Annotated in this window: 50 protein-coding genes (1 of these 50 cut by a window edge); 19 read left to right on the top strand and 31 right to left on the bottom strand. The window is 62.8% G+C overall.

Translation table 11 applies throughout. From position 1 onward, the window contains the following. Positions 1–4: 4 nt before the first annotated feature. From ureC to urtA, 10 genes are all read right to left on the bottom strand, one after another. Positions 5–1,720 (bottom strand): urease subunit alpha, encoded by a 1,716-nt coding sequence (gene ureC, locus RX328_RS04515; RefSeq protein WP_213248501.1) that lies wholly within the window; start codon positions 1,718–1,720, stop codon positions 5–7. Between the two features lie 15 nt (positions 1,721–1,735). Beyond that, a complete protein-coding gene (locus tag RX328_RS04510; protein WP_249726156.1) occupies positions 1,736–2,299 on the bottom strand; it encodes an endonuclease domain-containing protein in 564 nt (187 codons plus the stop codon). 356 nt (positions 2,300–2,655) lie between these two features. Continuing rightward, positions 2,656–2,961, bottom strand: a complete 306-nt coding sequence (locus RX328_RS04505) for an urease subunit beta (RefSeq protein ID WP_213248505.1) — start codon at positions 2,959–2,961, stop codon at positions 2,656–2,658. Between the two features lie 136 nt (positions 2,962–3,097). Further along, positions 3,098–3,400: an urease subunit gamma gene (locus RX328_RS04500; RefSeq protein WP_028349318.1), complete on the bottom strand. Its 303-nt coding sequence runs from the start codon at positions 3,398–3,400 to the stop codon at positions 3,098–3,100. A gap of 42 nt (positions 3,401–3,442) precedes the next feature. Further along, on the bottom strand, positions 3,443–4,279 hold the full coding sequence (locus tag RX328_RS04495) for an urease accessory protein UreD (protein WP_213248507.1): 837 nt from the start codon (positions 4,277–4,279) through the stop codon (positions 3,443–3,445). Between the two features lie 36 nt (positions 4,280–4,315). Continuing rightward, positions 4,316–5,011: an urea ABC transporter ATP-binding subunit UrtE gene (gene urtE / locus RX328_RS04490; protein WP_213248509.1), complete on the bottom strand. Its 696-nt coding sequence runs from the start codon at positions 5,009–5,011 to the stop codon at positions 4,316–4,318. Positions 5,012–5,171: 160 nt separating this feature from the next. Beyond that, positions 5,172–5,933 (bottom strand): urea ABC transporter ATP-binding protein UrtD, encoded by a 762-nt coding sequence (gene urtD, locus RX328_RS04485; RefSeq protein WP_213248511.1) that lies wholly within the window; start codon positions 5,931–5,933, stop codon positions 5,172–5,174. 4 nt (positions 5,934–5,937) lie between these two features. Further along, positions 5,938–7,104 (bottom strand): urea ABC transporter permease subunit UrtC, encoded by a 1,167-nt coding sequence (gene urtC / locus RX328_RS04480; RefSeq protein ID WP_213248513.1) that lies wholly within the window; start codon positions 7,102–7,104, stop codon positions 5,938–5,940. Between the two features lie 193 nt (positions 7,105–7,297). Continuing rightward, a complete protein-coding gene (gene urtB, locus RX328_RS04475; RefSeq protein WP_213248838.1) occupies positions 7,298–8,866 on the bottom strand; it encodes an urea ABC transporter permease subunit UrtB in 1,569 nt (522 codons plus the stop codon). 177 nt (positions 8,867–9,043) lie between these two features. Beyond that, a complete protein-coding gene (gene urtA, locus RX328_RS04470; RefSeq protein ID WP_213248516.1) occupies positions 9,044–10,360 on the bottom strand; it encodes an urea ABC transporter substrate-binding protein in 1,317 nt (438 codons plus the stop codon). Between the two features lie 542 nt (positions 10,361–10,902). Here urtA and RX328_RS04465 point away from each other — a divergent pair. From RX328_RS04465 to RX328_RS04455, 3 genes are all read left to right on the top strand, one after another. Beyond that, the gene (locus RX328_RS04465; RefSeq protein WP_213248518.1) at positions 10,903–12,348 is read left to right on the top strand and encodes a DEAD/DEAH box helicase; all 1,446 of its coding nucleotides are present in this window, start codon (positions 10,903–10,905) and stop codon (positions 12,346–12,348) included. 23 nt (positions 12,349–12,371) lie between these two features. After that, a complete protein-coding gene (gene infA, locus RX328_RS04460; protein WP_025588295.1) occupies positions 12,372–12,656 on the top strand; it encodes a translation initiation factor IF-1 in 285 nt (94 codons plus the stop codon). A 268-nt stretch (positions 12,657–12,924) separates the two neighbouring features. Next, positions 12,925–13,137, top strand: a complete 213-nt coding sequence (locus RX328_RS04455; protein WP_002714433.1) for a cold-shock protein — start codon at positions 12,925–12,927, stop codon at positions 13,135–13,137. A 130-nt stretch (positions 13,138–13,267) separates the two neighbouring features. On the opposite strand, the gene RX328_RS04450 is transcribed toward RX328_RS04455, so the two are convergent. From RX328_RS04450 to RX328_RS04425, 6 genes are all read right to left on the bottom strand, one after another. Beyond that, a complete protein-coding gene (locus tag RX328_RS04450) occupies positions 13,268–13,852 on the bottom strand; it encodes a TadE/TadG family type IV pilus assembly protein (protein ID WP_213248840.1) in 585 nt (194 codons plus the stop codon). A 20-nt stretch (positions 13,853–13,872) separates the two neighbouring features. Further along, positions 13,873–14,433: a TadE/TadG family type IV pilus assembly protein gene (locus RX328_RS04445; RefSeq protein WP_213248521.1), complete on the bottom strand. Its 561-nt coding sequence runs from the start codon at positions 14,431–14,433 to the stop codon at positions 13,873–13,875. 182 nt (positions 14,434–14,615) lie between these two features. Beyond that, a complete protein-coding gene (locus RX328_RS04440; RefSeq protein ID WP_409410741.1) occupies positions 14,616–15,110 on the bottom strand; it encodes a pilus assembly protein N-terminal domain-containing protein in 495 nt (164 codons plus the stop codon). Between the two features lie 135 nt (positions 15,111–15,245). Then, positions 15,246–16,073, bottom strand: coding sequence for a sterol desaturase family protein (locus RX328_RS04435; protein WP_213248523.1), 828 nt, complete (start codon positions 16,071–16,073; stop codon positions 15,246–15,248). A 67-nt stretch (positions 16,074–16,140) separates the two neighbouring features. Then, positions 16,141–17,589, bottom strand: a complete 1,449-nt coding sequence (locus RX328_RS04430; protein WP_213248525.1) for a hypothetical protein — start codon at positions 17,587–17,589, stop codon at positions 16,141–16,143. Between the two features lie 18 nt (positions 17,590–17,607). Continuing rightward, positions 17,608–18,435 carry a sterol desaturase family protein gene (locus RX328_RS04425; protein ID WP_213248527.1) on the bottom strand — a complete coding sequence of 276 codons (828 nt, stop codon included), beginning with the start codon at positions 18,433–18,435 and terminating at the stop codon, positions 17,608–17,610. 306 nt (positions 18,436–18,741) lie between these two features. Between RX328_RS04425 and RX328_RS04420 the strand changes: the two genes are divergently transcribed. The 9 genes from RX328_RS04420 to RX328_RS04380 all read left to right on the top strand — a co-directional run bounded on the left by RX328_RS04420 (position 18,742) and on the right by RX328_RS04380 (position 27,520). After that, a complete protein-coding gene (locus tag RX328_RS04420) occupies positions 18,742–18,906 on the top strand; it encodes a Flp family type IVb pilin (RefSeq protein WP_213248529.1) in 165 nt (54 codons plus the stop codon). Positions 18,907–19,104: 198 nt separating this feature from the next. Further along, positions 19,105–19,629, top strand: a complete 525-nt coding sequence (locus RX328_RS04415) for a prepilin peptidase (protein ID WP_213248531.1) — start codon at positions 19,105–19,107, stop codon at positions 19,627–19,629. A 127-nt stretch (positions 19,630–19,756) separates the two neighbouring features. Beyond that, positions 19,757–20,548, top strand: coding sequence for a Flp pilus assembly protein CpaB (gene cpaB, locus RX328_RS04410; RefSeq protein WP_213248533.1), 792 nt, complete (start codon positions 19,757–19,759; stop codon positions 20,546–20,548). Between the two features lie 17 nt (positions 20,549–20,565). Beyond that, positions 20,566–22,029, top strand: coding sequence for a type II and III secretion system protein family protein (locus tag RX328_RS04405; protein WP_213248534.1), 1,464 nt, complete (start codon positions 20,566–20,568; stop codon positions 22,027–22,029). Between the two features lie 9 nt (positions 22,030–22,038). Continuing rightward, entirely contained in the window at positions 22,039–22,794 is a 756-nt protein-coding gene (locus RX328_RS04400) for a CpaD family pilus assembly protein (RefSeq protein ID WP_213248535.1), read from the top strand. Continuing rightward, the gene (locus tag RX328_RS04395; protein ID WP_213248536.1) at positions 22,791–24,062 is read left to right on the top strand and encodes a CpaE family protein; all 1,272 of its coding nucleotides are present in this window, start codon (positions 22,791–22,793) and stop codon (positions 24,060–24,062) included. The genes RX328_RS04400 and RX328_RS04395 overlap by 4 nt, the downstream gene beginning before the upstream one ends. Positions 24,063–24,084: 22 nt before the next feature. Then, positions 24,085–25,551, top strand: a complete 1,467-nt coding sequence (locus tag RX328_RS04390; RefSeq protein ID WP_213248537.1) for a CpaF family protein — start codon at positions 24,085–24,087, stop codon at positions 25,549–25,551. A 7-nt stretch (positions 25,552–25,558) separates the two neighbouring features. Then, on the top strand, positions 25,559–26,536 hold the full coding sequence (locus tag RX328_RS04385; RefSeq protein WP_213248538.1) for a type II secretion system F family protein: 978 nt from the start codon (positions 25,559–25,561) through the stop codon (positions 26,534–26,536). 9 nt (positions 26,537–26,545) lie between these two features. After that, positions 26,546–27,520, top strand: a complete 975-nt coding sequence (locus tag RX328_RS04380; RefSeq protein ID WP_213248540.1) for a type II secretion system F family protein — start codon at positions 26,546–26,548, stop codon at positions 27,518–27,520. A 197-nt stretch (positions 27,521–27,717) separates the two neighbouring features. Here the strand turns inward: RX328_RS04380 and RX328_RS04375 are convergent, their stop codons facing one another. Beyond that, positions 27,718–28,554, bottom strand: coding sequence for a tetratricopeptide repeat protein (locus RX328_RS04375; protein WP_213248542.1), 837 nt, complete (start codon positions 28,552–28,554; stop codon positions 27,718–27,720). A gap of 130 nt (positions 28,555–28,684) precedes the next feature. Here RX328_RS04375 and RX328_RS04370 point away from each other — a divergent pair, with 130 nt between their 5' ends. Together RX328_RS04370 and RX328_RS04365 are read left to right on the top strand one after the other, a co-directional pair. Next, on the top strand, positions 28,685–30,067 hold the full coding sequence (locus tag RX328_RS04370) for a leucyl aminopeptidase family protein (protein ID WP_213248544.1): 1,383 nt from the start codon (positions 28,685–28,687) through the stop codon (positions 30,065–30,067). Continuing rightward, positions 30,060–30,902: an NlpC/P60 family protein gene (locus tag RX328_RS04365; RefSeq protein ID WP_213248546.1), complete on the top strand. Its 843-nt coding sequence runs from the start codon at positions 30,060–30,062 to the stop codon at positions 30,900–30,902. Before RX328_RS04370 ends, RX328_RS04365 begins: the two co-directional genes overlap by 8 nt. A gap of 152 nt (positions 30,903–31,054) precedes the next feature. Here the strand turns inward: RX328_RS04365 and RX328_RS04360 are convergent, their stop codons facing one another. The 6 genes from RX328_RS04360 to RX328_RS04335 all read right to left on the bottom strand — a co-directional run bounded on the left by RX328_RS04360 (position 31,055) and on the right by RX328_RS04335 (position 39,608). Beyond that, on the bottom strand, positions 31,055–32,680 hold the full coding sequence (locus tag RX328_RS04360; RefSeq protein ID WP_213248548.1) for an ABC transporter ATP-binding protein: 1,626 nt from the start codon (positions 32,678–32,680) through the stop codon (positions 31,055–31,057). 6 nt (positions 32,681–32,686) lie between these two features. Then, positions 32,687–33,865: an ABC transporter permease gene (locus RX328_RS04355; protein ID WP_213248550.1), complete on the bottom strand. Its 1,179-nt coding sequence runs from the start codon at positions 33,863–33,865 to the stop codon at positions 32,687–32,689. Next, positions 33,865–34,977: a microcin C ABC transporter permease YejB gene (locus tag RX328_RS04350; RefSeq protein WP_213248552.1), complete on the bottom strand. Its 1,113-nt coding sequence runs from the start codon at positions 34,975–34,977 to the stop codon at positions 33,865–33,867. Before RX328_RS04350 ends, RX328_RS04355 begins: the two co-directional genes overlap by 1 nt. Continuing rightward, positions 34,977–36,860 (bottom strand): extracellular solute-binding protein, encoded by a 1,884-nt coding sequence (locus tag RX328_RS04345; protein WP_213248554.1) that lies wholly within the window; start codon positions 36,858–36,860, stop codon positions 34,977–34,979. Before RX328_RS04345 ends, RX328_RS04350 begins: the two co-directional genes overlap by 1 nt. Positions 36,861–36,874: 14 nt before the next feature. Beyond that, positions 36,875–38,770 (bottom strand): extracellular solute-binding protein, encoded by a 1,896-nt coding sequence (locus RX328_RS04340; protein WP_213248556.1) that lies wholly within the window; start codon positions 38,768–38,770, stop codon positions 36,875–36,877. Positions 38,771–39,056: 286 nt separating this feature from the next. Further along, positions 39,057–39,608, bottom strand: coding sequence for a c-type cytochrome (locus tag RX328_RS04335; protein ID WP_213248558.1), 552 nt, complete (start codon positions 39,606–39,608; stop codon positions 39,057–39,059). A 199-nt stretch (positions 39,609–39,807) separates the two neighbouring features. Between RX328_RS04335 and RX328_RS04330 the strand changes: the two genes are divergently transcribed. Both RX328_RS04330 and RX328_RS04325 read left to right on the top strand, forming a co-directional pair. Next, positions 39,808–40,548 carry a 3-deoxy-manno-octulosonate cytidylyltransferase gene (locus tag RX328_RS04330; RefSeq protein WP_213248560.1) on the top strand — a complete coding sequence of 247 codons (741 nt, stop codon included), beginning with the start codon at positions 39,808–39,810 and terminating at the stop codon, positions 40,546–40,548. A 35-nt stretch (positions 40,549–40,583) separates the two neighbouring features. Then, the gene (locus RX328_RS04325) at positions 40,584–41,444 is read left to right on the top strand and encodes a prephenate dehydratase (protein WP_213248562.1); all 861 of its coding nucleotides are present in this window, start codon (positions 40,584–40,586) and stop codon (positions 41,442–41,444) included. A gap of 765 nt (positions 41,445–42,209) precedes the next feature. On the opposite strand, the gene RX328_RS04320 is transcribed toward RX328_RS04325, so the two are convergent. Continuing rightward, on the bottom strand, positions 42,210–43,229 hold the full coding sequence (locus RX328_RS04320; RefSeq protein WP_213248564.1) for an LLM class flavin-dependent oxidoreductase: 1,020 nt from the start codon (positions 43,227–43,229) through the stop codon (positions 42,210–42,212). A 378-nt stretch (positions 43,230–43,607) separates the two neighbouring features. On the opposite strand from RX328_RS04320, the gene metF reads away from it, so the two are divergent. The 3 genes from metF to maiA all read left to right on the top strand — a co-directional run bounded on the left by metF (position 43,608) and on the right by maiA (position 49,215). Next, positions 43,608–44,522, top strand: coding sequence for a methylenetetrahydrofolate reductase [NAD(P)H] (gene metF / locus RX328_RS04315; RefSeq protein ID WP_213248566.1), 915 nt, complete (start codon positions 43,608–43,610; stop codon positions 44,520–44,522). A 4-nt stretch (positions 44,523–44,526) separates the two neighbouring features. After that, positions 44,527–48,393 (top strand): methionine synthase, encoded by a 3,867-nt coding sequence (metH, locus tag RX328_RS04310; RefSeq protein ID WP_213248844.1) that lies wholly within the window; start codon positions 44,527–44,529, stop codon positions 48,391–48,393. 162 nt (positions 48,394–48,555) lie between these two features. Further along, on the top strand, positions 48,556–49,215 hold the full coding sequence (gene maiA / locus RX328_RS04305; protein WP_213248568.1) for a maleylacetoacetate isomerase: 660 nt from the start codon (positions 48,556–48,558) through the stop codon (positions 49,213–49,215). A gap of 209 nt (positions 49,216–49,424) precedes the next feature. Here the strand turns inward: maiA and RX328_RS04300 are convergent, their stop codons facing one another. From RX328_RS04300 to pimA, 7 genes are all read right to left on the bottom strand, one after another. Beyond that, positions 49,425–50,051: a glutathione S-transferase family protein gene (locus RX328_RS04300; protein ID WP_213248846.1), complete on the bottom strand. Its 627-nt coding sequence runs from the start codon at positions 50,049–50,051 to the stop codon at positions 49,425–49,427. A 338-nt stretch (positions 50,052–50,389) separates the two neighbouring features. Beyond that, positions 50,390–50,983 carry a GNAT family N-acetyltransferase gene (locus tag RX328_RS04295; protein WP_213248570.1) on the bottom strand — a complete coding sequence of 198 codons (594 nt, stop codon included), beginning with the start codon at positions 50,981–50,983 and terminating at the stop codon, positions 50,390–50,392. Between the two features lie 6 nt (positions 50,984–50,989). After that, complete coding sequence (glpK, locus tag RX328_RS04290) at positions 50,990–52,492, bottom strand: glycerol kinase GlpK (protein ID WP_213248572.1); 1,503 nt, start codon at positions 52,490–52,492, stop codon at positions 50,990–50,992. Positions 52,493–52,707: 215 nt separating this feature from the next. Beyond that, positions 52,708–53,481, bottom strand: a complete 774-nt coding sequence (locus RX328_RS04285) for an SDR family NAD(P)-dependent oxidoreductase (RefSeq protein ID WP_213248574.1) — start codon at positions 53,479–53,481, stop codon at positions 52,708–52,710. Between the two features lie 148 nt (positions 53,482–53,629). Then, positions 53,630–54,769: a pimeloyl-CoA dehydrogenase small subunit gene (gene pimD, locus RX328_RS04280; RefSeq protein ID WP_213248576.1), complete on the bottom strand. Its 1,140-nt coding sequence runs from the start codon at positions 54,767–54,769 to the stop codon at positions 53,630–53,632. Between the two features lie 258 nt (positions 54,770–55,027). Next, positions 55,028–56,218, bottom strand: coding sequence for a pimeloyl-CoA dehydrogenase large subunit (gene pimC / locus RX328_RS04275; RefSeq protein ID WP_213248578.1), 1,191 nt, complete (start codon positions 56,216–56,218; stop codon positions 55,028–55,030). A 36-nt stretch (positions 56,219–56,254) separates the two neighbouring features. Continuing rightward, on the bottom strand, positions 56,255–57,671 hold the 3' portion of the coding sequence (gene pimA, locus RX328_RS04270; protein ID WP_213248580.1) for a dicarboxylate--CoA ligase PimA. Its footprint extends 257 nt past the window's final position; the window shows 1,417 of its 1,674 coding nt (coding positions 258–1,674); its start codon lies off the right edge, out of view — the gene reads right to left on this strand; its stop codon occupies positions 56,255–56,257.

Raw genomic sequence — 57,671 nt, 5'->3', positions numbered from 1 at the left:
GACCTTAGAACATGAAATACCGCTGCGCCATGGGCAGAACCTCGGCCGGGGCGCATGTCAAAAGCTCGCCGTCTGCGCGCACCTCATAGGTTTCGGCATCGACCTCAATCTTTGGGGTGGCGCTGTTGTGGATCATGCTCTTCTTGGAGATGCCGCCGCGGGTGTTTTTCACCGGATAGAGCGTCTTGCTGATGCCGAGCTTGCGCGCGAGGCCGCCAGTCGTCGCGGCCTTGGAGGTGAACACCACCGAGGACGCCGTCAGCGACTTGCCGTAGGCGGCGAACATCGGCTGGTAATGCACCGGCTGCGGCGTCGGGATCGAGGCGTTGGGATCGCCCATCGGTGCCGCCACGATCGAGCCGCCCTTGATGATGCAATCGGGTTTCACGCCGAAGAACGCCGGCGACCATAGCACGAGATCGGCGAGCTTGCCTTTCTCCACCGAGCCGATCAGTTTCGACACGCCATGCGCGATCGCGGGGTTGATGGTGTATTTGGCGATGTAGCGCTTGACGCGGAAATTGTCGTTGTCGTTGCCCTTGTCCTCGGGCAGCGCGCCGCGCTGCTTCTTCATCTTGTCGGCGGTCTGCCAGGTACGGATGATGACTTCGCCGAGCCGGCCCATCGCCTGCGAGTCCGATGACATCATCGAGAGCGCGCCGAGATCGTGCAGGATGTCTTCGGCCGCGATCGTCTCCTTGCGGATACGGCTTTCGGCGAAGGCGAGGTCTTCCGCAATCGAGGGATCGAGATGGTGGCACACCATCAGCATGTCCAGATGCTCGTCGATGGTGTTGCGGGTGAAGGGGCGCGTCGGATTGGTCGAGGACGGCAGCACGTTTTTCAACCCGGCTATCTTGATGATATCAGGCGCGTGCCCGCCGCCGGCGCCTTCGGTATGGAAAGCATGGATGGTGCGGCCCTTGAAGGCTTTTACCGTATCCTCGACGAAGCCGGATTCGTTCAGCGTGTCCGAATGCAGCATCACCTGGACGTCGTAATCGTCGGCGACCGCGAGACAGTTGTCGATCGCCGCGGGCGTGGTGCCCCAATCCTCATGCAGCTTCAGCGCACAGGCACCAGCTTTGATCATCTCGACCAGCGCGGCCGGTCGCGCCGCGTTGCCCTTGCCGGAAATGCCGAGATTGACCGGGAAGGCGTCGAACGACTGGATCATCCGGCCCATGTGCCACGGGCCGGGCGTGCAGGTGGTCGCAAACGTACCGTGCGACGGGCCGGTGCCGCCGCCCAGCATCGAGGTGACGCCACTCATCAGCGCGTGCTCGATCTGCTGCGGGCAGATGAAATGGATGTGGCTGTCGAAGCCGCCCGCGGTGACGATTTTTCCTTCGCCCGCGATGACGTCGGTGCCGGGACCAATTACGATGGTGACGCCGGGCTGGATGTCGGGATTGCCGGCCTTGCCGATCGCCGCGATCATACCCTCCTTGATCGCGACGTCGGCCTTCACGATGCCCCAGTGATCGACGATCAGCGCGTTGGTGATGACTGTATCGGCCGCACCCTGCCTGTTGGTCACCTGCGACTGCCCCATGCCGTCACGGATCACCTTGCCGCCGCCGAACTTCACCTCCTCGCCGTAGGTGGTGAAATCCTTTTCCACCTCGATGATGAGATCGGTATCGGCCAGCCGCACCTTGTCGCCGGTGGTCGGCCCGAACATGTCGGCATAGACGCTACGTTTGATTTTTACGGACATATCAGGCTCCAGCGTTCAGATCTGAATTTCGTGCCAATTGCCGGCAGGGCGACTCGCGGCCACCCCTCTCCCCAACCCTCCCCAGCAAGGGGGAGGGAGCCCGATCGGTGTGCTCACATCACTGGAGATCATGGCTTGTTCCCGCCAGTACCCGTTAGGGACGCACCGGCGGGACGGGTTCCCTCTCCCCTTGCGGGAGAGGGTTAGGGAGAGGGGTGCCGCTTGCTCCGCTGCTTCGAGAATGGAAAGAACGACACCTTCGAGATTCCTCATCACATAGTTATTGGTAAATCGGAGAACGCGATAACCACGAGACGCGAACCATTGATCGCGCCTGGCATCGTGGCGGATACGCTCTTCGAAATCGTGGCTCTCGCCATCGACTTCAACGATGAGCTTGCGGGAATGCGCGACGAAGTCCGCGATGTAATTTCCCATCGGGCTCTGCCGGCGAAAGCCAAGTCCAGCGAGACGATCAGCCTTCAGATGGCGCCAAAGCAACGTCTCCGCACGCGTCATCTCGCGCCTCAGGCGCTTGGCGCGATCTCGCTGAATCTTGCTGACCTCGTCGTGTGGCATACCCCTCTCTCCAACCCTCCCCCGCAAGGGGGGAGGGAGCCGCACCAGTGTGCTCACCTCACATTGCATCATGGCGACCGCTGATGTGATTGGCACGAGTCAGGGACGCATCGACGGCAGGGTTCCCTCTCCCCTTGCGGGAGAGGGTTAGGGAGAGGGGTGCCGCTTGCTCCGATGCTTGACGAATCGCGGCAGCGAGACTGTCGAGCGCATTTCGAGTTTGGTTCGCACCGCGACGACTCTCTCCGGACGGAGTCCGGGGCATACCCCTCTCCCCAACCCTCCCCCGCAAGGGGGGAGGGAGCCCAGCCAGTGTGCTCACCTCACTGCAACTCATCACAGCGCGTTCCCGCAAATCACAGCTTGCCCATCACGTCGCCTCGGAAGCCGTAGATGGTGCGCTTGCCGGCGAGCGCGACGAGTTGCACGTCGCGGGTCTGGCCCGGTTCGAAACGAACCGCGGTGCCGGCGGCGATGTCGAGGCGCATGCCGCGGGATTTTTTGCGGTCGAATTTCAGTGCGGGGTTGGTTTCGAAAAAATGGTAGTGCGAGCCGACCTGGATCGGGCGGTCGCCGGTATTGGCGACGGTGAGTGTCACCGTCTTGCGGCCGGTGTTGAGTTCGATCTCGCCGTCCTTGATGAAGCGTTCGCCGGGGATCATCTTTGCTACCTCACAACACTTTGCTGCGTCATGGCCGGGCTTGTCCCGGCCATCCACGTCTTACTATCTGATGCAAGAAAGACGTGGATGCCCGGGACAAAGCCCGGGCATGACGACGTTGATAGATCCGCACGCCTCATCTGATCGGCTCGTGCACAGTGACGAGCTTGGTGCCGTCGGGAAACGTCGCTTCGACCTGGATGTCGTGGATCATCTCGGGAATGCCGTCCATCACCTGCGCGCGGGTAAGCACCTGGGCGCCGGCCTGCATCAGTTCGGCGACGGTGCGGCCGTCGCGGGCGCCTTCGACGATGAAATCGGAAATGATGGCGACCGCCTCGGGGTGGTTGAGTTTGACGCCGCGCTCCAGCCTGCGGCGCGCCACCATGGCCGCCATCGAGATCAAGAGCTTGTCCTTTTCGCGGGGAGACAGATTCATGCGAGCACTCTGGTGAAGGAGAGACTAGTTGAGCCACAGCCGTTAATTGAGCCAAAGTCTTGGAAGCGCCACGCCGCTGGCGCGGCCGAGCACCGTCATCATATCGGCGCGCAGCCCGGCCGCATCTTGGGCAAAGAAGCGCGCCATTGCAAATCCATTCCAGCAGGAGATGCCGACCTCGCCACCAAACGTTTCCGAGGCTTCGCGGATGTGCTCCACGACTGCCTCATCGCCGGGCACAATCAACGCGGTGCCGATGGCAACGCCGCCATTAGCCACGGCTGGCCGCGCCAGTTTTGCACCGATGTCGCCGTCGAGCCGGATGGTCTCCGCAAACACCAGCTTGCCGCCACGACGCAGGCGCCAGCGGTCGACGAACTCGCCGTGCCGCATCGTTTCGCCCATCGCCGCGCGGCCAAACACCACGATTTCGCAGAGCAGAAGCGAGGCATCCTCCGCCAAGTCGATATCGATGCGGCGGATAATCCGAGCACGGTCAAACAGGATGGTCTCCTGCGGCAGCCAGGCGAGATGGGCGCCGGCTTCGGCTTTCAGGGCAATATTGAGCTGCGCGGCGGGACCGGGGGCGCGATAGACCTTTTCAGCCGCTGCCGTCGTCAGCGTCAGCCGCGTCCCCTCACCGGCCCCGATGTCGATGTCGAAACGGTCGCCGCCGGCAATGCCGCCGGCCGTGTTGACGAACACGCCGGACAACCCTTCTGCTTCGGGCGAGGGAAAACGTACGCGGAGCGAGCCGGATTCATGCAGGTCGCCGCGGCGGGTGACACCATCCTGCAGATGCACGCCGAACCGCACCGCACCCTGGGCCCGGTTGGCCGCGAACGTTGCCGAAGCCGCGCGCGTGATATCGGTCCGCATCCGTCCCCCAAACGGTGTGTGCCGCGCTCGAAAACGTTACAGCGCCATCTGGCGGCTGATCTCCGCGGGATCGAGATTGGCGCGGTCGCAGGCATATTTCACCGCACCCCGCTCCATGACCGCAAAATTGTCGCCGAGCTCACAGGCAAAGTCGAGATATTGTTCGACCAGCACGATGGCGATGTTGCCGAGACTGCGCAGGTAAGAGATGGCGCGGCCGATGTCCTTGATGATCGAGGGCTGGATGCCTTCGGTTGGCTCGTCCAATAACAACAGTTTCGGCCGCATCACCAGCGCACGGCCGATCGCGAGTTGCTGCTGTTGCCCACCCGAGAGATCGCCGCCACGCCGCCCCAGCATCGTATTCAGTACCGGAAACAGCGAAAACACGTCGTCGGGGATGTAGCGATCCTCGCGCTTGAGCGGTCCGAAGCCGGTCTTGAGATTTTCCTCAACCGTGAGCAGCGGAAAAATCTCGCGGCCCTGCGGCACGAAGCCGATGCCGCGCCGCGCGCGCTCGTAGGGCTTCAGCCCGGTGATGTCGTTGCCATCGAGCATGATCGAGCCACTGGCGATCGGATACTGGCCGACCATCGCGCGGAGCAGCGAGGTCTTGCCGACGCCGTTGCGGCCCAGCACGCAGGTCACCTTGCCGGGCTCGGCGGACAGCGAGACGCCGCGCAAGGCTTGTGCTGCGCCGTAGTAGAGATTGATGTTGTCGACCTTCAGCATACAAGCGGCCTCCACATCTCGTATCCCGCGCGCGGTGCAGCACGCAGTGATGCACCACAGATGCGGGATCCAGAGTGGGTCCCGGTTCTACAGCGCATCATTTCGCTGCGCTCATGCTGCGCTGTGCCCGGGACACGAAACTGCATATCTGCTTCCACGCCTATCTTCCCAAATACACTTCAATCACGCGCTCGTTCGCGGAGACCTGATCGATGGTCCCCTCGGCCAGCACCGTGCCTTCGTGCAGGCAGGTGACCTTGACACCGAGTTCGCGCACGAAGGTCATGTCGTGCTCGACGACCATGACGGTCTTTTCCTTGTTGATTTCCTTCAACAGCTCCGCGGTCTGATGGGTCTCGACGTCGGTCATCCCCGCGACCGGTTCGTCGACCAGCAGCAGCTTCGGGTCCTGCGCCAGCAGCATGCCGATCTCCAGCCACTGCTTCTGGCCGTGTGACAGGCTTCCCGCCAGGCGATTGCGCGCGTCGGTCAGGCGGATGGTTTCGAGCACGCGGTCGATCCGCTCGGATTCATCCTTGCTGCCGCGCCAGAACAGCGTGCCCTTGACGCTGTGGTCGACATTGAGTGCCAGCAACAGATTGTCCTCGATGGTCTGGCTCTCGAACACCGTCGGCTTCTGAAATTTGCGGCCGATGCCGAGTTCGGCGATATGGGTTTCGTCCAGCCGCGTCAGGTCGATCATGCCGTCGAACAGCACCGTGCCTTCGTCCGGCTTGGTCTTGCCGGTGATGATGTCCATCATCGTGGTCTTGCCGGCGCCGTTCGGGCCGATGATGGCGCGCATCTCGCCTGGCTCGAGGGTGAGCGAGAGATTGTTGATGGCGTGAAAGCCGTCGAACGAAACGTGCACGCCGTCGAGATAAAGCAGCGCCGAAGTGGTCCTTCCCTCCATGACACTCATGCGCTCACTCCGCCGGCTTCGGTTCGCCGACGCCGTCTTCGAGCGCAGCGCTTTCGGCATTGGCCTTCTCGGTTGCCTTCCGGGATTCCCGCCAGGCATTGAAGGTGCCGACGATGCCCTTCGGCAGCAGCAGCGTCACCAGGATGAACAGCGCGCCCAGCATGAACAGCCAGTACGGGGCCAGCGGGCCCGAGGTGAAGTAGGTCTTTGCGTAATTGACGACGACAGCGCCGAGCGCGGCACCCACCAGCGTGCCGCGGCCGCCGACGGCAACCCAGATCACCGCCTCGATGGAATTGCCCGGCGCGAATTCGCTTGGATTGATAATGCCGACCTGCGGCACGTAGAGCGCGCCGGCGACGCCAGCCATGCAGGCCGACAGCGTGAACACGAACAGCTTGTAAGACTCGACACGATATCCGAGGAAGCGCGTACGCGATTCGGCATCGCGGATCGCAATCAAGACCTTGCCGAGTTTCGAGGTTACCACCGCCCGGCAGATCAGGAAGGCGATGATCAGTGCCAGGCAGCTCAGCGCGAACAGAGCGGCGCGGGTGCCGTCGGCCTGCACGTTGAAGCCGAGGATGTCCTTGAAGTCGGTCAGGCCGTTGTTGCCGCCAAAGCCGAAATCGTTGCGGAAGAACGCCAGCAGCAGCGCGTAAGTCATCGCCTGCGTGATGATCGAGAGATAGACGCCGGTGACGCGGGAGCGGAACGCCAGCCAGCCGAAGCAGAACGCGAGCAGGCCCGGAACAAGAATGACCATCAGCGCCGCAAACCAGAACATATCGAAACCGTGCCAGTACCAGGGCAGCGCCGGATAGTTCAGGAACACCATGAAGTCCGGCAGGACCGGGTTGCCGTAGACGCCGCGGCTGCCGATCTGGCGCATCAGGTACATGCCCATCGCGTAGCCGCCGAGCGCGAAGAACGCGCCGTGGCCGAGTGAGAGAATGCCGCAATAACCCCAGATCAAATCGATCGAGAGCGCGAGGATGGCGTAGCAGGCGTATTTGCCGAACAGCGCGACCAGATAGGTGGGCACCTGCAGCGTGGAGCCCGCCGGCAGCAGGAGATTGGACAGCGGGATCAGCACGCCGAGGCCGGCGACGACGACGAGGAAGATCGTGGCGCTGCGATCGAGCGAGCGTGTGAGGATATGCGGTGTCATTGGCGGCACCCTCCCTTACCTCTCCCGCTTGCGGGGGAGGTCGGATCGCATCTCATGATGCGATCCGGGTGGGGGAATTCTCTCCACACGGCCGGTGTGACTCGCAGAGAGACCCCCACCCCAGCCCTCCCCCGCACGCGGGAGAGGGAGTCGGAGCGGAGCACCGGGCAGCCATTCATTGCGAAAACCGGAATCATGCTTCCACCGCCCGGCCTTTGAGCGCGAACAGGCCGCGCGGACGTTTCTGGATGAACAGGATGATCAGCACCAGGATGGCGATCTTGCCGAGGACGGCGCCGGCGACCGGCTCCAGGAACTTGTTGGCGATACCGAGCGTGAAGGCGCCGACCAGCGTGCCCCAGAGATTGCCAACGCCGCCGAACACGACGACCATGAAGCTGTCGATGATGTAGCTCTGGCCGAGATTGGGGCTGACATTGTCGATCTGCGACAGCGCCACGCCGGCAATTCCGGCAATGCCCGAGCCGAGACCGAAGGTCAGCGCATCGACGCGCGAGGTGGCGATGCCCATCGAAGCCGCCATGCGGCGATTTTGTGTGACCGCGCGCATCTCGAGCCCGAGCGCGGTGTAGCGCAGCATGGCGAGAAGGATGACGAACACGGCCAACGTGAAGCAGAGGATCCAGAGCCGGTTATAGGTGATGGTGATCTGCCCGAGCTCGAACGCGCCGCTCATCCAGGAGGGATTGCCGACCTCGCGGTTGGTGGGGCCGAACGCGGTGCGCACGGCCTGCTGCAGCACCAGCGACAGGCCCCAGGTCGCGAGCAGTGTTTCCAGCGGGCGGCCATAGAGGAAGCGGATGATGCCGCGCTCGATCGCTACACCGACTGCGCCAGCAACGAGGAACGCCAGCGGTACCGCGATCAGGAGCGAATAATCGAACAGGCCGGGATAGCTGGTGCGGATCACTTCCTGCACCACGAAGGTGGTGTAGGCGCCCAGCATCACCATTTCGCCGTGGGCCATGTTGATGACGCCCATGACGCCGAAGGTGATGGCAAGGCCGATTGCGGCAAGCAGCAGCACCGAGCCCAGCGACAGGCCGTACCAGGCGTTTTGCACCATCGACCACATCTGCAGATTGCTCTGGATCGAGGCGATCGCGCTTGCTACGGCACGCGCGACATTGGGCGGCAGGTCGCTGCCCAAGCCGGTCAGCAGCGCCATCGCCTCCTGATCGCCGCGCGCCTTAACGAGCGCGACCGCTTCGAGCTTCTCGACCTCGGTCGCGTCAGACTTGTAGAGCAGGATGGCGGCGCGGGCTTCCGCGAAGGCGGCCTTGATGGCCTTGTTGGTTTCCTTGGCCAGGGCGCCGTCGATTACGGGCAGCGCGCTCTCCTCATGGCTCTTGAAGACCGATTCCGCGGCGGCGATGCGTTTGCCCGGGTCCGGTGACAACAGCGTCAACCCGCCGAGCGCCGCCTCCACGGCGCGGCGGAGGCGGTTGTTGAGGCGAACGGCGGCCGCATTGTCGGGCAGCTTGTCGACGGCCGCGCCGGTTGCGGCGTCGATGATTTTTCCGTCGCTTTGAGTGACGAAAACCTTCTTGGTATCCGGATCGGCCGACAGCCGGCCTTCCTGCAGCGCGCTGATGATCGGAAAGGCCAGCGGATTGCCTGATGTCGCAACCGCGCCGATCGCCTCATCGGTATCGGAAAAATCGTCGTTGGCGAACTTGGCGACGGCGTCCTCGAACGGACCCGCCAGCGCCGGCGCCGCAAATGCTGCAGCCAGAAGCATCGCGAACAAAAGCGCGCGAAAGCGATCAAGGAAATTGGCAGACACAATACGACCCCGGCAGGAGTGTGGGAGAAGGCGGCGGCATCGCCGCCTTCTCCGGTAGGTCTCTTCGAAGAACTCTTGGAAGTTCTTTATTGCAAGTCAGACGGATCATGATCCTCTCGGATCAGATCGAGCTCAGGAGCCCTGACCGCCGCACTTGTTGGTCTTGGTGTTGTAGTTGCCGCACTTCTTGCCGACCCAGTCGCCGATCAGGTCCTTGGAGCCCTCGAGCTCCTTCGACCAGGCGTCGCCAGCGACAAGGCCCGGGGTCTTCCACACCACGTCGAACTGGCCGTTGGCTTTGATTTCGCCAATGAACACCGGCTTGGTGATGTGATGGTTAGGCAGCATCTTGGAGGTGCCGCCGGTCAGGTTCTTGGCTTCGATGCCGGGGAGCGCATCGATCACCTTGTCCGGATCGGTGGACTTCACCTTCTCGACCGCCTTCACCCACATTTCGAAGCCGATGACGTGCGCTTCCATCGGATCGTTGGTCACGCGCTTCGGATTCTTGGTGTAGGCCTGCCAGGCCTTTATGAACTTCTCGTTCTCCGGCGACTTGATCGACTGGAAGTAGTTCCAGGCGGCGAGATGGCCGAGCAATGGCTTGGTGTCGATGCCTGCGAGCTCTTCTTCACCGACCGAGAACGCGACCACCGGAATGTCGGTCGCCTTGATGCCCTGGTTGCCGAGTTCCTTGTAGAAGGGAACGTTGGCGTCGCCGTTGATGGTGGAGACGACGGCAGTCTTCTTGCCGGCCGAGCCGAACTTCTTGATGTCGGCCACGATCGTCTGCCAATCACTATGACCAAACGGCGTGTAGTTGATCATAATGTCTTCCTGCTTGACGCCCTTCGACTTCAAGTAGGCTTCGAGGATCTTGTTGGTGGTGCGCGGATAGACGTAGTCGGTGCCGGCCAGCACCCAGCGCTTCACCTTCTCGTCCTTCATCAAATAGTCGACGGCGGGGATCGCCTGCTGGTTCGGCGCAGCGCCGGTGTAGAACACGTTGCGCTCGCTCTCCTCACCCTCGTATTGCACGGGGTAGAACAGGATCGAGTTCAGCTCCTTGAACACCGGGAGCACGGACTTGCGGGACACCGAGGTCCAGCAGCCAAACACGACCGAAACCTTATCCTTGGTGATCAGCTCGCGGGCCTTTTCGGCAAACAGCGGCCAGTTCGAGGCGGGGTCGACCACGACGGCCTCGAGCTTCTTGCCGAGCACGCCGCCCTTCTTGTTCTGCTCGTCGATCAGGAAGAGAATCGTGTCCTTCAGCGTGGTTTCGCTGATGGCCATGGTGCCGGAGAGCGAGTGCAGGACGCCGACCTTGATGGTCTCCTGGGCCTTGGCGTTCGAGAATGCAGCCAAGCCCAAAACCAGGCCGGCGGTGGCCGCCAGCCAGCGGCGGCGGCTCACCGTCGCCATATCGTGAATCAATTTTGTAAGCATGAAATGTCATCTCCCTGACGCAGGCGTTAAACGCTGCGAAACGGCCCCACGGCCGCCTGCGTTAACGGAATCGCAAGAACCATGCCATCGCTCGATGGCCCCATAAACTCCTATAATCGCTCGGAAATTCCGGCGTGGCAAAAACCGCCGGCGGGAAATCTGCCTATTTATTAGACGGCAGAAATGTATGCTTTGGTGGCAAACTATCCATTTTTTGTGCAAATGCCGCTATTTGGCTAAATTTGTTGCACGAAATTTGGTCGTTTGGGTCCGCCGGGCGGCACGGCGCGATCTGGCCAATCGGTTTCTTTTAACCGCGCTGGCGGGGCGCACCGAATTCACCTTGAAAGCGGTGCGCAGGTGCTCCATATGACTGTCGTGACCTAGAGAATCATCGGGTCCCTGCGAGCCGCGTGTTCTGATCCCGTTTTGCGGTTTCTGGCTTGCCCCCTTCAGCTAGCAAAACCGACGCCCCCAACACGCGGGTGTCTTAGACACACTCGCGCGCTCCTGGCCATGGAAGCCGGGCGCCTGCCTTTTTAATGGAAAGAACCACCCTTTTGACCTCCTTTCAGGATTTCGGCCTCGCCGATCCCATCTCGCGTGCGCTCAAAGAAGAGAACTACCAAACGCCTACACCCATCCAGGCCCAGACCGTCCCTATCGCGTTGACCGGCCGTGACGTGGTCGGCATCGCCCAGACCGGCACCGGCAAGACCGCAGCCTTTGCGCTGCCGATCCTGCACCGGATCCTGGAGAACCGAATCCGGCCGCAGCCGAAGAGCTGCCGCGTGCTGGTGCTGTCGCCGACCCGCGAGCTGTCAGGCCAGATCCTCGACAGCTTCAACGCCTATGGCCGCCACATCCGCCTGACCTCGGCGCTGGCGATCGGCGGCGTACCGATGGGCCGCCAGGTCCGCTCGGTCATGCAGGGCGTCGAAGTGATGGTGGCGACCCCCGGCCGCCTGCTCGACCTCGTCCAGAGCAACGGGCTGAAGCTGAACCAGGTCGAGTTCCTCGTGCTTGACGAAGCCGACCGCATGCTCGACATGGGCTTCATCAACGACATCCGCAAAGTCGTCGCCAAGCTGCCGATCAAACGGCAGACGCTGTTCTTCTCGGCCACCATGCCGAAGGATATCGCGGAACTCGCCGAATCCATGCTGCGCGACCCTGCACGGGTGGCGGTGACGCCGGTGGCCTCGACGGCCGACCGGATCACCCAGCGCATCATCCAGGTCGATTTCGCGGCCAAGCCAGCGGTGCTGGCGCAGCTTTTGAAGCAGGAACCGGTCGACCGTGCGCTGGTCTTCACCCGCACTAAGCACGGGGCCGACAAGGTGGTGAAGGTGCTGGCCAAGGCCGGTATCAACGCCAACGCCATTCACGGCAACAAGTCGCAGAACCACCGGGAACGCGTGCTGGCGGCGTTCCGCTCCGGCGAGATCCGCACGTTGGTCGCCACCGACATTGCCGCGCGCGGCATCGACGTTGACGGCATCAGCCATGTCGTGAATTTCGACCTGCCCAACGTTCCCGAAACCTATGTCCATCGCATCGGCCGCACCGCGCGTGCCGGCGCCGAGGGCGTGGCGATCTCGCTGATCGCTGGCGCCGAGGAAATGGGCTATCTGCGCGACATCGAGCGGCTAATTCGCATCGCGCTGCCGCGGGAAGACCGCCGCACGCCGGGCAGAAGCGACGCCGCGCCTGCCGCGCCTGCCCAACACCGGGGTGGACGCTCGGCGCCACGTGCCCACACCGTGAGGTCCAATGACGCGGGCCAGCCTTCAAAAGGCCCTCGCCGACGCCGCCGCGGTGGTGGTAATAATGCGCCGCAGCCGAACCGGCATGAAGGGCCGCGTCCGGCGCAGCAGGGCGGCAAGAGCCAGGCCGGCCACAGCGAAGGCATTCAAGGCGTCGCCTTCTTGCATCGCGAGAGCCGTCCGAATAATCAACCGAACCGTAGCCACCGACCGCAGCGCTAGCCTCGATCGACCTGGAGACCACCATGGCTAAAGAAGAGCTGATCCAGTTCGAAGGACTGGTGACCGAAATCCTCCCCGACGCGCGCTATCGCGTGCAGCTCGATGCCGGACACGAGATTGTTGCCTATACCGCGGGCAAGATGAAGAAGAACCGGATCAAGACGCTGGCAGGCGATCGCGTGACGATCGAGATGTCGCCATACGATCTGGAGAAGGGTCGCCTGATCTTCCGACACAAGGACGAGCGCCCGTCGACGGGCGCCCCGCGTGGCGCGCCGCCGCGCGGCGGCCAGTTCCGCCGCCGGTAAACGCATCGTAAACGCCCTTGAAATCGCGCCCGACGCAGCCGCGTCGCGCGCGATCGAGGGCGGCTGGCCGGCCGAATCAAAAAATCGCACGTCAGGATTGTTTTGGACCCTACTATCGAATAATATTAGGTATCGATTTTCGGCCGGACGACATTAGCTATCCACCGGTACAGCCGGTTTAGACGCTGACGACCCTTCCAAAAATTCGATCTCACCAGCCCATCGAAAGGTGGGCTACGACTTGTCTATCTGAGAAGGGACTACCCCAGTGAGCATGGGAACCGTGAAGTGGTTTAACGCTACCAAGGGCTATGGCTTCATCCAGCCGGATGACGGCGGCAATGACGTGTTCGTGCACATCAGCGCTGTCGAGCGTGCCGGCCTCGGAACGTTGCGTGAAGGCCAGAAGATCTCCTACGAAATCGTGGCAGATCGCCGCTCTGGCAAATCTTCGGCCGACAATCTGCGTGCCGCCGGATAAGCGATTTTCCGGGGCGATGCGAGAGCGTCCCGGAAATCGCTCCTGAATAAATCAAAAGGCCGCGCCCATGGCGCGGCCTTTTTCTTTATAATTCTTTTTCGACGCACTCATCCGATCAGTGGCGGCCGCCTCACTTCTTGGTGCAGTCCGTCGTCTTGTACTTTACGCAAAGCCCCTGGCGCGGACGGGTGTAGGAGACGTCGCTCAGCGTGATGCCGCTCACCTTGTTGATGAACCAGGCGACGCTGGGCACGTATTTGTACTTCACCTCGCTGTAGATCAGGTAGGTGTCGCCAATCTTCAGAGCATCCGGGATCTCGATGATGTTGCCGTCCGAATGCGCTTCGGCGCCCTTGCTCCACTGCACCCGCGCCTTCAGCGTGTCTGGATTGATATACAGTTCGCTGATCGTCGCCTGCAGCGTGGTCGACGAAGACGAATAGGGCGTCATGATCACCTTGCCGGCATTAAAGAAGTTGGTCAACTTGTCGTCGGTGACCTCGGTGTTCTGCGACGTCAGGTCCGAGAGTGTGCGCGCCATGATCGTCACCTTGCGATCGATGGCAACGCCCGCGGAAAACTCGTAAGTTCCAAGGAAAAGCATAGCCATGAGCGGGATGATCATGGCGAATTCGACCGCCGCGAGACCGCTGTTGTTCCTGCGCAGAGCGGCAACGTGGCGCCGCAGGCGCAACAGCCAAATCGATGACGGCATTTTCGTTTTCATGGAAACGCTCATGAGCAGGTAGCACCGGGGGTCGGAAACGGCTCGTTCTGGAATGCAGCGGTGGCAGTCAGAAGACGCTTGCCGTTGGCAAGGTTCTTCAGATCGAAGCCGAGCCCGGTGACGAACACCGGCCATGGATAGAACAGCCGCACCACGACGACATCGTCCGCCTTGCCGGGGCAGTATTTCGTGTCGTCGATAAAGACCTTCGCAGAATCGATCGGTTCGGCGATGTTCACACCGGCAAACGCCGGATAGCTCCGTACATCGATCGAGACACCATTCGCGCAATCGAACATCGTGACCAGCCTGGCGCAAACGATGTCCTTGAACTGCTCCTTGGTGTATTTGGCGTTCTGCGCCTGGCCGGTCATGACCAGACGCGCCGAGTCCTGTGTCACGGTTTCGAGGATCTGGCTGGCAAAGAACACCAGTGCCAGTTCGATGATCGCGAACAGAACGGCTAAGAATATCGGCGCAACCAGCGCAAACTCGACAGCGGCCGAGCCCCTTCGATTGCGACCAAACCTGCGCAGGATGTTTGTCTTGGAAGCTGTGGAAGGCGGCATCGAAGAGACCTCAGAACGCGAGGGGAATTGCCGCGAAAACCTATCCGAAACTAATTGTTGAATTGTTTCGTCCGATCCAGACAGAACGGCCTGCGCCATTAAGCGGATATTAACCGCGCCCCGAAGACCAGCGCCGACGCGACCACCGAACGGGACGGCGAGCCCTGCGCAACAGGTTCAGTTCATTTGCTGCCCGCGGACCCGGCGGCCTGGCTGGAGAGCGAGCCGGCCTGATCGATTGCAGTCTTGAAGTAGCCGTCGCCGTCACCAAGGGTGACGCGGCGCTGGCAGATCGGCATGCAGCTATAGGATTCGCGTTCGACGCCGCGGTAGACGGTGACGAGTTGATCGGTCGGGCCTTCGACCTGGATCTGGCGGTCCACCAGCACCTCGCCGTTGCGGTCCATGGCGATGAAATTGGTCGCGCCGTAGCCCTTGCCGGTGACGACGACGATGCCGCCGCTCTGCAGCGTAACGTCTGCAATCAGCGGGTTTCCGACCACGATGGTGGAGACCTTGGCGGGAAGCTTCACAAGCTTCGCCTGATCGACATAGACGGCTATTCGGTCGGGATCGGGCGAGGCCAGACCGAGGGCCGGCCACAACAGCATTCCTGCAGCGAGGAAACGCAATCCAAAACGCGCGCGTGCGCGAATACGCGGGAACTTGAACGACATACTTTACCCCGGGGCATCAACAAGCCGGCGATGGCGATACGCAGCGGAACCGGCGCCCGACAAGGTGAATCTGACGACAATTCATGAACAAACGGCAAATAGGCCCCGCCGTACGGCAAGAAATCCGCCGCCGGCCTATTTGCGGAATGGGTAAGCCAGTTGCCCAATGATTTCGCGCGGGAACGAGGACTGATCGTCCACGCCGTACTGCTCCGGCAGGCGATCCGGCGGCATTCGGAAGGTCCCGAACAGGATGTCCCAGAGCGGAAACGTGCCGGCGAAGTTGGTGTCCCCGCCCTCCTCGCGCGAGGTGTGGTGCCAGCGGTGAAACACCGGCGTCGCCACGACGTATTTGAACGGCCCCAGCGTCCAGTTGAGATTGGCGTGAACGAACGCCGAATGGAAGATGTTGAACGGCCCGAGCCACAGCATCACGCCCGGCGAAATTCCGGCGATCAGCAGCGCGACGTCGACCCCGATGGTACCTAACAGCAGGTTGACGGGGTGAAAGCGTGCCGCCGAGATCCAGTCCACATCTTCCGACGAATGATGAATGGCGTGGTATTTCCAGAATCCGCCGCCGTGGAACATGCGGTGCAGCCAGTACATCATGAAGTCGGCAGCGACCAGAAACAGGACCGCCTGCAGCCACAACGGCATCCTCGACAATGGGCCGTGGCCGTTGTCGTAGAAGGCGATCAGCTCGTCGGCATCGTGAATTCCAAACAGCAAAGCGGCGCCCAGCACCAATAGTCCGATGCGGAATACGCGCGCGAATAGCGGCACCAGGAACCAGTAGCAGATGTCGGTGACGAGTTCGCGCTTGCGCCACCACGGCTTGCCGGGATTGCAGGCCCAGAAATGCGAAAGCAGCGAGAACACGAGGGCCAGCGCGATCGTGACCGGCACCACCTTGGCCATGGTCTGGCCCAGCATTTCCACGACTTCGATCGGCAGGTTCATCCGGCCCGCGTACCAGAATCCCGGCTCGCCCGCCAGTTCGCCCGCTACAAATCGAAGCTGATCCAGGTCAGTTGGTGCGAACGTGCAGCACCGCGTTCTCGTCGGCGTAAGCGCGCCGCCAGCCGCTGATATTGTCGAGCAGGCTGACCGCCGGGGTGTGCGGCGTCAGCAGTACGGCGTCGATGTCCCATCTCTTGAGCATGTCGAGAAACTGGTTGACATCCTTGAGCTGCATCGCGCGGTAGTAAGCCACATCGAAGGCTTCGCCATAGAGCTCGGCGCGCCCGTCGACGAATACGGGAATCTGCCGCCAGATTAGATAGCCGCCGAACGGAAGATCGTTGAGAACCCGCTTCGGATGATGCGCCTTCAGCGCATCGACGGCCGCCGAAGGCGACTGGCTTTCCGGCGGTGCAAACGTGGTGTTGGCCGCGAGCAGCCATGTCCAGCCGCCGAGCAGGACCATCACGGCTGCCATCACAGACATCGGAGCGCCGGTGCGGGCGGGCCAGGCCGGCCGCAACGCGAACTGCGATGCCACCGGTGCGAGCACCACGATCGGCAGCAACAACGCGAAGATCTCGATATTCCGGACGTGCGACAGCGCCATGTGCAACAGGCCGAGCACCAGCGCGATCCGTGGCGGCGTGAGCTTGACGCCGCCGTAAAGCGCGCCGGCGATCAGCGTAAGAATCGCCATCTCGAACGCGCCGAATTTGCTGAAGTCCGCCGGCATCCATTCATAGATCAGATGCAGGAGTTCGCCGAGATCAAGAATCTTGCGTGCGGCAAGGATCGATCCCCAGCCGTAAGGCGTGGCGCAGCAGGCCACCAGCGCGCCAAGGCCGAACACCGCCCAGCGCAGCGCCAGCGACCTTTGCTGCGCGCGATCGGCGTTCCACAGCGCATCGAGCGCGAACGCGCCGACCAGCACCAGGCCGAACACGAATCCGCCGTGCAGGTTCGCCCACAACGCGATCAACGGCAAAAGCCATGGCGACGGCGCCTGGCCGCGCTCGCTCGCCGACATCAGGCCGTACGCCCACGCCAGCATGATCGGCAGCACCAGCACATGCGGGCGCGCCAGAAAATGCCCCATCGAGAGCACCAGCGCCGCGATCGCAACCGCGACCGCATAGGCCGCGGGAATGCGGCGACCTAGAATATGGGCGAACAACGCAAAGGTTACGGCGATAGAGGTCGCGGCGAGAACCACAGGTCCGGTCCAGCCCGCCAGATTGTAGCTCACCGCATACAGCACCTGCGACAGCCAGGACGACGATGTCCACGGCTCTCCCGCCCTGGTGAAGGAATAGATGTCGACGCGTGGCAAAGCGTGGTGGTCGAGGATCCACTGGCCCACCGCGATCTGCCAGTAGGTATCGGAATCGTTCAGAAGTGCCCGCCCGCCGATCAGTACCAGCGCGTAGAAGCCAATTCCGAGCCAGAGCCATGCCGGGACGTCGCCAAGGCTGAAGGCTTTGGCCCGCTGGATCGTCCCGGCTTCAGTGCTCATGCGAAATGACCGGCCGGATTATTGACGGAATGGATAGGCCAATTGCCCGCCGATCTCGGCAGGGATCTGCTGATCGTCCACGCCGTAAGTTTCCGGCAGCCGGTTCTCCGGCATGCGGAACGTTCCGAACAGAATGTCCCAGAGCGGGAAGGTGCCCGCGAAATTGGTATTGCCGCCCTCCTCGAGCGAGGTGTGATGCCAGCGATGGAAGACCGGCGTGGCAAGCACATACTTCAATGGTCCGAGCGTCCAGTTCAGGTTAGCGTGAACGAAGGCGGAATGGAACGTCGTGAACGGCCCGACCCACAGCATGATGTTGGGAGAGATCCCCGCCATCAGCAGGATGACGTCGACCAGGATCGTTCCGATGAACAGGTTGACGGGGTGAAATCGCGCTGCCGAGATCCACTCGAGATCCTCAGAGGAATGATGGATGGCATGATACTTCCAGAACCCGCCGCCGTGAAACATGCGGTGCAGCCAGTACAGCATGAAGTCGGATGCAACGAGGAATAACAGCGCCTGCACCCAGAGCGGAAGCTGCGACAGCGGTCCATGGCCATTGTCGTAGAATGCAATCAGTTCGTCGACCTCATGAATGTTGAAGATGACCGCGGCGCCGAGCACCAATAGTCCGATGCGGAAGATGCGCGCGAACACCGGCACGAGAAACCAATAGCAGATGTCGGTGATGAGCTCGCGCTTGCGCCACCAGGGTTTGCCCGGATTGCAGGCCCAGAAATGCGAGAGTACCGTGAACACAAGGGCGAGCGCGATCGTGACAGGAACGACCTTCGCTATCGTCTGGCCCACTACCTCGATGACTTCCATTGGCAAACCGGACATGACGACCTCGTTCAATCGGACACCGCAAGGGGTATCTGCTCGCGCTTAAGGAGCCGTGAATCAAAGGCGTCGATCGAGGCGCCGCGCCGCTGGCAGCCATGCAACGAAGCTGCGCTTGCATTTTATCGGATGCCTTAATGCAGCGTTTACTGTGCTCAAGAACTGCAAGTTCCAGGCATTTTTGCACGGTCGAATTAACTGCGCCGAAATTGTCGCACCCTAGGGTGACGCCATGGTCACGGTGCTGAGAACGCCGGCGAGACCAAACTTAAGTTCGACCAGCCACGTGTGTACACAGGAGTTATCATGAAGAATCTCGTTTCGCGTTTCGTGAAGGATGAGTCCGGCGCCACCGCCATCGAGTACGGTCTGATTGCCGCCGGCATCGCGATCGCGATCATCACCGCCGTCAACGGCCTCGGCACCAAGCTGTCGACCAACTTCGTTACGATCTCGACCTCGCTGAAGTAAGCGACGGTTGCGAGCTAACTTCAAAGGCCCCGGCATGCCGGGGCCTTTGTTGTTTTCGCAAGGTCGGCGCGCCGGACTCAGAAAGCCGCCTCGGATGCGCACGACCTGCGATCTCCGGCGTTTCCCGATTGTTCATTTCTCGTGGCTAGGCTCAGCCGGAGCCTGGACCTCGGGTCAACCGCCAGCAAGCGTGAATTCATGATCCTCGATACCGCCCGCCTCCTGCTGTTTCCGGCCCTCATGGCGTTCGCAGCCGCGAGCGACCTTTTCACCATGACGATCTCGAACCGGGTGTCGCTGGCCCTGATCGCGGGATTCGTTGCGCTTGCGGTGTTCGGCGGCATGGGTCTGCACGACATGCTCCTGCATTTCGGCGCCGGCGCCGCCGTTCTCGTCGTAGCCTTTGCCTGCTTCGCGATGGGATGGGTCGGCGGCGGCGACGCCAAGGTCGCAGCCAGCGTGGCGCTCTGGTTCGGCTTCGACCACCTCCTCAATTATCTGGTCTACGTCTCGCTGCTCGGCGGCGCGCTGACGGTCCTGCTGATTCAGTTCCGGCAATGGCCGCTACCTTCCCTGCTCACGGGACAAGCCTGGCTGAACCGGCTGCACGACAAGCAGAGCGGAATCCCCTATGGCATCGCGCTCGCGCTCGGCGCGCTGATCGTCTATCCGGAAACCGAATGGATCAAGGCGGTTGACCTCACTCACCTCGCGATGCGCTGATCCAACGTCGCTAACTTTCCGTTAAGGCAATTTACACACGCCTCATTAACCATGCTTTGACGAATAGCTGGTCAACTCCCATCACAGCGGCGGAACCGTCGCAGCGTAATGTGGAAAGTGAGCGCGTATGAATACCGCACGCATTGTGGTCCTGGCCATCGCGATCGGCGCCGGCGGCATTGCCGCATATCTCGCCAGCGGGTCCGACGACAAGTCTGCCCCGGCGCAGCCGGTCGTACAGATGCAGACCGTCGATATTCTCGTCGCGAAGTCGGATATCGGCCTCGGCCAGTCGGTCAAGCCGGACGATCTGCAATGGCAGACCTGGCCGGCCGCGACCGCCAGCAGCAATTTCATCAGCCGCGCCAGCAAGGCCGACGCCGTCAAGGAGATCACCGGCTCGATCGCCCGCGCGCCGTTCATCGCGGGCGAGCCGATTCGCGAGCAGAAGCTGGTGAAGGCCGACGGCTCCGGTTTCATGGCGGCGATCCTGCCGGCGGGCTACCGGGCCATTTCCACTGAAATTTCGCCGGAAACCGGCGCCGGCGGCTTCATCCTGCCGAACGACCGCGTCGACGTGATTCTTACCAAGCGCGAGAAAAATCCGGACGAGAAGGGTCCGGATATCTCCAGTTCGGAGATCATTCTCATCAATGTTCGCGTTCTCGCGATCGACCAGGCGCCGAAGGAAAAAGAAGGCGCCAGCTCGCTGGTCGGCAGGACGGTCACCCTCGAGCTGAAGCCCGAGCAGGCCGAAACGCTGGCGCGGTCGCGCCAGAGCGGCTCGCTGACGCTGGCGCTGCGCAGCATTGCCGATATCAACGCAGTCGAAAAGCCGGACGAACAACTCAACAAGCGCGGCGAAGCCCTCAACGTCATTCGTTACGGCGTTGCCAGCCAGCAGACGATGCAGAAGTGACCGAAAGGACGCACGATATGAAGTGCAGGGAAATTCAGCCGATGATGCGAACGTTCATCGTCCGCGCCCTGTCGTTTTCGGCTGTGGCTGCTCTCACGCTCAATCCGGCGCTGACGCCGGTGCTGGCGAGCGACTATCGCGTCGCGCCGATGTCCGCCGACGGACAGATGAACGCGCGCTTCGTTTCGCTCGGGATTGGCAAATCCATCGTGATCGACCTGCCGCGCGAGATCAAGGACGTGCTGGTTGCCGATCCGAAGATCGCGAACGCCGTGGTGCGTTCGACCCAGCGTGCCTATATCATCGGCGCCGCGGTCGGCCAGACCAATATCGTTTTCTTCGATTCCACCGGCGCGCAGATCGCGGCCTACGACATCGCGGTCAAGCGCGACCTCAACGGCGTGCGCGCCGCGCTGAAGCAGTCGTTGCCGAATTCGGACATCCAGATCGAAGGCGTCGGTGACGGCGTGCTATTGAGCGGCAGCGCGGCGAACCCGGTCGAGGCGCAACAGGCCGCCGAGATCGCCGCCCGCCTGGTGGGCGGCGCCGAAAAAGTCGTCAATTCGATCGCAATTCGCGGCCGTGACCAGGTGATGTTGAAGGTCACGCTCGCTGAAGTCCAGCGCTCGATCATCAAGCAGATGGGCATCGATCTCAGCGCCAACCTGACCTACGGCACATCCGTTGTCAGGTTCGCCAACAACAACCCGTTCACCGCGAACAATGCGCCGCTCGTCGCCGGCAATGGCCTTCAAGCGGCTTTCGGCGCGACGCCATCCGTGCAGGCGACGCTGCGCGCGATGGAAAGCGCCGGCGTGGTGCGGACCCTTGCCGAGCCCAACCTCACCGCCATTTCCGGCGAGTCCGCAACCTTTATCTCCGGCGGCGAATTTCCGATTCCGACCGGCGTGACCTGCCAAACAACGGCGACCGGTGGCATCGGACAATGCGTCCAGACCGTCAGCTTCAAGAAATTCGGCATCTCGCTCAACTTTACGCCGGTTGTGCTGACGGAGGGACGGATCAGCCTTCGGGTAATGACCGAAGTGTCGGAAGTCTCGACCGAAAACTCTCTGACTGGCGGCCAGAATGGAACGACCATTCCCTCGATCAAGACCCGCCGCGCCGAGACGACGCTGGAAATTCCGTCCGGCGGCGCGATGGCGATGGCCGGCCTGATCCAGGACCAGACCAAGCAGGCCATCAACGGCTTTCCGGGCCTGGCGCAACTGCCGGTTCTCGGCACGCTGTTCCGCAGCCGCGACTTCGTCAACAACCAGACCGAACTGATGGTTCTGGTCACGCCCTATGTGGTGCGCGCGGTGGCGCAGAAGGACCTGTCGCGCCCCGATGACGGCTTTGCCAGCGCCTCGGACCCGCAGGCGGACCTGCTCGGCAGCATCAATCGCATCTACGGCGTTCCAGGCCGCGTCGAGAAGGCTCGGAATTATCGCGGCACCTACGGCTTTATTACGGACTGAGGCGGGACGATGACACCACAGAGCACATCCGCAAGACCCGCCGATCGCAAGCGCGCGCTGCGCCTGACCGCAGCGCTGATCGGTGTTTCCGTGGCGCTCGGCGCCTGCAAACATACCGTCGTCGATCCCGTGACGACGGCCGGTGTGCCCGACGATTACCGCCTGCGCCATCCGATCGCGATCCAGGAAGCCGACCGCTCGATCGTCGTTTTCGTCGGTCGCGGACGCGGCGGCTTGTCCGCCTCTCAGCGCGCCGACGTCATGGGCCTGGCCCAAGACTGGCTTCGCGAAGGCACCGGCGTCATCAGCGTCGACGTGCCCGTCAATACACCGAACGCGCGGGCGGCCGAGGATTCATTGCGCGAGATCCGGGCGGCATTTGCCGCTGCGGGCGTGCCGCCGCGCGCGATCAATGTCCGTCAGTATCATCCCGAAGATCCCCGGCACATGGCCGCGCTCCGCCTCAACTATCCGAAGATCTCGGCGGTGGCCGGCCCCTGCGGGCTGTGGCCGGAGGACCTTGGACCGTCGATCCACAACAAGGGCTATTTCGACAACAAGCAGTATTACAATTTCGGCTGCTCCAACCAGCGCAATCTGGCGGCGATGGTCGACAACCCGTCCGACCTCGCACAGCCGCGTCCCGAAACCCCAGCCTATGCGCCGCGCCGTGGCACAGCCTTCGAAAAGTATCGCAAGGGTACGTCCACCGCGACCACCTATCCCGAGAGCGACAAGGCCAAACTCAGCGATACCGGCAAATGATCACTTACTCGCGCCAGAATGCAGCATCGCAGCCGGACATCACGGCGCCGTCGACCGAGGACCACATCGCGCCGGCGCCGCGGGTGTCGGTGCAGGCGTTCTGCGAGACGGTGGAAACCGCGGCCGCCGTGCAGTCGGCGGGCGAAGACCGCCGCCTCGGCAAGGCTCATCTCAAGATCCAGATGGGCGGCATGGCCGCGGCCATCGAGGCCTACCGCTCGGCCCCGACCCCGAACGTCATCATCCTGGAGACCGAGGGCCGCAACGACATTCTCGCCGGCCTGGACCAGCTCGCCACCGTCTGCGACGCCGGAACCCGCGTGATCGTGATCGGGCGCGTCAATGACGTCATGCTCTATCGCGAACTGGTTCGCCGTGGCGTCAGCGATTACGTCATCGCCCCGGTCAGCGCGATCGACGTCGTGCGCTCGGTCTGCAACCTGTTCTCCTCACCGGAAGCCAAGGCGGTCGGCCGCATCATTGCCGTCGTCGGCGCCAAGGGCGGTGTCGGCGCGTCGACCGTCGCCCACAACGTCGCTTGGGCGATCGCGCGCGATCTGGCGCTGGATTCCGTCGTCGCCGATCTCGACCTCGCTTTCGGCACCGCCGGTCTCGACTACAACCAGGACCCGCCGCAGGGCATTGCCGATGCTGTGTTCTCGCCTGACCGGGTCGATACCGCGTTCCTCGATCGCCTGCTGTCGAAATGCACCGACCATCTCAGCCTGCTGGCGGCGCCGGCCACGCTCGACCGGGTCTACGATTTCGGCGCAGAAGCCTTCGATTCGATCTTCGATACGCTTCGCACCACGATGCCCTGCATCGTGCTCGACGTTCCCCATCAATGGTCGGGATGGACCAAGCGCGCTTTGATCGCGGCCGACGACATCCTGATCGTCGCCGCGCCCGATCTCGCCAACTTGCGCAACACCAAGAATATCTTCGACCACCTCAAGGCATCGCGGCCGAACGATCGTGCGCCGCTCTACTGCCTCAATCAGGTCGGCATCCCGAAGCGGCCGGAGATCCCCGCCGCCGAGTTCGCCAAGGCGATCGAAAACCACCCGATCGCCACGATTCCATTCGAGCCGCAAATCTTCGGCTCGGCCGCCAACAACGGCCAGATGATCGCGGAGATCTCCGCAACTCATCGCACCACTGAGATGTTCCTGCAGATTGCGCAACGGCTCACCGGCCGCGGCGAGACCAAGAAGCCGAAGAGTTCGTTGCTATCGCCTTTGATCGAGAAGTTGCGGGCCAAGAAGTAGATAGCCCGCGTGGAGTGCCATCGTGTTCGGTAAGCGTAGCGGAAATGATAGTGATACGCGGGTACTCAAGCCCGCCATTCAGGCGCCGGAGCCGGCCTCCAGCGCCGTAGCCGTGCCGCGCGAGATCGCGGCGCCGACGGTGGCTTCGCCGCCGCTCGCCCCCGCAAAGCAGCAGCCCGCGGCTACCATGGAGGCGCGGCGCTCCGACAACTATTACCAGGTCAAGGCGACCATCTTCGGCGCGCTGATCGAGGCGATCGACCTTGCCCAACTCGCCAAGCTCGACGGCGAGTCCGCGCGCGAGGAAATCCGCGACATCGTCAATGAAATCATCGCGATCAAGAACATCGTGATGTCGATCGCCGAGCAGGAAGAGCTGCTCGACGACATCTGCAACGACGTGCTCGGCTACGGCCCGCTCGAGCCGCTATTGTCGCGCGACGACATCGCCGACATCATGGTCAACGGCGCCGGCACGGTGTTCATCGAAGTCGCCGGCAAGATACAGAAAACCGGCATCCGCTTCCGCGACAACCAGCAGCTCCTCAACATCTGCCAGCGCATCGTCAGCCAGGTCGGCCGGCGCGTCGACGAATCCTCGCCGATCTGCGACGCCCGCCTCGCCGACGGCTCCCGCGTCAACGCCATCGTTCCGCCGCTGGCGATCGACGGGCCCGCGCTCACCATTCGTAAGTTCAAGAAGGACAAGCTGACGCTCGAGCAGTTGGTCAAGTTCGGCGCGATTTCGCCGGAGGGCGCGCAGATCCTGCAGATCATCGGCCGCGTCCGCTGCAACGTGCTGATCTCGGGCGGCACCGGCTCCGGCAAGACCACGCTGTTGAACTGCTTGACCCAGTTCATCGAGGAGGACGAGCGCGTCATCACTTGCGAAGACGCCGCCGAACTTCAGTTGCAGCAGCCGCACGTGGTACGGCTGGAAACCCGCCCGCCCAATATCGAGGGCGAAGGCCAGGTCACGATGCGCGAACTGGTCCGCAACTGCCTGCGTATGCGCCCCGAGCGCATTATCGTCGGCGAAGTCCGCGGACCCGAAGCGTTCGACCTGTTGCAGGCCATGAACACCGGCCATGACGGCTCGATGGGAACGCTGCACGCCAACAACCCGCGCGAAGCCCTGTCGCGCTGCGAATCGATGATCACGATGGGCGGCTTCTCGCTGCCTTCGCGCACCATCCGCGAGATGATCTGCGCCTCGATCGATGTCATCGTGCAAGCCGCGCGCCTGCGCGACGGCTCGCGCCGCATCACCCACATCACCGAGGTGATGGGTATGGAAGGCGAAACCATCATCACCCAGGACCTGTTCCTGTACGACATTGTCGGCGAAGACGCGAACGGCAAGATCATCGGGCGGCACCGCTCGACCGGTATCGGCCGGCCGCGGTTCTGGGAACGCGCGCGATATTACGGCGAGGAGAAGCGGCTTGCCGCCGCGCTCGATGCCGCCGAAGTCTCCGACAAGGCTTGAGGGGGCAATGACAATGCAGACACTCGCACTGGCCTTCCTCGCCGCTACCGCCATCGGCGGCCTGGCTTGGGTATTCATCTATCCGTCGCTGTCGGGCGAGAGGAAGGCCGAATCGCGCCGCGCCTCGATCGCCCGTTCCGATGCGCCGGCGCGCCAGGCCGAGAAAAGCCAGCGCTCGCGCCGCGAGCAGGTCGAGGGATCGCTCAAGGAACTCGACGCACGGCGCAAGAAGGACAAGTCCGTTCCGCTCTCGACCCGCCTCACCCAGGCCGGCTTGGGATCCTGGACGCCTCAGAAATTCTGGATTGCTTCCGGCATCCTCGCCGCAGCGGGCTTCGTGCTAGCATTCATCGCTGGCGGCTCGCTGTTGGGCGCCGCCGTGATGGCGTTTGGTGCAGGCCTCGGCTTGCCGCGCTGGCTCTTGAGCTATCTCAAGAAGCGGCGCGAGAAGGCGTTTCTGAAAGCGCTTCCCGATGCCGTCGACGTCATCGTGCGCGGCATCAAGGCCGGTCTGCCGCTGTTCGAATCGATCAAGGTGGTCGCAGCCGATGCGCCGGAACCGCTCAAGAGCGAGTTCAACGCCATCATCGAAACCCAGACTATCGGCATGCCGCTCGGCGAGGCCTGCGTACGGCTGTACGAGCGGATGCCGGTACCGGAGGCGAACTTCTTCGGCATCGTGATCGCGATCCAGCAGAAGTCCGGCGGCAACCTGTCGGAAGCGCTCGGCAACCTCTCCAAGGTGCTGCGCGACCGCAAGAAGATGGCGGAGAAAATTCAGGCGATGTCGACGGAAGCCAAGGCCTCCGCGGGCATCATCGGCTCGTTGCCGCCGGCCGTGATGATAATGGTATGGATCTCGACGCCCGACTACATCTCGCTGCTTTGGACCACCCATCTCGGCCAGTTCATGCTGCTATGCTGCGTCGGCTGGATGACGATCGGCATCCTGGTGATGAAGAAAATGATCAATTTCGACTTCTGATGGTGCGCCATGATTGATTTTCTGATCACCAAGATGCACGACGCGCGGTTCATGACAATGCTGCTTGCCGCCATCGCGGCGAGTGCGACCGCCTATACGCTGATCATGCCGCTGTTTGCCGGCGAAGGCCTCGCCAAGCGCATGAAGGCGGTCGCCAACGAGCGCGAACGGCTCCGCCAGCGCGAGCGCGACCGCCTCAACAAATCGGAAAAGGTGTCGCTGCGCCAGACTCCGAAGCAACTCGTTTCCAAGGTTGTGGAAGACCTGAACCTGACCAAATGGCTGGCGCAGGAGGCCGCGCGTGACAAGCTGATCATGGCCGGCTACCGCGGCCACGCGCCGTACGTCACTTTCCTGTTTGCCCGCGCGGTGACGCCGGTCGTGCTGTTTCTCGGCGCGGCCCTCTACGTATTCGTGATCACCAACATGGACAAGTCGTTGACGGTCAAGCTCGGCATCTGCATCGGCGCCGCCTATCTCGGGCTGCAGGCGCCGATGCTGTTCTTGAAGAACGCCATCAGCAAGCGCCAACTCTCCATCAAGCGCGCCTTTCCCGATGCGCTCGACCTCCTGCTGATCTGCATCGAATCCGGCATGTCGGTCGAAGTCGCCTTCCGCAAGGTCTCCACCGAGATCGCCTCGCAATCGATCGCGCTGTCGGAGGAGTTCGCGCTGACGACGGCGGAATTGTCCTACCTGCAGGATCGTAAGGTGGCATACGAGAACCTCGCCAAGCGCACCGGCCTCGAGGGCGTGAAATCGGTCTGCCTGGCGCTGATGCAGTCGGAACGCTACGGCACCCCGCTCGGCCAGAGCCTGCGCGTGATGGCGCAGGAAAACCGCGACATGCGAATGACCGAAGCCGAGAAGAAGGCGGCGGCGCTGCCGCCGAAATTGACCGTGCCGATGATCCTGTTCTTCCTGCCCTGCCTGTTCATCGTCATTCTCGGACCGACCTACATCAAGATCCAGGCGTTGCCGTGAGGCCGCGGCGCGGCGCCATTCGGCCGTCGTCGGTCGTGCGGCCGGCCCGCCCGAACTCTTCGCAAGCCGAAAGTAGGCGAGGCATCACGCCGACGCCTGCTCGATGACGGTTAGCTTCGGAACGTCAGATCGGGCTTCGCGCGTTGAACTCCGGCGGAACAAGTCACCCGCATTGGCAGCGATGATGGCGGCGATGCTCAGTCCGGCCGGTTGAGGGCGGCGACCGGGACGGTCGCTTTGTTGCCGGGAGGACGCGAATGGTCCTTGTCCTTGCGGCTCAGCATTTCCCGCAAGTAAGCCACGTTGGCAGCCGCCTCGTCGGCGGGCAGATCGCCCTTGGCGATGGTCTCGGCTTCGGCGAAACGGCCCTGCAAGCCGACGACGAGCGCGAGGTTCTGCCGCACCCTTCCGTCGGCACGCGGATTGGAATAGGCGCGCCGCAGCGTTTCCTCGGCTTGCGGCAGCTCCCGCGTCAGCATGTAGGAGAGGCCGAAATTGGACAGCACCGACGGCTCTTCCGGCACGATCTTCAGCGCACTCGCGTAATAGCGGCGGGCCTCTTCGTGCTTGCCCATCTTGTCGAGCGTGGTGCCCTGCACCGAGAGAATGCGCCAGTCGGGATTGGCGGGCGTATGGGCGCGGCTGAGCACGTCGAAGGCAGCCTGCGAATTGCCGTTGTCGGCGAGCGCGCGGCCGTAAGCAGCGAGCAGCGTCTTGTTGCCGGGATGGGCGATGGTGGCCTGTTCGAGCACGGCAGCGGCCTGCGCTCGCTGGCCGGTGGCGCGGAGCGCCTGGCCATATCCCAACGCCGCCTCGGCATCCTTGGGATTGGCGCGGTAGCGCTCGCCATAGACCTCGGCCGCGCGGCGCGGATCTTCGGGGGCGGCTTGGGCCTTGGTTGAGGACGAATCCAGTGATCCCGTGATATCGGACATGGTCTTGCAGCCGCCGAGGCCCGCGGCCAAAACCGCGGTTACCGCGGCTGAGGTCAGGAACCGGGCGATAGACCCGGCGTGGCTGGACGATCGACGCATAGCACTTCAACTCATAGGAATGGCGGGACAAATAGAGCCGAACGAGTCAGCAATAGACTGTTAACCCTAACGGCCGGTTAATCGGCCGTGCTATGCCTGCCAGACACGCCCATCCCCTCACGAGACAAGCATGCAATCGCCGTTCGAGACCGCACCTATCGCCCCCGCCATTCCGATTACCTTCGCCACCAAAACGACCTGGAGCGCGATCGCCAAAGACCTTCCCGAACCGGCCCGGCAGTTTGCGCTCGCCAATGATTTTATGGCCAAGCCCGGCAAGTGCCTGACGCTGCCCGCGCCCGACGGGAAGATTGCGCAGGTCGTGTTCGGGCTTGATGAAGAGACCGCCAGGTTGCGCGACCTGTTCCGGCCCGGCGCGCTGCCTGGCCTGCTGCCGCCGGGCGTCTATCGCTTCGCCAACGCGTCGCACGATCTGCGGCTTGCGACGCTCGCCTTTGCGCTGGGGAGCTACCGCTTCGGCCGCTACCGCAAAGCCGAAGAACCCAAGGTCCGGCTGGTGCCGCCCGACTGCGTGGATATCATCGACATCGCGCGGATGGCGGAAGCGGCGGCGCTGGCGCGCGACCTGATCAATACGCCGTCGAACGACATGGGGCCGGAGCAACTGGCGGAAGCCGCGAAAGCATTGGCGGCGCGTTTCGGCGCCAGCTTCGACTGCACCGTCGGCGACGAACTCGTGAAGCAGAATTTTCCGCTGATCCACGCGGTCGGCATGGCCTCGGCGCGCGCCCCGCGCCTGATCGACTTGAGCTGGGGCGATCCCTCCCATCCCAAAGTGACGCTGGTCGGCAAGGGCGTCTGCTTCGACACCGGCGGGCTCGACATAAAATCATCCAGCGGCATGCTGATCATGAAAAAGGACATGGGCGGCGCCGCCAACGTGTTGGCGCTGGCGCAGATGGTGATGGACGCGAAACTCAAGGTGCGGCTGCGCGTCCTGATCCCCGCGGTCGAGAATGCGGTCGCCGGCAACGCCTTCCGTCCGCTCGACATCTTCAAGTCGCGCAAGGGACTTAACGTGGAGATCGGTAATACCGATGCCGAGGGACGGCTGGTGCTGGCGGATGCGCTGGCCTTGGCGGACGAAGACAAGCCGGATCTGTTGATTGATCTGGGCACACTGACCGGCGCGGCGCGGGTGGCGCTGGGACCGGATTTACCGCCCTTTTATACCCATGACGAGACGCTCGCCGAAAGCGTCGCAGAACATGCAAAGCGGGAGAACGATCCGTTGTGGCGAATGCCGCTGTGGCCGCCCTATGATTCGTGGTTGGATTCGAAGGTCGCCGACATCAACAACGCGCCGTCGGGCGGCTTTGCCGGCTCGATCACCTGCGCCTTGTTCCTGCAGCGCTTCGTCACCGATGCCAAGAGCTGGCTGCATGTCGATATCTACGGCTGGACGCCTTCGGCAAAACCCGCGCGTCCCGAAGGCGGCGAATGCCAGGCCGCACGCGCGATCTACAAACTGTTGAGCGAACGCTATGGATGATCCGCGCCTGACGCCGGCACGACCCGACCTCGCCGCGAAATATCTCGAAGGCAAGGTGAAGGCCGCGCGCTATGTCTCCGGCGAGGAATTTTGCGTGTCTGAGGCCATCGCGCCGCTGTGGGAGCGACCGGCTGCGGGCGCCATGATGCTGACGCAGGCGCTGAAGGGCGAACGCGTCACGATCTACGACCGCAATGGCGAAGGGTTTGCGTGGGGCCAACTCGCGAGCGACGGCTATGTCGGCTGGATTCCGGATGCAGCGCTGGCAAAACCTGCGGCCGCACCGACGCACAAGGTCACGGCGCTGCGGACGTTCGCGTTTCCAGGTCCCTCGATCAAGCTGCCGCCGGTCGAGACGCTGGCGACGGGAGCAAGGATGACGGTCATACGCGAAGACGGCGCGTTCGCCATTACAAGCGACGGCTGGTATCTGCCGCGCCACCATGTCGGCAGCCTCGATGCCGTGGAAAAGGATTTCGTCGCGGTTGCCGAACGCTTCATCGGCACGCCCTATCTCTGGGGCGGCAAGAGTTCGCTCGGCATCGATTGCTCCGGCCTCGTCCAGGTATCGCTGAACGCCGCCGGCATCGGCTGTCCGCGCGACAGCGACATGCAAGAGGCAAGCCTCGGCCGGACGTTGAGTCCTGATGAGATGAAGAAGCTGCAGCGCGGCGATCTGATCTTCTGGAAGGGGCATGTCGCGATCGTTCGCGACGTCGCCAGCATCGTGCATGCCAACGCGCACCACATGGCAACGGTGATCGAGAACACGCAGGAGGCCATTGCGCGGATCAAGGCCGTCGGCAGCGAGATCACGGCGATCAAGCGGCTATAGCCGAGAGCTCCGCCGTCATCACCCGCGAAAGCGGGTGATCCAGTACTCCGAGACCGTTGTGAGTGAATCGAGAGGCCGCGGCGTACTGGATGCCCCGCCGGAGCCTGTCATCGGGCGCGCATTCGCGCGACCCGTTGGCGGGGCATGACAGGCTATAGGTCCGGAACCGCCTCGATCCGGAACGCCGCTGCGAACAGCGCGCGGGTGTAGTCGCTCTTCGGGTTCTTGAACAGCTCCGCGGCGGGCCCCTCCTCCACCACTTTGCCGTGACGCATCACGATCAGATGGCTAGCCAGCGAGGCCACGACGCGCAGATCGTGCGAGATGAACATGTAGGTCAGATCGCGTTTGCGCTGCAGCTCGCGCAATAGATCGACCATCTGCGCCTGAAACAGCATATCGAGCGCGCTCGTCGGCTCGTCCAGCACGACAAAATTCGGCTCCAGCACCGCCGCGCGCGCGATCGAGATGCGCTGGCGCTGACCGCCGGAAAATTCATGCGGATAGCGGAAGCGCGTCGCTGGATCGAGGCCGACGTCCTGGAGCGCCTTGACGACACGCGCCTCGCGCTCTTCATACGACAGGGAACGCTGATGCACGCTCAAGCCTTCGGCGACGATGTCGCCGACCGACATGCGCGGGCTCAACGCGCCGAACGGATCCTGAAACACGATCTGCATGTCGCGTCGGAACGGCAGCATGGCCTTGAAGCGCAGGCCTTGGATGTTGTTGCCGAGGAACACGATTGGGCCGTCGGAGGAAATCAGCCGGAGCAGCGCGAGACCCAGTGTTGTCTTGCCCGAGCCGGATTCGCCAACGACGCCGAGCGTCTCGCCCTTGCGGACCGCGACGCTGACGCCGTCGACCGCCTTGATGTAGCCGACGGTCGAGCGCAACAGCCCTCGCTTGATCGGAAACCAGACCTTGAGATTGTCGGCCGACATCACGACCGGCTCGTTGGGCCGCGGCGGCGCCGGATCGGGCTTGGGCTCGGCCGCGAGCAGCGCGCGGGTATAGGCATGTTTCGGCGCGGTGAAGACCTCCTCGACCGGCCCCTGCTCGACGATCTTGCCAGAATTCATCACGCAGACCACGTCGGCGATGCGGCGGACGATGCCGAGGTCGTGGGTGATGAACAACATGCTCATGCCGAGCCGGGACCTGATCTCCGCGAGCAGCGCCAGGATTTGGGCCTGCACCGTGACGTCGAGCGCGGTGGTCGGCTCGTCCGCGATCAGAAGGTCCGGCTCGTTGGCGAGCGCCATCGCGATCATGACGCGCTGGCGCTGGCCGCCGGACAATTGATGCGGATAGCTTTGCAGCCTCGTTTCCGGATCGGGAATGCCGACCTGGGTCAACAGTTCGAGCGTCCGCGCCCGCGCCATCGATCCGCTGATACCTCTATGCAGCGAGAGGATTTCGCCAATCTGCGCCTCGATGGTGTGGAGCGGATTGAGCGAGGTCATCGGCTCCTGAAAAATGATCGAGATGTCGTTGCCGCGGATTTCGCGCATCTCGCGTTCCGAGGCATTGAGCAGCTCGCGACCCTTGAAATGGATGGTGCCGGAGGGATGCGACGCGGTCGGATAGGGCAGCAGTCTTAGCACCGACAGCGCGCTGACCGATTTGCCGGAACCGGACTCGCCGACCAGGGCCACGCACTCGCCGCGCTTGATGGAGAACGAGACGCGGTCGACCGCAATCGTGGCGCCGCTCGGTTGGTGAAACGCCACCGAGAGATCGCGCACATCGAGCAAGGGCTGGTTGATGGCGTCCATCATGCTCTACCGGAACGTCTTGCGCGGATCGAAGGCGTCGCGCACGCCCTCGCCGATGAAGATCAAAAGCGACAGCATGATCGCGACCGAGAAGAAGCCGGTGAAGCCGAGCCACGGCGCCTGCACGTTGGACTTGCCCTGCGACAGCAGCTCGCCGAGCGAGGGCGAACCCGGCGGCAGGCCGAAGCCGAGGAAGTCGAGCGCGGTCAGCGTCATCACCGAGGACGACACGATGAACGGCAGGAAGGTCATGGTCGCTACCATCGCGTTCGGCAGCAGATGCCGGAACATGATCACGCCATTTGAGACGCCGAGCGCACGCGCCGCCTGGATGTATTCGAAATTGCGCCCACGCAAGAATTCCGCGCGAACCAGGCCAACCAGCGAGGTCCAGGAGAACAGCAGGAGAATGCCGAGCAGTACGAAGAAGCCGGGCACCAGCACCGATGACAGGATCAGCAGCAGATAGAGCGAGGGAATCGCGCTCCAGATTTCGATGATGCGCTGGAAGATCAGATCGGTCCAGCCGCCGAAATAGCCCTGCACGCCGCCGGCGATGACGCCGATGATCGAGGACAGGATGGTCAGCGTCAGGCCGAACAGCACCGAGATGCGAAAACCGTAGATCAGTCGCGCCACCACGTCGCGGCCCTGGTCGTCGGTACCGAGCCAGTTGTATTCGAGGTCGCTGCAGCTCTTCAGGCCCTTCTTCTCCACCACGGGCTTGCACTGCTCTTCCGTCAGCATCCATGTCGGCTTCGACGGCGCCGGCGTCGGCAAATCGAGATTGTGGGTGGAGTAGGAATAGCGGATCAAGGGCCAGATGATGGTGCCGCCCTTTTCGGCGATCAGCTTTTGCAAATAGGGATCGCGGTAGTCGGCCGCGGTTTCGAAATCGCCGCCGAAAGTGGTCTCGGAATAGCTGACAAACGCCGGCCAATACAGCTTTCCGTCATACTTGATAAGGAACGGCCGATCGTTGGCGATCAGCTCGGCAAACAGCGAGATCACAAACAGCGCAAGGAATATCCAGAGCGACCAGTAGCCGCGGCGGTTCGCCTTGAAGTTCTGCCAGCGCCGGCGGTTCAGCGGCGATGGCGCGAACGCGTGCTGCGTGGCCGGAACGACGTCGCCAAGCGGCGACCGCGCGGTGGTTTCGACCGGTTGTGGAGCGAGCAGCGCCATCAGACTTCCCTCGCCTCAAAATCGATCCGGGGATCGATCCACATGTAGGCGAGGTCGGAGATCAGACCCACCACAAGGCCCACGAGGGAGAAGATGAACAGCGTGCCGAACACGACAGGATAGTCGCGGTTGAGCACGCTCTCGAAGCCGAGCAGCCCGAGCCCGTCGAGCGAGAAGATGGTCTCGATCAGCAGCGAGCCGGAGAAGAAGGCGCCAATGAACGCACCGGGAAAGCCTGCGACCACGATCAGCATGGCATTGCGGAAGATGTGGCCGTAAAGCACCTGCCGCTCGCTGCAGCCCTTTGCGCGCGCGGTCATCACGTATTGCTTGCGGATCTCGTCAAGGAACGAGTTCTTGGTCAGTAGCGTCATGGTGGCAAAGGCGCCGAGACCCATCGCGATCAAAGGCAGCGTGAGGTGCCAGAAGTAGTCGATGATCTTCCAGTACCAGGGGAATTGCGACCAGCCGTCCGAGGTCAATCCGCGCAGCGGGAACCAATTGAAGAATGAACCGCCGGCAAACAGGATGATCAGCAGGATCGCGAACAGGAAACCGGGGATCGCAAAGCCGACGATGATAGCGGCAGAAGTCCAGGTATCAAATCGCGTTCCGTCCGCCACCGCCTTGCGGATGCCGAGCGGGATCGAGATCAAATAAGTCAGCAGCGTCAGCCAGAGTCCGAGCGATATCGAGACCGGCAGCTTCTCCTTGATCAGCTGCAACACGGTGGTGTCGCGAAAGTAGCTCTTGCCGAAATCGAAGCGGGCGAAATTCCATACCATCAGCGCAAAGCGCTCATGCGCCGGCTTGTCGAAGCCGAACTGCTTTTCCAGGTTCTTGATGAAATCCGGATCGAGCCCCTGCGCGCCGCGGTATTTCGAATTGACAGCATCGGCGGAGGCGCCCGCCTGGGGCGTACGGCCGGCAAAGTCACCGGTGGAAGAGCCTGATATGCGCGAGGAGCCGCCGGTATCGGCGCCGGAAAGCTGTGCGATCACACGTTCGACCGGGCCGCCCGGCGCGAACTGCACGACCACGAAGGAGATGAAGAGGATGCCGAGCAAGGTCGGAAACATCAACAGGATGCGGCGGGCGATATAGGCGGTCATTATTGCTTCGCCTGCTCGAGTTTGCCGGCCTTGGCGGCGTCATACCACCAGATAACTCGCTCGCCGGAGCCCGATGCATCGATCTGATAACGCGGCAGGTTCTTCGGACGATCGAACACGTCCCAGTAAGCCAGCCGATGCGTCTTGTTGTACCACTGCGGCACCCAGTAGCGCCCGGCGCGAAAAACGCGGTCGAAGGCATGGCAGGCAATCGTCAGCTCGGCGCGGGTATCCGCCGCAATGATCTTTTCGATCAGCGCGTCGATGGCAGGGCTCTCGATGCCCGCGAGATTGTACGAGCCCTTGGTCTTGGCGGCATGCGAGGAGAAGAAGGCGCGCATCGCATCGCCCGGCGTGCTCGACATCGAGAAGCGCGTGATGGTCATGTCGAAATCGAAATCTTCCACCCTCGCGCGGTACTGCACGGCATCGACCAGGCGCGGGCTCGCCTCGATGCCGAGCGTGCCCAGATTCTTGATATAGGGCGCGTGATGCGGATTCAGCGAGGGCTCATCGTACAGGAATTCGATGCGAAACACTTCGCCGCTCGGCGTCATCCGCTTGCCGTCCTTGATGACGAAGCCGGCTTCGTTGAGCAATTGCTGCGCCTTGCGCAGCATGTTGCGGTCTTGCCCCGAGCCGTCCGAAACCGGGGGCGCGTAGGGCTGGCCGAACACTTCGTCGGGCACCTGGCCGCGGAATGGCTCGAGCAGCTTCAACTCGTCTGGCGAGGGCGGCCCCTTCGCCATCATGTCCGAATTCTGGAACGGCGAGTGCGTCCGCGCATAAGCGTCGTACATGATGGTCTTGTTGGTCCACTCGAAATCGAAAGCGTTGATCAGCGCCTCGCGCACGCGGGGATCCCTAAACTTGTCGCGGCGGGTATTGATGAACCAGCCCTGCGCGCCCGACGGCCTTTCGTCCGGTACCTGCTCGCGCTTAACGCGGCCATCCTTGATCGCGGGGAAATCGTAACGCGTCGCCCAGATGCGCGCGGTGAACTCTTCGCGGAATAGATAGTTCTTGCCGGTAAAGCCTTCGAAGGCAACGTCGCGGTCGCGATAGAATTCGTAGCGGACCACATCGTAATTGTAGTAACCGCGGCAGACCGGGAGGTTCGCGCCCCACCAGTCCTTGACCCGTTCGTATTCGATGTAGCGGTTGACCTCGAACTTGCCAACCTTGTAGGGCCCCGAGCCCAGCGGCGTGTCCAGCGTCGATTCATCGAAGGGCCGCGTCTCATAATATTTCTTCGAGAAAATCGGCAGGCCCGCGACGTAGAGCGGCACGTCGCGCGCGCGCTTCTCGGCGAAGGTGACGATCACGGTCGCATCGTCGAGCGCCTCGGCGCCCTTGACGTCACGCATCTGGACCTGAATTAGCGGATGGCCCTTGGCCTTCAGCGTGTTGATGGACCAGGCGACGTCGTGCGCCGTGATTCTCGAGCCGTCATGAAACTTGGCCTCGGGGCGCAGCGTAAAGTGGTAGATCAGCTTGTCCGGCGAAATTCGCACCGACTTTGCAACGAGCCCGTACATCGCATCCGGCTCGTCGCCGGCCCGCACCATCAGCGCTGAGAAGGTCAGGTCCATGCCCTGCGCGCCCTCGCCCTTGAGGATGTAGGCGTTGAGCGAATTGAAGGTATGGTAGGACTGATTGTAGGAGCGCGTCGAAGGAATGGTCGAAAACACACCGCCCTTGGGGGCCGCGACATTCACATAGTCGAAGTTCTCGAAGCCGGCCGGGTACTTCAGATCGCCGAACGCCGAGATGCCGTGCACCTCGGCGCCATTCTCATCGGCGGCGCGAGCGGGCCCGAGCACGAGCACACCTAGCGCGCCTCCACCAAGGCCGAGGACGTGCCGGCGGGAAAATGGCGCCATGCGCGAAAAATCCTTCAAGAGCGCTTGCCGATCTTGGCTGCCTTATCGGCATCGTACCACCACAGCGATGGGAAGCCCGACAAGCCGTACTTCGGCAATTCGGACGGCCGGCCGAAGCGATCCCACCGCGCGGTACGAACCTTGGGATAGTTCCACTGCGGCACGACATAATGATTCCAGAGCAGCACGCGGTCGAGCGCCTTGGTCGCTGCAACAAGGTCTTCCCGGCCCTTCGCATAGATCAGCCGCTCGATCAATTTGTCGACCGCGGGATTCTTGATGCCGATGATGTTGCGCGAGCCGGCCATGTCTGCCGCCTGCGAGCCCCAATATTCACGCTGCTCATTTCCGGGCGACAACGATTCCGGCCACGACGAGACCACCACATCGAAATCCCAGCTACGAAGCCGGTTTTCATACTGCGTCGGATCGATCGTGCGCACGCTGACAGCAATACCTAGCCGCTCCAGAGAAGGTTTGAAAAACAGCATGACGCGTTCGAAGGTCGGGTCTGCGCCGAGCAATTCGAGCGTAAATTGCGCGCCGGTCTTGCTATCCACCAGCTTGCGCTCGCGCACCTCATAGCCGGCTTCCTTCAGCAAGCGCAGCGCCTCACGAAGATTTTCGCGAACCGCTTCGGGACTGCCGCCGACGGGATTGGTATAGGGCTTCGTGAATACCTCGGGCGGCACCTCCGCGCGGACGGCGTCGAGTATTTCCAGCTCCCTGCCTTCAGGCAGGCCGCTTGAAGCCAGTTCAGTGCCATCGAAATAGCTGCTGATGCGCTTGTACTGACCGAAGAAGATCTGCTTGTTCATTTCCTCGAAGTCGAATGCATAATTCAGCGCACGTCGAACCCGCGGATCCCTAAACTGGTCACGCCGGATATTCAGCGCAAACGCCTGCATAATTCCGGAGCTGCGGTTTGGAAATTCCTCAAGCAGCACGCGCTTGTCATGGACGGCCGGAAAGTCGTAGGCCGTGGCCCAGTTCTTGGCGCTGTTTTCGGTGCGCCAATCGACCTGGTCGCCCTTGAACGCCTCGAGCGCGACCGTAGAGTCCCGGAAATATTCCAGGCGCAGTTCGTCGAAATTATTGCGGCCGACATTAGTGCTGGAATCGCGTCCCCAATGGTCCTTCACCCGCTCCAGCGTTATCGTCCTTCCCGGTACGAACTCCTTGATGCGGTAGGGGCCCGAGCCCAGCGGCTTCTCCAGCGTTGTTGCAGCGATATCGCGCTTGCGACCCTCGCTGTCGGTACCCTCCCACCAATGCTTCGGCAGGATCGTGAGCTGTCCGACAATCTGCGGAAGCTCTCGATTGCCTGGCGCATCGAAGCTGAATCTTATGTCGCGATCACCGACCTTTTCAGCTTTCACCACATGGCGGTAGTAGGCCGAGTACTGCGGATGATGTTGCTTGAACGCATTAAGGGAGAAGATGACGTCCTCAGGCGTGACAGGCTTTCCGTCATGCCATTTCGCCTCTCTTCTGAGACGATAGATGACCCAGGAGAAATCCTCGGGGTGACTGACGGCTTCGGCTAGCTCGCCGTACTCGGTTGAAACCTCATCCAGTGACTGCGTCATGAGCGATTCGTAAATCAGCTGAACGCCGCCTGCGAGCGCCCCTTTGACGCCGGCAACTACAAGATTGAAGTTGTCAAACGTCCCGATCTGGATCTGACGTACGGTGCCGCCCTTCGGGGCCTCTGGATTGACGTAGTCGAAGTGCTTGAAGCCGGCCGGGTATTTGATTTCGCCGAACAGCGACAGGGCGTGCCGAAAGACCGGTTCGCCCGCGCCCGATTGTGCGTGAGCCGGCGAAATTTCAGAGATGCCCAGCCCCAATGCGGGTGCCATAGCGGCAACTGCGCTGCCCTGGAGAAGATGTCGTCGGGTAATGGCCAAATGCAGAATTCCTGTTGCTGACGCCAGTATCCGTTGTTTCGAACTTCGTCGCCCCTGCCACGAACCACGCAAACAACAAGGCCGAGCTAGTGAGGACCCAATATAAGGCAAGGGTTCGACGAATTACGTTGCTTTTTCCTCATGATAGCAGCTTGGGAACATCGCCGCTGCGGCGAAAAGTCCCGGTAACAACTCCGATCACGACAATGCGATCCCTCATGCGCAAACGGCCAGGCAATGCCTGGCCGTCATGTCGTGGCGAAGTCCCTGCAGGACTGGCGAAATTTTACTTCGCCGCGGTCGGCAGCGGCGCCGGGCTGTCGGAAAGGCTGCGCAAATAGGCGATCACGTCGGCGCGCTCGCTGTCCTTCGGAATGCCGGCGAACCCCATCGCCGTGCCCGGAACGAAGGCCTTGGGGTTGGCGAGAAACTTGTCGAGATCTTCATACGTCCAGGTGCCACCCTTGGCCTTCAAGGCGGCCGAGAAGTTGAACCCCCCGCGGCCTTGGCCCTTCGGCTCGTTCAAGACACCGTACAAATTGGGGCCGACGCGGTTGGGGCCGCCCTTCTCAAACGTGTGGCAGGCGGCGCATTTCTTGGCGGCGGCTGTGCCTTTCTCGACCGAAGCGGTCTGCAGCAGCTTCTCGATCGGCTCGGACGGCGCGGCGGCTTCCTTGGCTGCACCAGCCTGAGTGTCTTCCTTTACGGCAATTTCTAAGCCCGGCTTTTCCGGCTTCACCGGCGCAAAGATCGCCTCCGCAGCAAAGTTGGTCACCAGGAGAAGAAGGCAGGTACCGAGGACGGCGCCGAGAATTTTGTTAAGTTCGAAGGAGTCCATAACGGGATCAGGCTCCAGGCCGGAAAGATCGACTGAAGGCCGGCAAAACGGCCGCGGGTGCGCGTGAGGAATCAGCCTTTCGCGCCGCACCCTCAGCAGGGTTGAGATATCGGTTTGCCCGGGCTCTGGCAACCCGTATAAACGCGCCGAATTTCATCCCATCCCCATCAAAACCAGCTATCCGCCGGGCCTTCAGACGATGACCGATTCCCGTATTTTGGTGCTGATTCCCGCCCGGATGGCGGCGACCCGGCTACCGGGCAAGCCGCTGCTGGATATCGCCGGCCTGCCGATGATCGTGCACGTGCTGCGGCGGGCGGAAGAAGCCAAAATCGGCCGGGTTGCGGTTGCGACCGACACGCCGGAGATCGCCGACGCGGTGAGGGCCGCCGGCGGCGAGGCGGTGATGACCCGCGCCTCCCATCCCTCCGGCTCCGACCGGATTCACGAGGCCATGCAGACGCTGGATCCGTCCGGCCGGGCCGAGATCGTGGTCAATTTGCAGGGCGACTTTCCCACGATCGCGCCGGACACCATCCGCGCCGCGCTGCCGCCGCTCGATGACCCTGCGGTCGACATCGCGACGCTGGCCTCGCAGATCCACACCGAGGAGGAAGACCGGGCGCCGAGCGTGGTGAAGGCGGTCGGCTCACCGATCGGTCCAAACCGGCTGCGTGCGCTGTATTTCACCCGCGCCACCGCGCCTCACGGTGACGGACCGCGCTACCACCATATCGGCCTCTATGCCTACCGCCGCGCCGCGCTGGAGCGGTTCGTGACCCTGCCCCCCTCGCCGCTGGAGCAGCAGGAAAAACTCGAACAGCTACGCGCGCTGGAATCCGGGATGCGGATCGACATCACCATCGTCGATAGCGTGCCGCGCGGCGTCGATACCCCGGCCGACCTCGAAACCGCCCGCCGGATACTGGCAAATAGCTGAGCGGCTGCTAAAAGGCCCGCCAGAGAAACCGAGACATGACCAAAAAGCTCAAAATCGCATTCCAGGGCGAACCTGGCGCCAACTCCCATATCGCCATTGTCGAGGCCTATCCGGACGCCGAGCCGTTGCCCTGCGCGACCTTCGAGGACGCGCTGTCGGCGATCGCCTCGGGCGAAGCCGACCTCGGCATGATCCCGATCGAGAATTCGGTCGCCGGGCGCGTCGCCGACATCCATCACTTGCTGCCGGCGTCCGGCCTGTTCATCGTCGGCGAATGGTTTTTGCCGGTCCGCCATCAATTGATGGCGCCGAAGGGGGCAAAACTCTCCGACATCAAGACGGTGGAGAGCCACGTCCACGCGCTCGGCCAGTGCCGGCGCATCATCCGCAAGCTCGGCATCAAGCCGATCGTGGCCGCCGACACCGCCGGCAGCGCGCGCGACGTTTCCGAACGCAAGGACAAGAGCGTCGCCGCCATCGCGTCCCGCCTGGCGGCGCAGATCTACGGCCTCGATGTTCTTGCCGAGGACGTCGAGGACGAGGCCCACAATACCACCCGTTTCGTGGTGCTGGCCCGCGAGGCCGACTGGGCGAAACAAGGCTCGGGCCCGCTGGTCACCACTTTTGTTTTCCGGGTGCGCAATTTGCCCGCCGCGCTCTACAAGGCGCTCGGCGGCTTTGCCACCAACGGCGTCAACATGACCAAGCTGGAAAGCTACATGGTCGACGGCAATTTCTTTGCGACGCAATTTTACGCCGACGTCGACGGCCATCCCGACGACAAGGGCCTCGCCTTTGCGCTGGAGGAACTGAAATTCTTCTCGCGCGAGTTCCGCATCGTCGGCGTCTATCCGGCGCATCCGTTCCGGGCAACCTTTAGCGAGAAGCTGGACTAGAGCTCTCGCGTCCCGGACGCGGTGCAGCGCTTGGCGCTGCTCCGCAGAGCCGCGATCTATCTCACCGCGGATACTGGGCCCCGGCTCTGCAGCGCACCACGCCGCAAAGCGCGGCGCGCTGCGCTGCGTCCGGGGAACGGAGAGCGGTTAGGCCGCCACTTTCTTGTTCAGCCCAAGGAGCGGAGCAGCCAGATCGGCTAAAGCTCTAAGCGGATACGGATATTATGAAAGCGGTACTCGCGGCGTTATCAGCCGGCGTACGCCCCTCTCCGATCACCACCGGCCGTTCCAGCCCCACCCTGGACGCGGACCCCACACGGGGCGCGGACCCCACACCGGGCGCGGGCCCCAAACTGGCCTGGGGCCCCAAGCGTAGGCGCCGCGCCATCCCGGACGCCACATGGGGCGCGGACCCCAAGCGCCATAGGCGCCCCATCTCGGACCAGGACGCCACCAGCAGCGACCCCAGGCGTTGCAGACCCAGCGGACCGGCTCGACATCAGTAGCTTGGCGCGAGATCTGGTCGGCATGCGGAAGGCCCGTTCGGCATCGCGGCGGAAGCTGAGCCGACGGCGAGGATAGCGCCGCCGAGGGCGGCCAACCCAACAACTGCAGATTTCAGTTCCATGGCTTGTCTCCTTTGGCTGGAGACTTCAACAACTTCTTTGACAACGCTTGGTTGCTTCTGAGCCTCGAACAAACGCAGGCTGCAGATCAGGAATGCTCAAAGAATGAGATATAGATTCGCAGAAAAGTCATCACGATCTAGGCGGCGGCTTTCTTGCTCAGCCCGAACGCGTCCGCCAAGAGACTATACGACTTCTTGCGCGCGTCGTGGTCATACACAGCGGTGATGATCATCAGCTCGTCCGGCTGGCTAGCCGCAATCATCGGCTGCAGCTTCGCCATGATGGTCGCCGGGCTGCCGACGAACAGCCGTGAGCGGTTACGCATGACCGAGGCGCGCTCGGCGTCGGAGTAGTCATAGGCCAGCGCTTCCTCGACGCTCGGCAATGGCAAGTATTGCCCGCGGTCGCGGCGCAGACGGTTGAGGTCCATGGACGAAGCGAGCCTTTCGGCTTCCGTATCGGTTTCGGCGGCGACCGCTGCGACAGCGAGAATGCCGTGCGGGGTCTCCCGCCAGCCGGACGGCTTGAAGTGGCTGCGGTAGTTCGTCATCGCCGCGATCGCGTCATAGGAGGCAAAGTGGTGCGCGAATGCGAAGCCCATGCCGACCTGCGCCGCCAGTTCCGAACTGTAGTCGGAGGAGCCGAGCAGCCAGATCGGCGGCAGCGGCGTGTCGTCCGGCATCGCCACCACATTGTTGTAGGGATGGCCGGCGGGAAAGCCGCGGGTCTCCCACAACACCAGTTCGCTCAGCCGTTCGAGAAAATCGTCGCCCTCGCGGCGGTCGAGCCGGCTGCGCAGCGCGTGAGCGGTGGCGCCGTCAGTGCCGGGCGCGCGGCCGAGGCCGAGATCGATGCGGCCGGGAAACAGCGCCTCCAGCATCTTGAAGCGCTCGGCCACGACCAGCGGCGCGTGGTTGGGCAGCATCACGCCGCCGGAGCCGACGCGGATGTTTTTGGTCACCGCGGCGATCTGCCCGATCATCAAATCAGGCGCGGGGCTCGCCACCGACGCCAGATTGTGGTGCTCGGCGAGCCAGTAGCGCACATAGCCGAGCCCATCGACATGACGCGCCAGATCGATGCTGTTCTGCAACGCGGCGGCGGGTCTTGTGCCTGTGGTGACGACGGAGAGGTCGAGGACGGAAAGCTGGATCATGGCGCTAAACTAGTGCGGCAACCGGAGGCGACAAAGGCCTGGCCGGCGCAGAGCAGGCCCGCACTTGTGGGGAAAGAGCGCCACATCCCAGCGCTGGAGTGGGACGAAATGTGACAAGTTCGCTATTGTTTACCGTTGCCCAACCACAAACATGCCCGCAGGTGATAATCATTCTTCCACCTCATTGTATTTACTAAATAAATTTCTGCCAACTCAGCCCAACTACACCTTCAGCTAAGGCATAGTTTCATATACTTTGCCAATATTGGGCTATTTCCCATCTCGAATGGGCTGTTTGGTCAGCCCTGTTTCGCTTATTTTAGCTCCTCGTCGCTACGGCTGACGTCCGCCCATAGTTTCGGAGCTTTGTGAAGTGCCATGACCGAGGTTACGCCCCCCGCTTTGGACGGCCATCGCGCGCTGCATTCGCCAAAGATCTCCTTTGAGTTCTTTCCGCCCAAGACCGAAGAGATGGAGCGGAGCTTGTGGGAGACCATCAACCGGCTGGCGCCGCTCGCGCCCAATTTCGTCTCGGTGACCTATGGCGCCGGGGGATCGACCCGCGAGCGGACCCATTCGACCATTGCCCGCATCCTGAAAGAGACGCGCCTAACGCCTGCCGCGCACCTGACCTGCGTCGGCGCGCCGAAGGGCGAGATCGACGACGTAGTGGCGCGCTATCACGAGATCGGCGTCCGCCACATCGTAGCGCTGCGCGGCGATCCAACCACCGGCATCGGCACTGCCTATCACGCGCATCCGGACGGCTATCAAAGTTCGCCCGACCTGATCGCGGGCATCAAGAAGCGCTACCCCGATATCGAAATCTCGGTGTCGGCCTATCCGGAAAAACATCCGGAGAGCCCGACGATCGATGCCGATATCGATACACTAAAGGCAAAGGTCGACGCCGGCGCGGCGCGGGCCATCACCCAGGTTTTCTTCGATAACGACCTCTACTTCCGCTACCTCGACCGCGTCCGCGCCCGCGGCATCGACATCCCGGTCGTCCCCGGCATCATGCCCATGCACAATTTCAAGCAGGCGCGCAGTTTTGTGACCCGCGCCGGCACGACCGTGCCGGACTGGCTGGCGGAGAAGTTCGAGGGACTCGACGACGACGCCGAGACGCGCAAGCTGGTGGCCGCCACCGTCGCCGCCGGCCAGGTGCACAAGCTCGCCAAGCACGGCGTCGATACCTTTCACTTCTACACCATGAACCGCGCGGACCTCGTGTTCGCGATCAGCCATTTGCTGGGCATTCGCCCCAATGGCGCACAGAAAGCCGCCTGATCCGATGATTTCTTCGATTTCGCCGAAGCGAACCGCCCTGCTCGCCGCCGCCCGCGAGCGCATCCTGGTGCTTGACGGCGCCATGGGCACCATGATCCAGGGCCTGCAGTTCGACGAAGCCGCGTTTCGCGGCGAGCGTTTCAAGGACTTCCATCGCGATATCAGGGGCAACAACGACCTCCTGATACTGACGCAGCCGAAGGCGATCGAAGACATCCACGCCGCCTATCTGCGCGCCGGCGCCGACATCGTCGCGACCAATACGTTTTCGTCCACCTCGATTGCGCAGGCCGACTACGACATGTCGGACCTCGCCTATGAACTAAACCGCGATGGCGCCAGGCTTGCCCGCGCCGCCGCCGAGCGCGTCTCGGCCGAGGACGGCAAACAGCGCTTCGTTGCCGGCGCGCTGGGCCCGACCAACCGCACCGCCTCGATCTCGCCCGACGTTTCCAATCCCGGCTACCGCGCCGTCACCTTCGACGATCTGCGCAAGGCCTATGGCGAACAGGTCAACGGCCTGCTCGACGGGGGCGCTGACCTGCTGCTGGTCGAAACCATTTTCGACACGCTGAACGCCAAGGCGGCGCTTTACGCGATTTCGGAGATCACGGAAGAACGCGGCATCGACGTGCCCGTGATGATCTCCGGCACCATCACCGACAAATCCGGCCGCCTACTCTCCGGGCAATTACCGGAAGCGTTCTGGAATTCGATCCGCCACGCCAAGCCGATCACCGTCGGCTTCAACTGCGCGCTCGGCGCGGAAGACCTGCGTGCCCATATCGCCGATATCGGCCGTGTCGCCGACACGCTGGTGTGCGCCTATCCGAATGCCGGCCTGCCCAACGAGTTCGGCCAGTACGACGAGACGCCGGATTACATGGCGCGGCTGATCGGCGAGTTCGCCGAAGCGGGCCTCGTCAACATCGTCGGCGGCTGCTGCGGCACCACGCCCGACCATATCGCCGCGATAGCTGCCGCGGTCGCCCCGCACAAGCCGCGTATCGTGCCTGTGATCGAGCCGCGGCTGCGGCTGTCGGGCCTCGAGCCGTTCGAGCTGACGCCCGCGATCCCTTTCGTGAACGTCGGCGAGCGCACCAACGTCACCGGCTCGGCGAAATTCCGCAAGCTGATCACCGCGGGCGATTACACTGCGGCCCTGCAGGTGGCGCGCGACCAGGTTGAGAACGGCGCCCAGATCATCGACGTCAATATGGACGAGGGTCTGCTCGATTCCGAAGCCGCCATGGTGACGTTCCTCAACCTCGTCGCCGCCGAGCCCGATATCGCGCGCGTGCCCGTGATGGTCGACTCCTCGAAATTCAACGTGATCGAGGCCGGCCTGAAATGCGTCCAGGGCAAGCCGGTCGTAAACTCGATATCGATGAAGGAAGGCGTGGAGAAATTCATCCACGAGGCCCGCATCGCGCGCCGCCATGGCGCGGCCGTCGTGGTGATGGCGTTCGACGAGATCGGCCAGGCCGACACGTTCGCGCGCAAGACCGAGATCTGCAAGCGCGCCTACGACATCCTCGTCAACGAGGTCGGCTTTCCCCCTGAGGATATCATCTTCGATCCCAATATCTTTGCGATCGCGACGGGCCTTGAAGAGCACAACAATTACGGCGTCGACTTCATCGAGGCGACGCGCTGGATCCGCCAGAACCTGCCGGGCGCGCATATTTCCGGCGGCGTCTCCAACCTGTCGTTCTCGTTCCGTGGCAACGAGCCGGTGCGCGAGGCGATGCACTCGGTGTTTCTGTATCACGCCATCCATGCCGGCATGGACATGGGCATCGTCAATGCCGGCCAGATGATCGTTTATGACGACATCGATGCCGAGCTGCGGCAGGTGTGCGAAGACGTCATTCTCAACCGTGACCCCGGCGCGTCCGAGCGGCTGCTGGCGCTCGCCGAAAAATTCCGCGGCAAGGAGAAGCAGAGCAAGGAGCAGGATCTCGCCTGGCGCGAATGGCCCGTCGAAAAGCGGCTGAGCCACGCGCTGGTGCACGGCATCACTGAATTCATCGAGGAAGACACCGAGGCCGCGCGGCTCTTGGTCGAGCGTCCGCTGAATGTGATCGAAGGGCCGCTGATGGCCGGCATGAATATCGTCGGCGACCTCTTCGGCGACGGCAAGATGTTCCTGCCGCAGGTGGTGAAGTCCGCGCGCGTGATGAAGCAGGCGGTCGCCTATCTGATGCCGTTCATGGAAGAGGAGAAGGCGCGCAACCTCGCCAATGGCGTGACCGGTGACGGCCGCAGCGCCGCCGGCAAGATCGTCCTGGCGACCGTCAAGGGCGACGTCCACGACATCGGCAAGAACATCGTCGGTATCGTGCTGCAATGTAACAATTTTGAGGTGATCGATCTCGGCGTCATGGTACCCGCGACCAAGATCATCGAGACGGCGAAAGCCGAGGGCGCCGACATCATCGGGCTATCGGGCCTGATCACGCCCTCGCTCGACGAGATGAGTTTTCTGGCCGGCGAAATGGAACGGCAGGGTATGAAGATGCCGCTGTTGATTGGCGGCGCCACCACCAGCCGGGTCCATACTGCCGTGAAGATCGACCCGAACTACAAGGGCGGTCCGGTGGTGCATGTCAACGACGCAAGCCGCGCGGTGGGCGTGGCGTCCTCGCTGCTCTCACCCGACAAGCGCGAGGCCTATGCCGCCGGCATCCGCGCCGAATACGCCAAGATTTCCGCGGCGCATCTGCGCGCGCAGGCCGACAAGAAGCGGCTGAAGCTGGCGGATGCCCGTGCCAACGCGGTCAAGGCCGATTTTGCCAAGGCCCCGCCGAAGAAGCCCTCGTTCCTCGGCCTCAAGAGTTTTGACGCCTACGATTTAGCCGAACTTGCCGAGTACATCGACTGGACGCCGTTCTTCCAGACCTGGGAATTGACCGGGCGCTTCCCGGCCATTCTCGATGACCCCAAGATCGGCGAGGTCGCGCGCTCGCTCTATGACGACGCACGCAAGATGCTGGAGCGCATCATCAAGGAGAAATGGTTCACAGCGCGCGCTACCGTCGGCTTCTGGCCGGCCAATGCGGAGGGCGACGATATCGCGGTTTATGCCGACGACAGCCGCAAGCGGAAGATCGCGACGTTCCATACGCTGCGCCAGCAGTTGGAGAAGCGCGAAGGCCGCTTCAACGCCGCATTGTCGGATTTCATCGCGCCTGCGTCGTCGGGCGTATCAGATTATATCGGTGGCTTTGTCGTCACGGCAGGAATCGGCGAGGATGCGGTGGCCGATCGCTTCAAGAACGCCAATGACGATTACTCCTCGATCCTGTGCAAGGCGCTGGCCGATCGCCTCGCGGAAGCCTTTGCCGAGCGGATGCATCAGCGCGTCCGCAAGGAATTCTGGGGTTACGCGCCGGACGAGGCACTGACCTCCGACCAGTTGATCCTGGAGCAATATGCCGGCATCCGCCCGGCGCCCGGCTATCCCGCGCAGCCGGATCATACCGAGAAGGCGACGCTGTTCCGCCTGCTCGATGCAGAGAAGACAGCCGGTGTGAAGTTGACCGAGAGCTTTGCGATGTGGCCCGGCTCGTCGGTGTCAGGACTTTATTTCTCCCATCCCGAGAGCTTCTATTTCGGTGTCGGCAAGATCGAGCGCGACCAGGTCGAGGACTATGCCGTGCGCAAGGGCATGAGCGTCGCCGAGACCGAGCGCTGGCTGGCCCCGGTGCTGAATTATATCCCATCGCAGGAGCAGGCGGCAGCGAGAGAACCAGCGCCGATCGCGGCCGTTCCCGCCAATGACGTGACCTCCAAGGATTTGACCTCGCACCCGCCCGGCTGCGCCTGCGCGGTGCATCTGGCCTGGCGGAAGAAGGCGGTGGGGGCGTAGAACCGCTTTCTTCCCTTCTCCCCTTGTGGGAGAAGGTGGCGCGAAGCGCCGGATGAGGGGTTTTATCCGCGGAGAGAACCCCTCACCCGTCTCAATCGCGCTTCGCACGATTGATCCACCCTCTCCCACAAGGGGAGAGGGGAAGAGAAGTGCGGAGGCCCCATGAAGTTCTTCTCCTTCTGGCGATCGCTGGCGAGCTTTCGCGTTCGCATCGCGCTCAATCTGAAAAATGTGCCGGCTGAAGTGATCTTCGTCGACATCGATGCCAACGCGCATCGCGATCCCGAATATCGCCGGATCAACCCGCAGATGGTGCTGCCGGCGCTGGTCGAAGATGACGGCACCACGCTGTTCCAGTCGCTCGCCATCCTCGAATATCTCGACGAGAAATACCCCACCCCGCCGCTGCTGCCCGCCGACCTCGCCGGCCGCGCCCGCGTCCGCGCGCTGGCGCTGATGGTCGCCTGTGAGGGCCATCCGCTGCTGACGCCGCGGGTGCGGCGCTATCTCGATCACGAGCTGAACCTGCGCGACGCCCAGCAGGCGGCATGGCGACGGCACTGGATCGTCGAAACGCTGGCGGCGCTAGAGGGGCATCTCGCTGATAACAAGGACACCGGCGAATTCTGCCATGGCGATGCGCCGACAATCGCCGACATCTGCATGGTCGGCCATGTCACTGTGGCGCTGAACCAACAGGTCAATCTGACGACTTATCCGACCGTGAAGCGCATTTTCGAAACGTCGATGGCGCTGCCGACGTTTGCAAAAGCGCATCCGATGGCGCAGCCGGACACACCGGAGACGATGCGGCAGAAGTAGGGTGGGCAAAGGCGCGCTTGCGCCGTGCCCACCATTTATCGGCAGACCATCCTGGATGGTGGGGACGCTGCGCTTTGCCCACCCTACGAAAGCCCCTCACCCCTTCGGCGGGGCCAGCGACTGCTGAAAAAATCGCGAAAACAACCCCATGCAAAGTAGGATCGGGCTGGCTCCGCGGCCGTGGCCGGGCGCGGCCCCGTGCAGCTCAATCACCCCTTCGGCGGGGCCAGCGGCTGCACGATTTCCTTAAACGGCGGCATCGCCTCGCAAGCGGCGGAATGCGCTTTCAGCGCCCGATAGCTGGCGTCGAACAGCTCCGAATGCGCCTCGCCGACGAAACGCAGCACGCAGGCGACCGCGATATCGGCATGGCCGATGTTTTCGCCGAACCAGTACGGCGTCTTGACCGCGGCGCGCTCCTTCTCCAGCACCTCCAGCACGCCCGCGATCTGCGCCTTGCAGCGCTCGACCCAGAGATCGAGCTGCTCCTTACGCAGCACGCGCTCGTACAACAGGCTGACACCCTTGTCGCCAAGCCCCATCGCCAGCGCGCAAATCCGCAAATGCCGCCAGCGCGCCTCGCCGCTCCGCGCGATCATCGCCTGCTCGGGCCCGACGCGGTCGTCGAGATAGTCCAGGATCATCGCGCTCTCGATCAGCGCCTCGCCGCTATCCAGCACCAGCGTCGGCACCCGCCGCAGCGGATTGTGGGCCGCGATTTTGTCGGCATCGCCGAAGGTCGACCACGGCTTGTGCTCGAAGTCGATGCCATAGAGCCGCATCGCGATGGCGACGCGGCGGACGAAGGGGGAGTCGAATTGGCCGATCAGGATCATGGTTTCTCTCTGCTCGTCATGGCCGGGCTTGACCCGGCCTTCCATCCTCGTTGGAAAGATTCCTCCGAAGAGTGATGGATGCCCGGGTCAAGCCCGGGCATGACATGCTGGGTCGGTGTTGCGCTGCACACCATCCTAAGTACGTTGGTCAATAATGCAACGGGCGAAGCAGGAGGTGTCTTAGGGAATGCTCTGACGAATCCACCCACAAGTCGTCATACTCCGCGAAAGCGGAGTATCCAGTACGCCGCAGCGTCTCGGTTCTGTCGTAACGTCTCTGGAATACTGGATCCCGCTTTCGCGGCGATGACGGCCGAGGATGAGGACGCTTTGGCGCTTCACTCAATCACCGGCACATGCCGCGCCACGTTGCGCGACGCGGTGCCGTCGAGCCGGGGATCGTCGGCGACCTCGATCTGCCGCCGGAAGGCACGAAAGCCCGAGCGCTGGTAGAAGGCGAGCGCGGCTGGATGATCGAAGGTGCAGGTGTGCAGCCAGAGGCGTGTGATCGGCCGCGACCAGGCGATTTCCAGCGCGTGATTCATCAGCCAGCGGCCGGCACCGGTGCCGACCAGTTTTGCGGTGACGCCGAACATGCCGATCTCGCATTGGCCGGCCTCGCGAAAATCCAGCTCTAACAGGCCCTCGTCGCGGCCGTTATCCACTAGCGCGTAGACTTCGAGCGGCGGCGAATGGAGCCGCGCCGCGAGTTCGGCGTCGGGCATCTGTATTCGCGAGAACCACAGCCATTCCTCGCCAACGCGACGATAGAGATCGCGAAACCAATCGAGCGGCGGCATCTCCACCCGGCGCAGCGACCATGCGCCGGGGGGATCGGAACGCGGCGCGGGCCGTTCAGTCATCTCCAGATGCGTGACGATAGCGGCGATCTTGCCGGCGGGAACGTCCGAATAGCCGTCGGGCACTATCAACTGACGTCACTCCCCTTCATCGCTCGCGAGCACGCCCTTCACCGCCCTTGCCCATCCCGCCAGCTTCCGCTCCCGCGTCGCCTCGCTCATCGCCGGCTTGAAGCGGTGTTCGAGGCGCCAGTTGTCGGCGAACTTGGTCGGCTCAGGATAAACGCCGGCGTTCAGTCCCGCGAGATAAGCCGCGCCTAACGCCGTGGTTTCCTGGATCATCGGCCGGTCGACCGGTGCATCCAGCAAGTCTGCGAGGCGCTGCATGGTCCAGTCAGACGCCGTCATGCCGCCGTCGACGCGGAGCACGATGTTGGCGGCGGTTGCGTCCGGCCAATCGGCGCGCATTGCGGCCCAGAGGTCGAAGGTCTGGTAGCAGACACTTTCGAGCGCGGCATGCGCGAGTTCGGCCGGGCCGGTATTGCGGGTCAGGCCGAACAGCGCGCCGCGCACGCGGGGATTCCAGTAGGGCGCGCCGAGGCCAACGAAGGCCGGCACCAGATAGACGCTCTGCATCGAGTCCGATTTGTCGGCGAGCGGGCCGGTTTCGGACGCCTGCTTGATGATGCCGAGGCCGTCGCGCAGCCATTGCACGGCGCTTCCGGCGACGAAGATCGAGCCTTCGAGCGCGTAGGTGCGTCTGCCGTTCAATTGATAGGCGATGGTGGTGAGCAGCTTGTTCTTCGAGGCGACCGGCGTCGTGCCGGTGTTGAGCAACGCGAAACAGCCGGTGCCGTAGGTCGACTTGATCATGCCGGGCGTGAAGCAGGCCTGGCCGATGGTCGCTGCCTGTTGGTCGCCGGCGATGCCGGATATCGCGATCGGGCTGCCGAACAAGTTGGGCACGGATTCACCGAATTTGGCGGAGGAGTCCTTGACCTCCGGCAGCATCGAGCGCGGCACGCGCAACAGCTTCAAGAGCTCGTCGTCCCAGTCGCCGGTGTGAATGTTGAACAGCAGCGTACGTGAGGCGTTGGTGGCGTCGGTGGCGTGCACCTTGCCGCCGGTCAGGCGCCACAGCAGATAGCAATCGACGGTGCCGAACATCAGTTCGCTGCGCCCGGCGCGTTCGCGCGCACCCGGCACGTGGTCGAGGATCCAGGCGACCTTGGTGCCGGAGAAATAGGGATCGATGATCAGGCCGGTCTTGGCCGAGATCGCAGGCTCATGGCCTTCAACCTTGAGCTTGGCGCACATGTCAGCGGTGCGACGATCCTGCCAAACGATGGCGCGGTGCACGGCCTGCCCCGTGGCGCGGTCCCACACCACCGTGGTCTCGCGCTGGTTGGTAATGCCGATCGCCGCGATGTCTTTTGCTTTCAGGCCGGCCTTTTCCAGCGCCTCGCGGCAGACCGTCACCGTCGACGTCCAGATGTCCTCCGGCTCGTGCTCGACCCAGCCGGACGCCGGAAAATGCTGCGGGAACTCCTGCTGCGCGGTGGCGGCGATGGAGATGTCGCCACGGAACACCATGGCGCGCGAAGACGTGGTGCCCTGATCGATGGCCAGCACAAAGGACATGACGTTGCTTCCCCGGGGAGGTTTTGATTGCTGAGAGGCAATCCGATTGGGGGAGGTTCGTCAATATCCCGTGCCCCGGATGCAGCGCAGCGCGCTTCGCGCGACTCCGGCGGTGCGCTGCTAAGCCGGGGCCCATGATTGGGGTACGAAGCATCGGTCCCGGCTCTGCGGAGCAGCGTGAAGAACGCTGCACCGCGTCCGGGACACGAGACCGGTTACACGGAGGCCGTCGTCACGCCGCCATCCACCACAATGGTCTGGCCGGTCATGAAAGTGGAGGCATCGGAGGCCAGATAGGCCACGGCACCTGCGATTTCATCCGGCTCGCCGATCCGCCGCAGCGGCGTGCTGGCGGTGCGGCGCTTCAGGTTTTCGGGATCTTCCCAGAGCGCCCGGGCGAAATCGGTTTTGACCAGACCCGGCGCCACGCAATTGACGCGCACGCCCTTTGGGCCCCATTCGCCGGCGAGGCTGCGGCACAGCGCGAAGTCTGCCGCTTTCGAAATGCCGTAGGCGCCTATCACGGTAGAGCCGCGCAATCCCCCGATGGAGGAGATAATCACCACCGAGCCGTTGCCGCGCTCCGCCATCTGCGGGATCGCCAGCGCGCAGAGCCAGATGTTGCTCTTGACGTTACTGCCCATGATCTTGTCGAAGGCCTCGTCCTTGATGTCGAGCAGCGGACCGTAATACGGATTCACTGCGGCGTTGCAGACGAGGATGTCGACCTTGTCGTAGTGCTTGGTGGTGCCTGCGATCAGCGCTTCGACCTCCTCGCGGCGCGAGATGTTGCAGGGAATGACATGGGCGTCGCCGCCGGCCTTCTTGATGCCTTCCGCGACTTCGTGGCAGGCGTCGGCCTTGCGGCTGGAGATCACGACCTTGGCGCCGAGTTTAGCGAGCAGCTCAGCGGAGGAGCGGCCGATGCCGCGGCTGGAGCCGGTGATGACGGCGACCTTGCCGGTGAGATCGAACGGGGTGGTTTTCATTGTTGGTTGTTCCCTGAATTCGCTCTCTCCTCGTCATTGCGAGGAGCGAAGCGACGAAGCAATCCATGCCCGACCTTGCGGCACTATGGATTGCTTCGCTACGCTCGCAATGACGGGGCAACATCAGTGCCCCGCAATGACATGTGGCTTACACCAGCCCGCCTTCCGCGACGCGGCGGAGGTGGTAGTCAGTATCGCCAAAGGTGTTCTCGATCATGGTCAGCCGCTTGAAGTAGTGGCCGATCTTGGCTTCCTGGGTCATGCCGATGCCGCCGTGGAGCTGGATCGACTGCTGGCCGATGAATTTTCCGGACTTGCCGATCTGCACCTTGGCAGCGGCCACCGCCGTCGCGCGCTCCTTGGCGTCTTCGAAATCGGCCGCCATCGTCGCAAACATCGACATGCTGCGGGCCTGTTCGAGGACGACGAACATGTCGGCGGCGCGATGTTGCAGGGTCTGGAAGCTGCCGATCGGAACACCGAACTGCTTTCGCGTTTTGAGATACTCGACGGTTGTCTTCAGCGATTCATCCATCGCGCCGACGGCTTCCGCGCACATTGCGGTGCGGGCCTCATCGACCACGCGCTCGATCAGCGGTAATCCATTCTCTGGATCGCCTATCGCGGCGTCAGCGCCAACCTCAACGCCGGTGAAGGTGATATCGGCGGCATGCAGCCCGTCCTGGGTCGGATAGCCCTTGCGGGTGACGCCCTTGGCATCTGCCGGCACGAGGAACACGCCGATACCCGTCTTGTCGCGCCGGCTGCCCTTGGTACGCGCGGTCACGATCAGCGTGTCGGCATTCTCGCCGTTGAGCACGACGAATTTTTCGCCGTCGATGACCCAACCGTCGCCCTTCTTCTTGGCCGTAGTGGAGACATCGGCGAGGTCGTAACGCGAGTTCTTCTCGAGCTGGGCGAAGGCAAAAGTCTTGCTGCCGCCGATGATGCCGGGGATGTGCGCGGCCTTCTGCTCGGCCGAGCCGCCATGGCGCAGGAAGCCGCCGCCTATCACGACCGTGGCGAGATACGGCTCCAGTACCAGCGCCTTGCCGAGCGCTTCCATCACGATCATGGTTTCGACCGCACCCGCGCCAAAGCCGCCATCGGCTTCCGCGAACGGCAAGCCGAGCAGACCCTGTTCGGCGAGCTTGCCCCAGACGGCCTTGCTCCAGCCGCCCTTCTCCTTCTGGTACTTCTTGCGCGCATCGAAATCGTAGGAATCGGTCAGCAGACCGTCGATGCTTTCCTTGAGAAGGCGCTGCTCCTCGGACAAATCAAAATCCATGTTCTTTTGCTCTCTCAAATCATGCCTGAGGCATGGAAATCGAACCCGTAGGATGGGTAGAGCGAAGCGAAACCCATCGTACTGTTCGGTCTTTTGTTGTGATGGGTATCGCTTCGCTCCACCCATCCTACGAACTCTCAATCGTCATCCCCGCGAAAGCGGGGATCCAGTAATCGCAGGCGCTGCCGTAATCACGATCGCCGCGGCGTACTGGGTCTCCCGCTTTCGCGGGGGACGACAGGTGTTATTGTGGCGGGGCTACAGCCCCAGCACCGCCTTGGTGATGATGTTGCGCTGGATCTCGTTGGAGCCGCCGTAGATCGAGACCTTGCGGTTGTTGAAGTAGCTCGGCGCGATTTGGGCGGTCCAATCCATGGTTTCGTTGGAGGCGTCGTCGCCGTGCTCGTCGTAGGGAGCTGCGAACGGGCCGATCACTTCCATCAGCAGTTCAGTGGTGGTCTGCTGGATTTCCGAGCCCTTGATCTTCAGGACCGAAGACGCCGGATTGGGCTTGCCCTTGCCGTGCTTGCCCTCGTCGGCGACGACGCGGAGCTGCGTCAGCTCGAGCGCCTTCAGCTCGATCTCGCAGGCCGCCAGCTTCTCGCGGAAACCCTGGTCTTCCAGCACCGGCTTGCCGTTCGACTCGACCTTGGCAGCGAGTTCCTTGATGCGGCGCAGCCGCTCCTTGGAGACGCCGACGCGGGCGATGCCGGTGCGCTCGTTGCCAAGCAGGAATTTTGCGTAATCCCAGCCCTTGTTCTCCTCGCCGATCAGGTTCTCGACCGGCACCTCGACGTCGTCGAAGAACACTTCATTGACCTCGTGGCCGCCGTCGATGGTCTCGATCGGGCGCACGGTGACGCCCTTCGACTTCATGCTGAACACGATGAAGGAGATGCCCATCTGCTTCTTTGCCGTCGTGTCGGTGCGGCACAGGCAGAAGATCATGTCAGCGTACTGGGCCAGCGTGGTCCAGGTCTTCTGGCCGTTGATGATGTACTTGTCGCCCTTGCGCTCGGCCTTGGTCTTCAGCGAGGCGAGGTCCGATCCCGAGCCCGGCTCCGAGAAGCCCTGGCACCACCAGTCGTCGACATTGGCGATGCGCGGCAGATAGTACTGCTTCTGCTTCTCGTTGCCGAAGGTGTAGATGACCGGTCCGACCATGCTAACGCCGAAGGCGAGCGGCGCCGGCGCCGGATGCATCTGCAGCTCTTCGTTGAAAATGTACTGCTGCACCGAGCTCCAGCCGGTGCCGCCATATTCCTTGGGCCAGTGCGAGACGCCCCAGCCCTTCTTGTTCAGGATGCGCCACCAGGCGATCATCTCGTCCTTGGAGAGATGACGGCCCTCGACCATCTTGCGCCGCGTTTCCGGCGGTACGTTGTCGCGAAAGAAGGCTCTCACTTCTTCACGAAACGCGATTTCTTCCTTGCTGAAAGCGAGATCCATCGGATCCTCCTTGTGAGCGAATGAATTACATTCCGGCTAAGCGACGTTCTTACTTTTGGCGGTTTTCGAAGGCTGTTGCTGCATGCGCAGTTCGTGGCGCGACAATTTTCCGACCGGCGTGCGCGGCAGTTCGCTGACGAAATCGACCGCCGCGGGCAGCTCGTGCTTGCCGAGCTTGCCGGTAAGGAAGGCGCGCAGTTCATCCAGCGTGAACGGCTCTGCATCCGCGCGCAGCTTGATAAACGCCTTTGCCGCCTCGCCGCGGTAATCATCGGGAATGCCGATCACGATCACTTCCTGCACGGCAGGATGCGTATAGATCGCCTGCTCGATCATCTGCGGATAGACGTTGAAGCCGCCGGAGATGATCATGTCCTTCTTGCGGTCGACCAGGTAGAAATAGCCGTCGGCGTCCATGTATCCGATATCGCCGGTGAGGAAGCGGTCGCCGACAAAGGCTTCCGCGGTTTCCTTCGGCCGGTTCCAGTAGCCCTTGGTGACGTTCGGGCCGCGGATGCGGATTTCGCCGGTTTCGCCCACCGGCATCAGTTTGGTCGGGTCTTCCAGCGACACCACGTCCATCTCGATGCCGGGCAGCATCAGGCCGATCGAGCCGGGCTTGTCCGGCCCCTCCTTCGGATGTGCGGTGCCGGGCGAGCAGGTCTCGGTCATGCCCCAACCGCTCTTCAGCTTCATGCCGACCCTGCGCTCCAGGATCCGTGCGACTTCAACCGGCAGCGGTGCGCCGCCCGAGCCAACGCTGACCAGCGAGGACAGATCGCGCTTGTCGAGGTCCGGCAGAGCTGCGATCGCGATCCACATCGTCGGCACGCCGGGAAAAACGGTAGCACGCTTGACCTCAATATCGCGCATCACGGCCTCGACGTCGAAACGCTGATGCAGTGAGATCAGATTACCGCGCCGGATCGACGACAGCAGCACCACCGTCAGCGCATAGATATGGAACAGCGGCAGCACGCAGATCACGCGCTCGATCGCATTGCGCTCGGCGCGCGCCGGCCTGCCCCAGACATCGTAGATCGATACCGCCGAAGTCAGATTGCCGTGGCTGAGCATCGCGCCCTTCGGCAGGCCGGTGGTGCCGCCGGTATATTGCAGCAGCGCGACGTCGTCGGCCGAGATCGCGGGCCATTGCGCCGGCTTTGCCGCACCGCCGGTGAATTGCTGGTAGGTGACGATCTTCGGATTAGCCGGGAGCGCCGTCTGGGGGGTCCCGACCTTGCCCCAATGATCGTCCTCGCAAACGATCAGGCGATCGAGCAGTCCCTTGTCGAGAAATTTCAGCGCGGTCGGCAACAGCGCCGATAGATTGCTGGTGACCAGCACCCGCGCGCCCGAGTCGGTAAGCTTGTGCGACAGCGCGATCTCGCCGTCGAGCGGCGACAGATGCACGACACGTGCGCCGGCCTTCAGCGCGCCGAAGAAATTGACG

The organism is Bradyrhizobium sp. sBnM-33, assembly GCF_032917945.1.
GTDB lineage: Bacteria > Pseudomonadota > Alphaproteobacteria > Rhizobiales > Xanthobacteraceae > Bradyrhizobium.
Note: the sequence above shows the minus strand (reverse complement) of the source record. Positions and strands in the feature narration are given on the sequence as shown.

What these genes read in the sequence shown, in the direction of transcription:
- urtC (WP_213248513.1), bottom strand. Translation starts at nt 7,104, where the DNA reads ATGACACCGCATATCCTCACACGCTCGCTCGATCGCAGCGCCACGATC.
- RX328_RS04345 (WP_213248554.1), bottom strand. Translation starts at nt 36,860, where the DNA reads ATGGCGCCATTTTCCCGCCGGCACGTCCTCGGCCTTGGTGGAGGCGCG.
- RX328_RS04285 (WP_213248574.1), bottom strand. Translation starts at nt 53,481, where the DNA reads ATGAAAACCACCCCGTTCGATCTCACCGGCAAGGTCGCCGTCATCACC.
- RX328_RS04360 (WP_213248548.1), bottom strand. Translation starts at nt 32,680, where the DNA reads ATGGACGCCATCAACCAGCCCTTGCTCGATGTGCGCGATCTCTCGGTG.
- RX328_RS04330 (WP_213248560.1), top strand. Translation starts at nt 39,808, where the DNA reads ATGACCGATTCCCGTATTTTGGTGCTGATTCCCGCCCGGATGGCGGCG.
- RX328_RS04365 (WP_213248546.1), top strand. Translation starts at nt 30,060, where the DNA reads ATGGATGATCCGCGCCTGACGCCGGCACGACCCGACCTCGCCGCGAAA.
- RX328_RS04450 (WP_213248840.1), bottom strand. Translation starts at nt 13,852, where the DNA reads ATGCCGTCATCGATTTGGCTGTTGCGCCTGCGGCGCCACGTTGCCGCT.
- RX328_RS04500 (WP_028349318.1), bottom strand. Translation starts at nt 3,400, where the DNA reads ATGAATCTGTCTCCCCGCGAAAAGGACAAGCTCTTGATCTCGATGGCG.
- RX328_RS04440 (WP_409410741.1), bottom strand. Translation starts at nt 15,110, where the DNA reads ATGTCGTTCAAGTTCCCGCGTATTCGCGCACGCGCGCGTTTTGGATTG.
- RX328_RS04325 (WP_213248562.1), top strand. Translation starts at nt 40,584, where the DNA reads ATGACCAAAAAGCTCAAAATCGCATTCCAGGGCGAACCTGGCGCCAAC.
- RX328_RS04320 (WP_213248564.1), bottom strand. Translation starts at nt 43,229, where the DNA reads ATGATCCAGCTTTCCGTCCTCGACCTCTCCGTCGTCACCACAGGCACA.
- RX328_RS04380 (WP_213248540.1), top strand. Translation starts at nt 26,546, where the DNA reads ATGATTGATTTTCTGATCACCAAGATGCACGACGCGCGGTTCATGACA.
- RX328_RS04420 (WP_213248529.1), top strand. Translation starts at nt 18,742, where the DNA reads ATGAAGAATCTCGTTTCGCGTTTCGTGAAGGATGAGTCCGGCGCCACC.
- RX328_RS04335 (WP_213248558.1), bottom strand. Translation starts at nt 39,608, where the DNA reads ATGGACTCCTTCGAACTTAACAAAATTCTCGGCGCCGTCCTCGGTACC.
- RX328_RS04505 (WP_213248505.1), bottom strand. Translation starts at nt 2,961, where the DNA reads ATGATCCCCGGCGAACGCTTCATCAAGGACGGCGAGATCGAACTCAAC.
- RX328_RS04430 (WP_213248525.1), bottom strand. Translation starts at nt 17,589, where the DNA reads ATGAGCACTGAAGCCGGGACGATCCAGCGGGCCAAAGCCTTCAGCCTT.
- urtD (WP_213248511.1), bottom strand. Translation starts at nt 5,933, where the DNA reads ATGAGTGTCATGGAGGGAAGGACCACTTCGGCGCTGCTTTATCTCGAC.
- metH (WP_213248844.1), top strand. Translation starts at nt 44,527, where the DNA reads ATGATTTCTTCGATTTCGCCGAAGCGAACCGCCCTGCTCGCCGCCGCC.
- RX328_RS04395 (WP_213248536.1), top strand. Translation starts at nt 22,791, where the DNA reads ATGATCACTTACTCGCGCCAGAATGCAGCATCGCAGCCGGACATCACG.
- urtE (WP_213248509.1), bottom strand. Translation starts at nt 5,011, where the DNA reads ATGCTGAAGGTCGACAACATCAATCTCTACTACGGCGCAGCACAAGCC.
- RX328_RS04415 (WP_213248531.1), top strand. Translation starts at nt 19,105, where the DNA reads ATGATCCTCGATACCGCCCGCCTCCTGCTGTTTCCGGCCCTCATGGCG.
- RX328_RS04300 (WP_213248846.1), bottom strand. Translation starts at nt 50,051, where the DNA reads ATGATCCTGATCGGCCAATTCGACTCCCCCTTCGTCCGCCGCGTCGCC.
- glpK (WP_213248572.1), bottom strand. Translation starts at nt 52,492, where the DNA reads ATGTCCTTTGTGCTGGCCATCGATCAGGGCACCACGTCTTCGCGCGCC.
- RX328_RS04435 (WP_213248523.1), bottom strand. Translation starts at nt 16,073, where the DNA reads ATGAACCTGCCGATCGAAGTCGTGGAAATGCTGGGCCAGACCATGGCC.
- RX328_RS04495 (WP_213248507.1), bottom strand. Translation starts at nt 4,279, where the DNA reads ATGCGGACCGATATCACGCGCGCGGCTTCGGCAACGTTCGCGGCCAAC.
- RX328_RS04370 (WP_213248544.1), top strand. Translation starts at nt 28,685, where the DNA reads ATGCAATCGCCGTTCGAGACCGCACCTATCGCCCCCGCCATTCCGATT.
- maiA (WP_213248568.1), top strand. Translation starts at nt 48,556, where the DNA reads ATGAAGTTCTTCTCCTTCTGGCGATCGCTGGCGAGCTTTCGCGTTCGC.
- RX328_RS04445 (WP_213248521.1), bottom strand. Translation starts at nt 14,433, where the DNA reads ATGCCGCCTTCCACAGCTTCCAAGACAAACATCCTGCGCAGGTTTGGT.
- ureC (WP_213248501.1), bottom strand. Translation starts at nt 1,720, where the DNA reads ATGTCCGTAAAAATCAAACGTAGCGTCTATGCCGACATGTTCGGGCCG.
- RX328_RS04425 (WP_213248527.1), bottom strand. Translation starts at nt 18,435, where the DNA reads ATGTCCGGTTTGCCAATGGAAGTCATCGAGGTAGTGGGCCAGACGATA.
- pimC (WP_213248578.1), bottom strand. Translation starts at nt 56,218, where the DNA reads ATGGATCTCGCTTTCAGCAAGGAAGAAATCGCGTTTCGTGAAGAAGTG.
- RX328_RS04400 (WP_213248535.1), top strand. Translation starts at nt 22,039, where the DNA reads ATGACACCACAGAGCACATCCGCAAGACCCGCCGATCGCAAGCGCGCG.
- pimD (WP_213248576.1), bottom strand. Translation starts at nt 54,769, where the DNA reads ATGGATTTTGATTTGTCCGAGGAGCAGCGCCTTCTCAAGGAAAGCATC.
- cpaB (WP_213248533.1), top strand. Translation starts at nt 19,757, where the DNA reads ATGAATACCGCACGCATTGTGGTCCTGGCCATCGCGATCGGCGCCGGC.
- RX328_RS04355 (WP_213248550.1), bottom strand. Translation starts at nt 33,865, where the DNA reads ATGGCGCTGCTCGCTCCACAACCGGTCGAAACCACCGCGCGGTCGCCG.
- metF (WP_213248566.1), top strand. Translation starts at nt 43,608, where the DNA reads ATGACCGAGGTTACGCCCCCCGCTTTGGACGGCCATCGCGCGCTGCAT.
- RX328_RS04385 (WP_213248538.1), top strand. Translation starts at nt 25,559, where the DNA reads ATGACAATGCAGACACTCGCACTGGCCTTCCTCGCCGCTACCGCCATC.
- RX328_RS04375 (WP_213248542.1), bottom strand. Translation starts at nt 28,554, where the DNA reads ATGCGTCGATCGTCCAGCCACGCCGGGTCTATCGCCCGGTTCCTGACC.
- urtA (WP_213248516.1), bottom strand. Translation starts at nt 10,360, where the DNA reads ATGCTTACAAAATTGATTCACGATATGGCGACGGTGAGCCGCCGCCGC.
- RX328_RS04350 (WP_213248552.1), bottom strand. Translation starts at nt 34,977, where the DNA reads ATGACCGCCTATATCGCCCGCCGCATCCTGTTGATGTTTCCGACCTTG.
- RX328_RS04510 (WP_249726156.1), bottom strand. Translation starts at nt 2,299, where the DNA reads ATGCCACACGACGAGGTCAGCAAGATTCAGCGAGATCGCGCCAAGCGC.
- infA (WP_025588295.1), top strand. Translation starts at nt 12,372, where the DNA reads ATGGCTAAAGAAGAGCTGATCCAGTTCGAAGGACTGGTGACCGAAATC.
- RX328_RS04465 (WP_213248518.1), top strand. Translation starts at nt 10,903, where the DNA reads ATGGAAAGAACCACCCTTTTGACCTCCTTTCAGGATTTCGGCCTCGCC.
- RX328_RS04405 (WP_213248534.1), top strand. Translation starts at nt 20,566, where the DNA reads ATGAAGTGCAGGGAAATTCAGCCGATGATGCGAACGTTCATCGTCCGC.
- urtB (WP_213248838.1), bottom strand. Translation starts at nt 8,866, where the DNA reads ATGCTTCTGGCTGCAGCATTTGCGGCGCCGGCGCTGGCGGGTCCGTTC.